We start from the raw sequence: 54,845 nt of genomic DNA on the forward strand, positions 1-54,845 counted from the left end.
GGGGGCCGCGCCGCTCGGGGGGCCGCGCCGCTCGGCCAGCAGCGCCTCGTGGACGTCGACGCGCCACGGCACACCCGCGTGGGTCATCTCGGCGGCCGCCAGGGCGCCCGCCGACTCCGCCGCGACGAGGAGCCTGAGCCGGGCGGCCTCCGGGGAGGCCTCGATCGCCGCCAGCTGGCGCGCGTCCTCGACGTCGGCGCGCAGGTGGTCGAGCGCGTCGTGCCCGCTGAACAGGACGGGCTCGGTGACGGTCGCCGGCCGCAGCCGGTCCCACAGCTCGGCGTCGGCGCCGCCCAGCAGCGACTGGTCGACGGTGGGCGCGCGGGCCAGCAGTCGCCTGGACAGGCGGAGGTCGTGGCACCGGGCCACCCGCACCCCCGCCGCCAGCAGCGGGGGACACCACCGTGCGGTGTCGTCCCAGACCCACCGCGGGTCGTCGGGCTCGCGCTCAGCCACGTAGCCAGGGAGGTCGGCGAGCGCCATCTCTCGGGTCGTGCCGTCCTCCGACACCAGCACGCGCTCGCCCGGCAGCCGGGAGAGGCGGACGCGCGTCATGGGGACAGCCTCCACGACGGCACCGACGCCACCGATGCCGGCCGCCGACACCGCTGGTCGGGTCAGTCCAGCTCGAGCACCTCCGACACCGGCCGTCGCGGCGTGCGGGACAGCGGGGGTCGTCCGGTCGATCGCCAGCCGACGCGGACCAGCAGGAGCGGATGGGCCAGGCTGCCGAGGACCTCGGCCTGGAAGGCGGCCCGGGTCTCGGGCACCTCGATCACCTGGCTCAGTGGCACCAGTGCGAGTCCGGCCGTCGTGGCGGCCAGCCACATCGCACCCAAGCCCTCGCCCGCACGCAGCCAGGCCGCCGGGTCGTCGTCGGTGTCGAAGAAGACGAGGAGCCCGTCGGAGGCCTCCAGGTCGAGGGCCGTCCGCTCCTCCCACGCGCCCGCGAACCGGTGCGGGTGGCCGCCGACGAGGTCCGACCCGCCGGGCAGGGCGTCCGCCGGCAGCCCGTCGTCTCCGCTCCGGTGCTGCCAGGCCGCCTGCTCCGCACGCGCGGCAGGGTCCGTCCGCTGCAGCTGGTGCGCCCGTCGGACGAGCCGCTCGGCGATGAAGCGCTCCGACTCGTCGGTCAGGGCGACCGCCCGCGCGCCCCAGTGGTTGGCGATCCGCGCGAGGTGGGACTGCCTCTCCTCCGGCACCGGCCAGGCGGTGAAGCGACGCCGGTCGGTGCAGCGCCGGTCCAGGGCCGCGAGCGTCTCGTCGGCCGTGGCGGTGAGAGGTCCGGGGGACAGGTCGAGACGGGCCAGCAGGTCGGGGTGGTCCGGGTCGGGGTGGCGCACCACCAAGGTCTGCCACCCGAGCGCCTCCGCCGCGGCCTGGGCGTGGTGCAGGGCCGCACCGCAGCTGAGGGTGAGGTTGCGCGCGTCGGGATCGGTGTGCGGCAGCTGGCGAGCGTTGTCGGCGTACAGCTCGAGGGTGTGTGAGCCGCCCCGCCACCGCCACGGCTGGGTGTTGTGCACGCTGGGTGCGCGCGCCGCGATCTCCACGATCTCGTGCAGCGTGTCCACGGGGACGATGCGGGTGCTGGTCATGGCCGGCTCCTTGGCAGGTGTGGGTCCTGCTCCGAGCGTGCGCGCTCGCGGCGCGGGTCGGCAGAGCCGTTGGTCCCGGGCGGCCGGGTCGTCGGGCTCTGCCGGCCCGGCGCAGCGGCTCCTAACGTCGTCCCATGAGGACACCGCGCGACCCCACCGCCCTCGCGGCGCTCACCTTCCTGGGCGCCGTCGACACGGTCACGGGCAGCCGCTTCCTCGTGGAGGCCGGCGGCGTCCTGGTGCTCGTCGACGCCGGGCTCTACCAGGGTCTGGCGGTCCACCGGAGCCGCAACTGGGACCCCTTCCCGGTCGACCCGGCAGGCATCGACCACGTCGTGCTCACCCATGCCCACCTGGACCACACCGGCTACCTGCCGCGGCTGGTGAAGGACGGTTTCAGCGGACGGGTGACCTGCACCGACGAGACAGCCGACCTGGCGGCCATCGTCCTGCGGGACAGCGCCCACCTGCAGCAGGAGGACGCCCGCTACGCGAACTACGCCGGCTTCTCCCGGCACCGGCCCGCGCTCCCGCTGTACGACGACGCTGACGTCGAGCAGGCACTGAAGCTGATCGAGCCGGTGGACCTCGAGCACCCGCTGAGGCTGGGACCGGACGTCACCCTCACGCTGCGCTCGGCGGGACACATCCTCGGCTCCGCCACCGCCGCGCTGCGCCTGGGAGGGCAGCGGGTGGCCTTCAGCGGCGACCTCGGACGTGCGCACCACCCGCTCCTGCGGCCCCCGGCCGACCCGCCCGAGGCAGACACGATCGTGGTCGAGTCGACGTACGGCGACCGGCGGCACCCACCACCGGACCCGCAGCTGCTGGCCGACGCGGTCAGCCGCACGGTGGCCCGCGGCGGGAGCGTGCTGGTCCCGGCCTTCGCCGTCGACCGCACCGAGCTGGTGCTCCTGGAGCTGCGGCGGCTGATGGAGCGCGGCGACATCCCCGACGTCCCGGTCTTCGTCGACAGCCCGATGGCCCTCGCCGCGCTGGACTGCTACCGACGGGCGGCCTCGCGCGGCGGTCCACAGCTCCGCCCCGAGGCGCGCGAGCTCCTCGCCGACCTCGACGGGCCGGACGTGCACGCCGTCCACGACGTCGAGGGGTCGATGCGGCTCAACAGGCCCCGCACCCCCAGCATCGTCATCTCCGCGTCGGGGATGGCCTCGGGCGGTCGGGTCGTGCACCACCTCGCCCACCAGCTGCCCGACCGGCGCAACTGCGTCGTGCTCACCGGCTACCAGGCCGAGGGCACGCGCGGTCGCCAGCTCGCGGACGGTGCGCGCCAGGTGAAGATCCACGGGCACTACGTCCCGGTGCGGGCGGAGGTCGTCACGCTCACCGACTTCTCGGTCCACGCGGACGCGCACGAGACGATCGACTGGCTCAGCCGGGCGCCCGTCCCCCCGCGCACGGTCTACGTCGTGCACGGCGAGCCCCGCTCCGCCTCGGCCCTCGCCCGGCGGGTCACGGAGGAGCTGGGCTGGACGGCCGTGGTGCCCAGGTACGGGGAACGGGTGCTGGTGGACTGAGAGATGAGGAGGGACACCATGGACAGCAGGACCTCAGGAGCCGTCGTCGTCGGGGTCACGGGTCGGGGACGGGAGACGGCCGCGCTGCGCTTCGCCGCCGAGCACGCGCGGCGGGAAGGAGCACGCGTCGTGCTGGTGCACGTCGGACGGGTGTCGCTGCCGACCGTGCCCGGACTGGTGGTGACGCCCACGGAGGCGATCGACGTCGCCGAGCGCGTCGTCCGCGACGTCGCCGAGGAGCTCGAGGAGCTCGTCGGCGGCCCCGTCGCCCACCACGTCGTGGCGGTGACCGGGGTGCCCTCGCAGGTGCTGGTCGAGCTCAGCCGCGACGCCCGGCTCGTCGTCGTCCAGCACCGCACGTCGACCCCGCTCGAGCGTCTCTTCGTCGGGTCCACGACCAACGGCGCCGCGGCACGGTGCCACTGCCCGCTCGTGTCGGTGCCCGCCGGGTGGGAGCCCCCGCCGGGCGGTACGGCAGAGGTGGTGGTCGGTGTCCACGAGGCAGGTGTTCCGCGCCAGGTGCTCGAGGCGGCGTTCTCCTGGGCCGACCGGACCGGTGTGCCGCTCCGGGTGGTGCACGCGTGGCGCCTCGACGCCGCCTACGACGACATCATCACCCACCGGGTGGACGCCGAGTGGCGGGCGCAGCAGAAGCGGCTGCTCTCCGCCGCCGTCGCGGTCCACCGCGACTCCTGGCCCACCGTCCCCGTCGAGGTCGAGGTACGGCACCAGTGGCCGGCCGACGTCCTGGTCGACGACTCGAGGAACGCCTCCCTCGTGGTGATCGGGCGGCGAGGCGCCCGCGGCTGGATCCCGGAGCACCTCGGCTCCCTGGCGCGGACGGTCCTGCGGGCATCGATGTGCCCGGTGATGGTCGTGCCGGTGGCCAGCGACTCCCAGCCGTCCGATGACTGGGAGCTCAGCGCCGACGCGGTCGCTCCCCAGACGTAACCGCCGGTGTCACCAGCCGGCGGTGGTCCCGACGGCAGTGAGGAGCTGCAGCCGCTCGTGGCTGGGGCTGCCGGGCGTCGCGGTGTGCACCAGCAGCGCGTGCGACTGGAACGGGTCGTGCAGGACCTGGCAGCTCAGCTCGAGGGTCCCGGCTGCGGGGTGGACGTAGCGCTTGACCTCCGCGGGCCGGATCCCGACCTCGTGCGCGGCCCACCAGTGCCGGAACTCCTCGCTCCGGCTCGACAGCAGGTCGGCCAGGTGCGCCGCGCGGGAATCCGGACCCCGGACGGCGAGCACACCGCGCAGCCCGGCGGCGTACATCCGGGAGTAGTGCTCGTGGTCCTCCGGTGGGTGCAGGCGTCGGGAGGCCGGATCGGTGAACCAGCGGTAGCCGATGCTGCGGGACGGGCCGGTCCAGCGGGTGTTGTCGCCGACGAGTGCGGCGCTCAGCGGTGTCTGCCGCAGCGTCTCGCCGAGCTCCGTGACGATCTCGGCGGCCGTGTCGGCCAGCCGGTCGAAGATGCGCAGCATCCCAGGCCCCACGTGGTCGCCCGCAGCCTCGCGGACCGGCGGGTGGTGGCCGGCCAGACGGAAGAGGTGGTCGCGCTCGTCGAGGGACAGGTGCAGGCCCTGCGCGATCGAGGCGACCATCTGCTCCGAGGGCTGTGGGCCGCGCTCGCGCTCCAGCCGGGAGTAGAAGTCGGTGGACATGTGGCTGAGGACCGCGACCTCCTCCCGCCGGAGGCCGGGCGTACGCCGTCGCGCGCCGCGGGGCAGCCCGACGTCCTCCGGCTGCAGTGCCTCCCGACGGCGGCGCAGGAAGTCCGCGAGCCCGGCGCGATCGATCATGCGGCCATCCTGACCGGTCGGCCCAGCCGTATCCACGGATCACCAGGCCGTGGATGGGATCGGCAGGGGCGGGCAGCCTCGGGGGCACACCGACCACGAGCCGAGGAGCACCCGTGCCACGCAGGCAGTACGACCTCACCCTTCCCGACCTCGACGGCAGCCGTGCTGTCGTGACCGGCGCCAGCGACGGGATGGGCCTGGGCATGGCCGCGGCCCTCGCCGGTGCCGGCGCCGAGGTGCTGATGCCGGTCCGCAACCGGACCAAGGGGGAGGCGGCGGTCGAACGGGTCCGCGAGCAGGTCCCGGGTGCCCGGGTCGTCCTCCACGACCTCGACCTGTCGTCGCTCGCGTCGGTCACCGAGCTCGCCGAGCGCCTCGTCGCCGAGGGGGAGCCGATCCACCTGCTGATCAACAACGCCGGGGTGATGACGCCGCCCGACCGCCAGGTCACCGCCGACGGGTTCGAGCTGCAGCTGGGCACCAACCACCTCGGTCACTTCGCCCTCACCGGCCGCCTGCTTCCGCTGCTGCGGGCCGGCCGGGGCCGCGTGACGTCGCAGGTCAGCGTCGCCGCACGCCGCGGGTCGATCCACTGGGACGACCTCGGCTGGGAGCGGTCGTACGACGGCATGGCGGCCTACCGCCAGTCCAAGATCGCCTGCGGGCTCTTCGGGCTCGAGCTCGCGCGCCGCAGTGCCGCGGGCGGCTGGGGGGTGACCAGCAACCTCTCGCACCCGGGCGTCGCGCCGACCAGCCTGCTCGCGGCCCGTCCCGAGGTCGGGCGCAGCGAGGACACCACGGGCGTCAAGGTGATCCGCTGGCTCTCCGCGCGTGGTCTCCTCGTCGGGACCGTCGACAGCGCCCGGCTGCCCGCCCTCATGGCGGCCACGACGGGGGAGGACGGCGGCTTCTACGGCCCCCAGTGGCCCGGCAAGGCCGGAGGCCCTCCCGGTACCGAGCAGCTGTGGCCGCCGCTGCGACGACACGCGGACGCGGCCCGGCTCTGGGCGGTGTCGGAGGGGCTGACCGGTGTGACCTTCAGGTGAGGTCTGGATGATGGCGTCGTGCTGCACCGCCATCCCTTCCTCAGCCTGCTGACCCTGGTCTACCTGGGCTTCGTCGGTCTCGTGACGTTGACGCCGGGCAACGAGCAGCCCGACTACGCCGGGCTGGCCGGCCGCGTGCTGGCTCGCCTGGAGCGCTACCCCGACCTCGACCCGCTGACGAGCCGGCTGAGCGTCGAGCGCATCGAGTTCCTCGCCAACATCGGGCTGTTCGTCCCGCTCGGGATGTTCCTGCTGCTCCTCGTCGGCACGCGCCTGTGGCTGGTCGCGCTCGCCGCCGGCATCGTGCTCACCTCCATGATCGAGGCCGTCCAGCGCGAGATCCCGGGCCGGGTGTCCGACCCCCGCGACGTCGTCGCCAACTCGATCGGCATGTTCCTCGGCATCGCCCTCGCCATCGTCCTGACGCTCCCGGCGACCCTGCGGCGGCGGCGGGAACGGGCGTAGGGGACCTGACGCCTGGGCTGGACCACCGGGTGCGAGCGGTGGCCACCGACGTGCGCCGGTGCCATCCTCGATGGAGGTGGCTGGAGGGGTCGCCTGTGTGCTGACCGCATTTCGGGACCGGTATGGCGACGGTGATCGGGAGATCCGACAGCGCCGAGAGGGCGCTCCTGCGCCGCGCCCTCGACGACCGCGGTTTCGCCGACGGCGCCGACCGCTACGGCGTGCAGCTGGTCGACGACCTCCCCTCGGTCCCGCACGAGTGGGCGGAGCCCGACGAGCGGGTGCTCGTCGTCTCGTGCGGGCGTCGACGCGACGATGGCGTGTGGGGCCTGCTCGCMCGCGGCGTCGAGGACGTCATCAGCTGGACCGGCGAGGAGACCGTCGGGATCGTCCTCGCCCGCCTCGAGCGGTGGCGCGAGGTCGACCGGCTGCTGTCGTCGCGGCTCGTGGCCCCGCTGGTCCAGGGCCGGTCCTCGGCCATGCGACGGCTCCTCGTCGACCTCGTCGAGCAGGCGGCGTACGGTTCCGGGCCGATCCTGCTGGTGGGGGAGACGGGCACCGGCAAGGAGCTGGCCGCGCGCCTGGTCCATTCCGTCGCCGAGGACTCGTCGTCCCTGGTGGTGGTGGACTGCACGACGATCGTCGCGTCGCTGTCGGGCAGCGAGCTGTTCGGTCACGAGAAGGGCGCGTTCACCGGGGCCGATCGCGCCCGCGCGGGGGCATTCGCCGCAGCCGACGGCGGCACGCTCTTCCTCGACGAGATCGGCGAGCTCCCCCTCGCGCTGCAGGGCGAGCTGCTCAGGGTGCTGCAGGAAGGCACGTTCAAGCGCGTGGGTGGCGACACCTGGTCGCGGACGCGGTTCCGGCTGGTCAGCGCGACCAACCGGGACCTCGAGAGCGAGCAGCGCGCCGGCCGGTTCCGCAGCGACCTCTACCACCGCATCGCCTCCGGCGTCGTGCACCTCCCGCCGCTGCGCGAACGCACCGAGGACCTCGAGGCGCTGTTCGAGCACTTCCTCGCCGAGGCGGCCGGCCGCCCGGTGGGGGTGGCGCCGAGCGTCCTCGCGCTCCTGCACGACCGCGACTACCCGGGCAACGTGCGCGAGCTGCGGCAGCTGGCGTACGCCGTCGCCGCCCGGCACGCCGGACCCGGGGTGGTCAGCCCGGGTGACGTGCCGCCGCGCTACCGGCCCGACGACCAGGCGCCCCCGCCCGTGGCGTCCTCGCGTCGGCTCTTGGACCGGGCCGTGCGCGCCGCGCTCGCCGAGGGCCTGACCCTGGCCGAGCTGAAGACGCTCGTCGGTGACGTCGCGGTCGACGCGGCGCTGGAGGAGAGCGACGGCAGCGCTCGGCGGGCCGCCGCGATGCTGGGCGTCACCGACCGGGCGGTCCAGCTGCGGCGCAAGGCGCCGCGGCCGCGCCCGCCATCGTCGTCGGAGTCGTAGCCGGCTTCAGTGGCCCTCGACCTGGACTCCCGTCCGGCCCTCTGCCTCGGCCTCGAGCTCGGCTGCGAGCTCCCGGAGGAACTCCGCCATCTCCAGCAGCTCGTGCTCGATGTCTGCGCCGGTCTGGGACGCGCTCGTCTTGCTCGCCAGGGTCGCGCCGACCCGGGTGGCGTACCGCTGGCGGATCTGCCGTTCGAGGAGGTTGCCCAGGCTCGAGGAGCACTGCCAGAGGGGGATCGGCAGCACCGCTCGGGAGGACTCGACGACCCCGAGCGAGTACCAGGTGTCGATCCCGGCGCGACGCCTCCGGATCACGCCCGCGAGCTGGGTGGGATCCGCAGCCAGCACCTCGTACCTGGTGGGCTGCCCCGGCACCTGCCGGTAGGTGACGAGCTGCGGCGTGCGCCGGGTGATGCCGCGGCGGGTGCGCAGCTGCGCGATCCCGGCAGCGATGCCGCGGGTGTTGTGGGGCTTGATCTCACCGACGACGCCGGTCCGGGGGAACTTCGAGGCGTCGAAGGGCATCGGTCTGGTGTCCGACTTCCAACGATGGCTGGCTGTGGTCGTCATGACGGTTCTCCTTCGGGTTGGCGGGCCGCCCACACGTCGAGGACGGTCAGGGCGAGGAGCGCGGCTCCGTCGAGGACCGCGCGGTCCCCGGCGGCCGAGGCGGCGGCCTCGGTGAAGTCCCGCGAGTGGGGTACGACGTCACCGATCGCGAGCTTGGGGTGGGCCACGGGCACGACGTGGCTGACGTTGCCCAGGTCGGTGCTCCCCGCGCGGACGAGGTCGCGCGGGTCGGCCGGACGGGGCGGCCGCCCCAGGACGCGCAGGTGTCGCTCCAGCGACGCCGCCAGCCGGCGGTCGGTGCGGAGCTCGCGGTAGACCGGCCCGTCCGGCACGACGCGTGCCACGCAGCCGGTCGCCAGGGCACCCGCACGAGCGCTTCGCTCGACCACGCTCGCGAGCCGGTCGAGCCCAGGCGTCGTGGTCGCGCGTGCCATCACCCGCAGCTCGGCAACCTCCGGCACCACGTTGGGCGCCGTGCCGCCGCGGACCAGCACGGCCGTGACCTGGTCGGTGAGGTCCATGCCGGATCGCGCGGCGGCGATGGCCTGGTAGGCGAGCACCGCGGCGTCGAGGGCGTTGCGGCCGCGGGCGGGCGCCATCGCGGCATGGGCCGCGCGACCGTGGAAGCGGACCCTGGACGAGGCGGCGGCGCGGAACGACGCGCGGACCTGGTCGTGGGGCCCGGGGTGCGCGAGGAGCGCCGCTGACGCGCCGTCGAACGCGTGCCGCCGGAGCAGCTCGATCTTGCCGCCGCCACCTTCTTCCGCGGGAGTGCCGAGCGCCACCACCMGACCCCCGGCGCCGCCGGAGAGTGGCGCCAGCACCGCTGCTGCTCCGGCCGCGGCGGCTGCCACCACGTTGTGCCCGCACCCGTGGCCCAGCCCCGGGAGGGCGTCGTACTCGCAGCACAGCACCACCAGCGGACCGCTGGTTCCGCCTCTCGCGCGGAACGCCGTCGGCAGGCCGTGGGCCGGCAGGTCGACGTCGAGCCCGGCCCGCGCGAGGAACTCGGCGAGGCGCCTGCTCGAGCGGTGCTCGGCCCAGGCAGGCTCGGGGTGGGCGTGGAGGTCGTGGGAGAGCGCCACGAGGGCCGGCGCGAGACGAGCGACGGCGTCGCGGACGTGGGCCGCCGAAGGCGCCACCACGCTCATGGCACGGCCCGCCGGGCTGCCACGCGGCTCCGTCGTCGGGCCCGGAACCGCCGCCGCGCGGGTGCGGTGAGACGCAGCACGTTGCCGGCGAGCACGTCGCCCAGGCCGGTGGCGTCGACCGGGAGCGCCCTGGCCTTCGCCAGCTCGACGCCGGGGTGGAGGAACGGGCCGTCGCTGCCGAAGAGCACCTTGCGCGGACCGGCGCGACGCACGGCGTCCTCGAGCAGGTCGTAGTAGCGCACCCCCGAGGTGTCGGTGAACACGTTGGGCAGCCGGACCAGCTGGTCGACGAAGGCGCACTGCGCCTTCCAGTCGTCGGCGAAGGAGGACAGGTGGGGCACCACCCAGGCGACGTCGGGATAGGAGCGGGCGACCATCTCCACCGTGGCGGTGTCACCGGCGGGGTCGTAGAGCACCGGCAGGCCCCAGTGGCGCGCGGCCTCGGCGAGCTCGCGGGTGACGCGGGCGTCGTGGGCGTGCACCTTGATGCCGCAGAAGCCCTGCTGCACCCCCAGGGCGACTCGTTCGGCAATGCGTCCCGACTCCGTGCGGGTGTTGACGAAGAGGTAGCCGAGGAAGCCCGGGCGGGCCGAGATGATGCGGGCGATCTCGGCGTTGGCGCGGGGGTAGTCCGAGGTGAGCGGCGCCATGATCACCGCACCGCGGATGCCGGCGGGCCGGGCCCGGCTCAGGTACACCGGCAGCGAGCCCTCCGTGTCCCACGGACCACGCATCCCGTCGCCCGTCCCGATGTGGACGTGGGCGTCGATGACCAACGGTGCGCTCATGCTGCCCTCCCCGACACGGCCACCCGCAGCGCCTGCTCGAGCCGGGCGATCTCCCGCTCCGCGTGGTCGGCGCGCAGGCAGATGCTGAGGGTGGGGCGATCGGTGCAGCGCCCGGTGGTCGCGAGGGACCGGACCCCCGCTCCCGTGAGGGCGCGCCGGACCTCGAGGGGGTCGCCCCGCCCGCCCTCGGTGGCCAGGAGCGGGAACGGGATGCCGAGCGGGCAGAGCTCCAGGTCCTCCAAGGTCCGACGCACCCGGACGACGTGCCGGGCCAGGCGGGAGCGTCGTACGTCGAGGGAGCCGTCGTCGAGCGCGCTGCGCAGGGCGGCGACGTCGGCCGTCGTCGGCGGGCCGGCGTGCACGCGGGTCGGGCCCTCCCTCCGGACCCGTGCGACGCGCTCGGCCGGTCCGCAGACGATCGCCAGCGGCGCGGACAGGCCCTTGGCGAGCGAGGCCACGGTGACGTGGCCCGGCTCGACTCCGAGCCATGCGGCGGTGCCCCCACCTCCGTGCCCGAGGACCCACGCGGCGTCGTCCCTGGCCCCGAGGACGCCGGCGGCGAGGGTGTCGTCGACGACGAGCTCGCCGCCGCGCCGGCGGGCCAGCTCCGCGAGGGCGCGGAGCGGGGCGGGCCGCAGGCAGGAGCCACAGACCCCGTCCGTGACCAGGACGACGCGGCGCCGTGCTGCATGACGCTGCGCATCACGCGCGTCGTGGTGCCGGTACGTCGCGACCTCCCCGCCTGCCGCAGAGGTCACGGCACCCGCGGCCCAGCGCGCGATCGGGTAGACGGCCTCGTCGAGCAGGACGGTCGTGTCGCGCGGCCGGGTGGCGAGGACGTCGATCAGGCCGTGCAGGCTGGTGCGGGCGAGCACCCCGTCGGCCGCCCCGAGCCGGTGGGCCAGCTTGTGGGCCAGCGGTGCGCCCGCCTCCCGGTCCTCCACCGCCGCCGGCCRCCCGGTCGTCAGCGCCGCCGACGTGCCGGACGGCCGGAGGCCGAGGAAGTGGGCCGAGGTGAAGTCGCCCTCAGGCACGGATCCGGGCGCCGGAGAGCCGGCGGGCCAGGAGCGTGGACGGCTTCTCGGCGTTGGGCTCCTCGGCCAGGTCGACCCCGGTCGCGGTGCGGTAGGCGGCGGCGTACTTCTGGATGCCGTTGCGGAACGCCTGCGCCCAGGTGGCCGCCTCCGTCCCGCCGACGACCGGGTCCGCCCAGTTGCCGAGCCGGATGGTGAGGACCAGCTGTTCGCCGATCTCTGCCAGGTCGTTGAAGTGCATGATGCTCGTGTCGGTCCAGCCCTGGATCGACTTCATGCTGTCGACGCGGTCCATCCACGCCTCGGGGTACGGCGTCATCGGGCGTCCGCCGAGGAACTCCCGCATCTGCGGCTCGGCGAGGATGCTCTGCATCACGATGAACTCGGCGCGCGCGGCGACCGCCATCTCGCCGTACTGGTTCTGCGTGCCCTGCGAGAGCACGATGTGGCAGTCCCGCAGCGCCCGGTAGAGCGGGAACGCATCAGCCTGGACCGTCAGGTCGTCAAGCTCCTTGAAGTAGCGGTGGGCGAGGAACAGCACCTGGTGGAAGGTCGCCACGAAACCGTTGCGGCGCTCGACCACCGTGTGCGGCCGCGGCACGGCTCGCCCGATGAGCGAGAAGCCGTACTCGTACTCGTACTCGACGGCGCGACGTCGCACGGTGAGCCGGTGCAGCTCGTCCTCGGCGTATCCCCAGAGCCGGTTGCGCAGCGGCAGGAGGGGCGTGACGTCGAAGCGGGACAGCGGGTCGCGGCCGGGCAGGCGCCGGTTCTGGAAGCGGGCCAGGATGACGTTGAGGGTCTGCACGAGCATCCCCTCCTCCAGCCAGTAGTTCCAGATCAGCTCCACGGCCGGGAGGTAGGCGGTGCGCGCGTCGCGCGGCAGCTGGATGCCGGGGAACTGCGCCCTGGTCTCCGCGAGCTTGCCCTCGACGTAGCCGGCGGGCAGCAGGTCGTCGAAGGACGTGACCCTCGCCTGGGCGACGAAGTCGCGGGCGGCGTTGCGGAGGGCCTGGTAGGGCCGCCCACCGAACGCCGGCCAGGCGTTCGCGTCGTCGTAGTCCTCACCCGGCCCCCACTCGTCCTCGAGGAACGCGCGGAACGCGGCGTACGTGACCGGCGAACGGCGCTCGGCCGCGCCGGTCGCACCCTCACGCACCAGCGCGACGCGGAGCGGCTTGCCGATGTCCTCCCCGTCGCCGGTCGTCTGCTCCGAGACGCGCTGGTCGCTGACCGAGAAGGCGTCCTGGTCCAGCTCCGTCGCGTGCTCGATGTAGGCGAACCCGGTCTCGCCCGCTGCCGGCTTGCCGTCGTACAGCGCGAGGCGGTAGTCGCCCTCGTCCAGGCTGGCGTCGGTGTCGTCACCCTCCTTCCACCGAKCCAGGTGGTGGTCGTCCCACTCGCTCGCCGAGACGAGCGAGATGCTGTGCTCCGCGGCGGGCTTCCGTCCACCCGAGCGGGGCTTCCAGCCGACCGCGACGGTCTCCGTGCCGGCTTCCACCTCGCGAAGGACCGCCCAGGTGAAGGCGCTCGTGCCGGGCTCTAGGGCGACCTCGAAGAAGATCCCTTCCTCCGGGGTGAAGACCTGGCTCGTGGGCCGGATCGCGTTGTGCCTGTCCTTGGACATGCTGACTCCTTCTCATGAGGCGCGTGCGAGCACGCGTCGGGTGGTGGTGATCTGTTCGGCGGAGGCGAGGGTGCTGCGGAGCGCCCAGGCCCGGAGGAGGGTGCCGATGAGCTGGCTCTCGGCCTCGGGCGTGATGCGGCCTGCGGCACGGGCCTGACCGGCGACGGCGAAGACCAGGCTCGGTCGTTGCCGCGCCATGACGCCGATGTCGCCGCGCCACGACGTGTGCAGCTGCAGCAACCGGGTGGGGATCCGCTCGCCGGTGGGGAACGCCTCGCGGAGCGAGCGGCCGCCGAGGCTGGGGGAGCGGTGGGTGAGGAGCGCGCCGACGAAGGCAGGGATGCCGGCTTCCAGGGCCGCGAACTCCGCCTGGCGTGCCGGCGGCAGGGTGGCGACGGGGTTCAGCGACTTCCACGTGGCGCGCATGCTCGCCCACTGCGGGTGGGGGTACAGCGCCTCGCCCATGGCGCAGCTCAGCAGGACGCGGACGTACGGAATCGGGTGGGGGTCGTCACCCGAGGGTCGGAAGACGAAGAACCGGGGGAGGCTGACGACGGCGAGCAGCCCGAGCGTCGAGGAGATCCCGAGGGTCGCGACGGACCACAGGTCGGCGACGATCTCGGAGATCCATCGCTCCCAGCTGCGCCACACGGCCTGCTCCCTCGCGCCGGCCGGTCGACGCGCGGCGAGGTCCTTGCGGAGGCTCTCGACGAGACCGAGGAGGGCAGCGCCCTGGTGCCCGACCTCGTGGACGAGGGAGGAGGCGATGCCGTGGCCGACCATCCGCTCCCGGGGGATGCGGATGATCGCGGCCGGGCTGAGGTCGCCGCCGGGCATCTTGGTCCGCGCGCGCCGGATCGCGGCGCCCGGACCGCGGGCCAGGTAGCAGACCGCCGGGGGCGGGTCGGGGACGAGCGGGGTGATCCGGAGGGCGTCGTCGGCCAGCACGTCGAGCCCGGACAGCCACGTGCCCGTGCGCGCCTCGCTGCGCTGCGTGACCACCTCGGTGAACATGTCCAGCTGGCTCAGGATGGAGTTGAAGCGCATCCGGATCAGCACGAAGCGGTGCTGCTGCTCGGCGGGGGGCGCCTGCCGACCCGGCCCGCGCAGCCACGCCAGGTAGTCCTCCACCCGCCGCCGCAGCACGGTCCGGCCGGTGTGCAGGAACCGCTCGATGTCGAGGGCCGCCCGCGGCGGCAACGCAGCCGCGGGCACCATCGTCTCGTGCAGCGCCAACGGCCGGATCTGGTTGAGGCGCGCCAGCAGCCCGCGGGCCTCCATCTCCAGGAGGACCGCACCGCCGGGCAGCCTGGGCTCGGTCATGTCGACCTCAGGCCCCGACCAGCACGATCCGGTTGCCGCGCCGGTACCAGCGGCCCCCCGACCCCCCGACCAGCTGGGCCTCGTGCGACTCGTGCGACTCGAACGCCTCGTGGCTCTCCATGGACGCGGAGCCGTCGTCGTCGAAGGGTTCGAAGCCTCCCGAGCCGCCGGACGGGTCGCCCTGGCCGTGCTGGGCACCGCACGAGCAGGTGTGCGCCTGGCGGTAGCCCCCGGGCTCCCAGGCCGGGGCGTTCCACCCTGGAGCACGACGTGAGCGCCACTGGCTCCGACGGCCGGAGGTGGGGCGCAGCAGCGTCGGCGCGTAGCGCCGGGCCGAGGAGACGGCAGCGCTGCGGGCGACGGTGCGCGGCGGCACGCCGTACGGGGCGCGCATCGCCCTGCGGACGGTGCCGTTGGCCCAGCGCACGTAGCGGCGCGCAGCCTCCAGCTCGGCCTCGGCCTCGCCCATCGTCTCGCGCTCCTCGGCCTCCAGGAGCTTGGCCGCCATGCTGCCGAGCTTCCCGCCGAGGGCCGTGCCGATGCCGGGAGCGACGAAGGAGCCGAGGGCCGAGCCGACCATCGGGAGCGCGGTCTTGGCCACGCTGCGCAGGACCCCTCCGACAGCCCTGCCGACGCTGGACTTCATGAACGAGCTGGCCCCGCGCGCGACACCGCGCACGAGCTTGCCGAGGAACTCCTCGAGCTCGGCCTCGTTGGTGATCTCGAGCAGCTCCTGGGCGAGCTCGAGCTCCAGACCCTCGTGCAGCTCGCCGGAGAGCTCGTGGGACTCGAAGGTCTCGGGCTGCTCCCACTCGTAGGACTCGTGCAGCTCGGGCTGCTCCCACTCGTAGGACTCGTGCAGCTCGGGCTGCTCCCACTCGAACGATTCATGGACACTCATCGGTTGACTCCTTCGGTGACGGGACGGTGCGGTGCGGTGCTCGTGGCGTTCATGCGCCGTAGATGACGATGCGTCGGCCCTGGCGCACCCAGCGCCCGGACGTACGGCGGCCCGCCAGGTCGCCGCGAGCGACGACCGGGACAAGGCCGGGGAGGTGGCGACCGGCCGCCGTGACGACGGCCTGGGTGGCGGCCTGCGACGGGGGCAGCGTCCGGTTGCGCGCGGCAATGCGGGCGGCGTCCTGCGCGGTGCGCACGAACGCGCGGGCGACCTCGAACTCACGGTCCTCCTGCGACATGGCCTCGAGCTCGAACCGGCTGCCGAGCCACCGCCCGGCGGCGGTCCCGAGCTGGCTGCCGGTGCCGCCGCCGAGCGCCGAGCCGACGATGCCGCCCACCTGGGGCAGGACCTGGCGGGCAGCGTTCTTCAGGACACCGCCGAGCGCCTGGCCCGCGGCCGAGCCGGCGAAGCTGCGCGCCGCCGACGTGGCCGAGCGCACGAGGCTGCCGAGGAAGTCCTCGAGCTCCTCCTCGCCGCTCACCTCGAGCAGCCGACCGGCCATCTCCATCTCCATGGCCTCGGCCTCGTGGCCCGCCTCGAAGGACTCGTACTCCTGGGCGGCTTCGTGCTCCTGGGCTGCTTCGTAGGTCTCGTAGCCGGTCTCGCCGGTCTCGCCGGTCTCGCCGGTCTCGCCGCTGAGCTCGAACATGGCGCGGTCGATGTCGTGCATGGGGGGTCCCCTCTCGGTCGGTGGCTCTGCCCCTCCCCATGCAAGTTCCGTGCCACCGCCCGCAAGCGCACGCCGGTCGTGGCGGCGCGAACCGGCGTTCGCCCGAGGCAGGGCGGGGTCAGCGCGCAGGCGAAGCCGGGTTCGCCGCGAGCGAGCGGTACTTCGCGACCGTCCGTCGCGCGATCGTCGTGCCCTCGCGGCTCAGCACGGCGGCCACCTCCCGGTCGGTGGCGCCGGGGTGCGCCGCCAGAGCGGCCGCCACCCGGACGCGGTTCGACTCCACGGAGCCGAAGAACCCGGGCAGGGGCACGAGTCGGCCGTCCGGGCAGCGGGCGAGCTTGCCGCTGACCACGCGACCGACCGTCGAGGGGTGGACCGAGAGGGCCACCGCCACCTCGTGGCGTCGCAGGGGGAGGTGGCGGGACGGGCCGTGGAGGATGAAGTCGTGCTGGCGGAGGGCGAGCTGGTCGGCCACCCGCTGGAGCATGTGTCCCCGGGCCGAGACCGCGGCCAGCAGTCGTGAGGCGGCCGCCCGGTGGGGCGCCAGCCAGGCACGGGCGTCCGGTGAGCCCGGGAGCAGGTCGGGAACCATGCCGAGCCCGGCCGAGGCCGCGTCGGCGACGTGGGCGACCACCGGGCCGTCCGCGTCGGGGTGCGTGAAGACGACGTCGGTGGGCGCGCTCCTGGTCGGGCCACCCGGCAGCGCGACGTACGGCGTCGTGTCCGCGCGCAGCACGTCGACGGCGGCGCGGACCTCCGACTCGTGCACCCCGAGGGCGCCGGCGACCTCGAGGTAGCGCTCCTCGGCCACCTCCGGCAGCCAGTGATCGGCGACCTCGCACACGAGCGCCGATGCGCGTCCGTCCTCGACCAGGGCGGCCGCCTGCACGCGCACGCAGTCGACCGGGGACGCGGCCGCGATGCCGGGTGGGCCGGCCGTGCGGACTCCCACCAGCACCGCAGTGAGCGTCTCCGGGTCGAGATCGGGCGCGACGGGGAGGAGGCCGTGGTCGTCGAGGGCGGCGACCACGAGCTCGAGGGCGGGCCGCAGCCCGGTCGGCAGCTCGGCGGCTGCGTCGCCGAGCAGCTCGGTCCGCCAGTCCGGAGCGGCGACGGGCTCGACCTGCCAGCGGGCGGTGGCGCAGGCCGGGCACCGATCGCCCGCCGTCGCGAGCCCGCACGTCGGGCAGGCCCGCCACGGGACGCGCTCCAGCAGCGGGTTGTCGGCGACCGCCCGGTCGATGGTCGCGTCGAGCTCCACGGCGCTCGCCGGCAGGAGCGAGAGGTAGGACAGCAGTCGCAACCCCGGCCGCGCCTCCAGCCGGGGGGTCAACCCCATCGACGGGCTGGACCGCTCCACCCCCGCACGCTAGCGCCCCCGCGCGGCCCCGTCAGTCTCCTCGGCCCAGTCGCGGGCGGCAGCGACCAGTCCCGCCATCAGCCCGATCTCGACGCGGGTCTCCGGGTGCCACTGGACGGCCAGGCGCCAGCGGTCGCCGGCCGATTCCATCGCCTCCAGGGTCCCGTCGGCCGCCCGCGCCACCGCGGTGAAGCCGGGGTGCGTGGCCACCGACTGGTGGTGGTGGCAGCTGACCTCGACGCTGGCGCCGACGAGCGCGGCCAGCCGCGAACCCGCCTCGGTCGCCACGTCGATCGAGCCGTAGGTGTCCCCGCCGGGCGAGTGCGTCTCGTGACCGACCAGGTCCGGCGTGTGCTGGTCGAGCGACCCGCCCGCGTGGACGGCCATGAGCTGCATGCCGCGGCAGATCCCCAGCACCGGCAGCCCCGCCTCCTCGGCGGCGTCCAGCAGCGCCAGCTCCCAGGCGTCGCGGTCCGGTCGCCAGCCCGCCGTGCGGGCGTGCGGCTGCGCGCCGTAGCGGTCCGGGTCGACGTCCGCGCCGCCCGCGACGACGAGCGCGTCGATCCGCGACACCACCCGGGCCGCGGCACCCGGCGTGGCAACGGGAGGGAGCAGCAGGGGCACGCCGCCCGCGGCCTCGACCGAGGCGGCGTACTCCGTGGGCAGCAGGTCGGCGCGGGCATTCCACACGCCCCACGCCGCGACCTCGCGGTAGGTCGTCAGCCCGACGAGCGGAGCCCCACCCACCTCAGGCCTCAGACCGGGGTGACGTAGGCGCCCGAGATGCCGCCGTCGACGAGGAAGGTGTTCGCGGTCATGAAGCTCGACTCGTCGGAGGCGAGGAACAGCACCGCGTTGGCCATCTCCTCCGGCTCGCCGAAGCGCCCCATCGGCACGTGCACCAGCCGCCGGGCGGCCCGCTCGGCGTCGCTGGCGAAGAGCTCCTTGAGCAGCGGGGTGTTGACCGGGCCGGGGCAGAGGGCGTTGACGCGCACGCCCTCGCGCGCGAACTGCACGCCGAGCTCGCGCGACATCGACAGGACGCCGCCCTTGGAGGCGGAGTAGGAGATCTGGGACGTCGCGGCGCCCATGACCGCCACGAAGGACGCGGTGTTGATGATGGAGCCGCGCTTCTGCTCGAGCATGTAGGGCAGCGCGGCCTTGCAGCACAGGTAGACGCTGGTGAGGTTGACCTCCTGCACCTTGCGCCACGCGTCGAGGTCCGTGTCGAGGATCGAGTCGTCCTCCGGCGGCGAGATGCCGGCGTTGTTGAAGGCGATGTCGACCGAGCCGTAGGTGTCCTTGGCCGTCCTGAAGAGCGCGTCGACCTCGTCCTTGGAGGTCACGTCGACGTGGACGTACGTCACCACGTCGGGGCCGCCGAGCTCAGCGGCCAGCGCTGCGCCGGCGGCGTCGTCGATGTCGCCGATGACGACCCGGGCGCCCTCCTCGACGAAGCGTCGTACGGTCGCCAGACCGATGCCGCTGCAGCCACCGGTGACGACGGCCGTGCGGCCCTCGATGCGTCCTGCCATGGGGTGTTCCTTGCCTTTCAGGGGGGATCTCGGTGGATCAGTGGGCGATGAAGACGTTCTTCTCCTCGGTGAACGCGTTCGGCGCGTCGGGGCCGAGCTCGCGGCCGAGGCCGGACTGCTTGTAGCCGCCGAACGGCGTCCAGTAGCGCACGGCGGAGTGGCTGTTGACCGAGAGGTTGCCGGCCTCGACGCGCCGGGCGACCCGCAGGGCCCGGCCGACGTCGGAGGTGAAGATCGAGCCGGACAGGCCGTACTCGGTGTCGTTGGCCAGGGCGATCGCCTCGTCCTCGTCGTCGAAGGCCATCACGGCCACGACCGGGCCGAAGACCTCCTCGCGCCACACCGCCTCGGTGGTGTCGCTCGACTCCACGACGGTCGGCGGCAGCCACCACCCCGGCCCGTCGGGGACGCTGCCGGTGAACGCGACGGTGGCACCGTCGAGGTAGGCCTGCACGGAGTCGCGCTGGCCGGCGGAGACCATCGGGCCCATCTCGCTCTGCTCGTCGGCGGGGTCGATCACCCGCAGCGCCTTGACGGCGGTCTCGAGCCGACCGACGAACTCGTCGTACGCCGATCGCTGCACGAGGATCCGCGAGCGCGCGCAGCAGTCCTGACCGGCGTTGTCGAACACGGCGTACGGCGCGCTGGCCGCGGCCGCCGCGACGTCGGTGTCGGCGAAGACGATGTTCGCGCTCTTGCCGCCGAGCTCGAGGGTCACCCGCTTCACCTGGTCGGCGCAGCCGGCCATGATCCGCTTGCCGACCGTGGTGGACCCGGTGAAGCAGACCTTTCGGACGAGCGGGTGGGTGACGAACCGCTCGCCGACGACCGATCCCTTGCCCGGGACGACGTTGAGGACACCCTCGGGCAGGCCGGCCTCGACGGCCAGCTCCCCGATGCGGATCGCCGTGAGGGGGGTCAGCTCCGCCGGCTTGAGGACGACTGTGTTGCCGGCGGCGAGCGCGGGCGCGAACCCCCACGCCGCGATGGGCATCGGGAAGTTCCAGGGCACGATGATGCCCACCACGCCGAGCGGCTCGTGGAACGTCACGTCCGTGCCGCCGGGCACCGGGATCTGCCGCCCGAAGAGCCGCTCCGGGGCGGCGGAGTAGTAGTTGAGGCAGTCGCGGACGTTGCCTGCCTCCCACCGCGCGTTGCCGATCGTGTGCCCGGCGTTGAGCACCTCGAGCTGCGCCAGCTCCTCGACGTGCTCGTCGACGAGGGCCGCGAACGCCCGCAGGAGCCGCGCGCGCTCGCCGGGGGCCACGTCGCGCCACGCCGGGAACGCGTCGTGCGCCCGGGTGATGACGGCGTCGGCCTCCTCGAGGGTCGCGGAGGCGGGGGAGACGTCGAGCTCCACTCCGGTGCTCGGGTTGATCAGGGTGGACATCAGAGCCTCTCGAATCCGCGCATGAGTTCCCAGTCGGTGACGGCGGCGTTGTAGGCGGCCAGCTCGACGTCGGCCATGTTGGCGTAGTGGTCGACGACCTCGTCGCCCAGGGCGGCCCGGGCGACGTCGGAGGTGTGGAACGCCTCACGCGCCGCCGCCAGCGTGCCGGGCACCCGGGGCTTGTCCGAGGCGTACGCGTTGCCCGTCAGCTCCGGCTCGAGCTCGAGCTCCTGCTCGATGCCGTGCAGCCCGCCGGCGATCATCGCGGCCAGCGCGAGGTAGGGGTTGGCATCGGCGCCGGGGATGCGGTTCTCCATCCGCGCACCGGGACCCGACCCGACCAGGCGGACGGCGCACGTGCGGTTGTCCAGGCCCCAGCCGATCGTGGTCGGCGCGAACGAGCCGTCGGCGAAGCGCTTGTAGGAGTTGATGTTGGGGGCGAACAGGAGCGTGAAGTCGGCGACCGTCGCCAGCACGCCGGCGATGAAGCTGTCGTAGAGCGGCGTACGTCGTCGGCTCGCGTCGTCCCAGAACACCAGCTCGCCGTCCGCGGCGCGCAGCGACAGGTGGATGTGGCAGGAGCTGCCCTCGCGCTCGTTGGGTTTGGCCATGAACGTCACGGACCTGCCGTGCTGGGCGGCGATCTCCTTGGCGGCGTTCTTGTAGACGGCGTGGTTGTCGGCCGTTGTCAGCGCGTCGGCGTACAGGAACCCGACCTCGTGCTGGCCGAAGTTGCACTCGCCCTTCGCGCCCTCGACGTCGAGCCCCGCGGCGTACATGTGGTTGCGGATGTCGCGCAGCAGCGGTTCGACGCGGGTGGTGCCCAGGATCGAGTAGTCGACGTTGTACTGGTTCGCGGGCGTCAGGTCGCGGTAGCGCTTGCGGTGGGCCTCCTCGTAGGAGTCGTCGTAGATCACCAGCTCCAGCTCGGTGCCGGCGAGTGCCACGAACCCCCGCTCGGCGAGGCGTGCGAGCTGCGCCTTGAGGATCGCGCGGGGGCTCGCGAGGACCGGGCGGTGGTCGGTCCACTCGAGGTCGCACTGGACCATGGCCGTGGCGGGCAGCCACGGCAGCAACCGGATGGTCTGCTCGTCCATGACGAACTCCATGTCGCCGTAGCCCTGCTCCCACGACGTCATCGCGTAGCCGGCGACGGTGTTCATGTCGACGTCGACGGCGAGGAGGTAGTTGCAGCCCTCCGTGCCGTGCCCGACCACGTGGTCGAGGAAGTAGCGGCCGTGCAGCCGCTTGCCCTGCAGGCGGCCCTGCATGTCGGTGAACGCGAGGACCACGGTGTCGACGTCGCCTGCGTCGATGCGCTGGCGGAGCCCCTCCATGGTGAGGTGCCGGTCGTTGCGTGTGCTCACGTCGTCTCCTTGCTTGCGGTCCGGTCGGGTCCGGTCGGGTGGTGGTGGGACGAGCTCAGACGAGGAGGCCCCGCAGGAGCGCGGCCGTGTCGTCGCAGTGGTGCTCCATGGTCTTGCGCGCCCGCTCGGCGTTGCCGGACTCGATGGCCCGCACGAGCGCGGCGTGCTGCCGGTCCGAGTGGGCGATGTTGGTGCCGAGCACCGGGATGGCCAGCAGCATCTCGTGCAGCGTCGCCTGCACGGACGTCACCGCCTCGACGGTCCGCGGTGAACCGGAAAGCGACGCGATCGTCAGGTGGAACCGCGAGTCCGCCTGCCGGTGCTGCGCTGCCTTGCCGGCAGCAGCGACCTCGGCGTGCGCCCGCTCGAGCTGACTCCGCTGCTCCTCGTCGAGCGTGGCGCTCGCCGCGAGGTACGCCGCGCCGGACTCGACGATCCGGCGGAACTCCAGCGCATCCAGCCACTCGCTGCGTCGGGCCGCGGAGATGCGGGCGGCGCGCCGGGCCGGCGGCGTCCGGGGCTTCAGCGTGACGACGGTGCCGCCGCCGCGGCCGCGCGTGGTCTGGACCAGCCCGGCCTCGCGCAGGGCGGCCATCGCCTCGCGGAGCGTCGCCCGGGAGACGTGGAGGATGGCGGCGAGCTCGCGCTCGGGCGGCAGGGTGGACCCGAGCGGGTAGACCCCCAGCCGGATCGCGGTCGCGAGCTGCTCCACGCACGCCTCGAACGCGTGGTGGCCGCGCACCGGCCGCAGGACCGCCTCGGGCAGGTGCGGGGCGGGGGAGGCGGTCACGACTTCATCCTTCGGGCGGCGACGGCCGGCGTCAATCGGCGCCGAGATCCAATGGTCTGAGTTCATACCATTTTTTCGGCTACGTATTTACACCCGAATCGGGCCGGGTCTAGCGTCCGGTTCACATTCGCACGATCGCCTGATCGGAGGGGCCTCCATGCCCGAAGCACACGAGCCGGTCCCGGCTCACGACGTCGCAGAGCTCACCGACGACGAGAAGCACCTCGCCAAGCTCGGATACTCGCAAGAGCTCAGCCGAACGTGGTCGGGCTTCTCGAACTTCGCAATCTCGTTCTCGATCATTTCGATCCTCGCCGGCTGTCTGACGACGTACGGCGCCGGCATCGCGAACGGCGGGCCGATCTCGATCTCGTGGTCCTGGCCGATCATCTCGGCGTTCATCCTGATCATCGGCTTCACGATGTCCGAGCTCGTCTCGGCGATGCCGACCTCGGGCGGCATCTACTACTGGGCCTCCAAGCTCGGCGGCCCCGCGGCCGGGTTCTTCACCGGCTGGCTGAACCTGATCGGCCTCGTGGCGGTGACCGCGTCGGTGGCGTACGGGTGCGCGACCTTCTTCCACCTGACGTTCCTGGCGTGGGGTTGGCAGGACGAGTTCTCGCTCAACGTGGTCTTCGTGATCTTCCTCGTGATCCTGGCCTTCATCACGGTGGTCAACATCTTCTCCAGCCACCTGCTGGCGCTGATCAACAACGTCTCGGTGTGGTGGCACGTCGTCGGCGCCGCGGTCCTCGTGCTCGTGCTGATCATCGTGCCCGACCAGCACCTCAGCGTCTCGCAGGTCTTCACCGACACCTACAACGGCTCGGGCTGGTCCGACGGGTCGACGAGCAGCCTCACGTTCTTCCTGGCGATCATCCCGTTCGGCTTCATCCTCACCCAGTACACGATCACGGGGTTCGACGCCTCGGTGCACCTGTCCGAGGAGACCCAGGGTGCGGCCAAGACGGCCGCGAGGGGCATCTGGCAGTCGATCTTCTACTCCGCCGTCGGTGGCTACATCCTGCTGCTCGCGGTCACCTTCGCCATCCCGCAGGTCGACGGGGCCCCCGACTACGCGAGCATTCCCGCCGGTGGTGTCGCCTACATCTTCGACACGGCCCTGGGCTCGACGTGGGGCGGCCTGCTGCTGTTCATCTCGTCCTGCGCCCAGCTCTTCTGCGCGACGGCCTGCCTGACGTCGACGTCGCGGATGATGTTCGCCTTCAGCCGCGACCGCGCCGTCCCCGGCTCGCGGTACTGGTCCAAGGTCAACTCCCAGCGGACCCCGGCCAACGCCGTGATCTTCGCCGCCGTGCTGGGCGCGATCATCACCCTCCCGGCGCTCAAGTCGGTCAACGGCATCCCGACGGCGTTCTACGCGGTCACGTCGGTCTCGGTCATCGGCCTGTACTTCTCCTTCGCGGTCCCGATCTTCCTGCGGTGGCGTGCCGGTGACTCGTTCGAGGTGGGGAGCTGGAACAACGGTCGCAAGTACAAGTGGATGAACCCGGTCGCCGTGATCGAGATCGTCGTCGTCGGTTTCATGCTCATGCTCCCGACCTCGCCGTTCGGGGCGCCCTGGCGCGAGGAGTTCGACTGGGCGGCGGTGAACTACGCGCCGCTCATGGTGCTCGGCGTGCTGCTCCTCCTCGGCCTGTGGTGGACGACGTCGGCGAAGAAGTGGTTCACCGGTCCCGTGCAGACCATCGACCGGGCGGTCGTCGACGCGTTCGACGACTGAGGCGAGGAAGCCCCGGACGCAGAAGAACCCCAGGTCGTCGACCTGGGGTTCTTCGTCTGTGTCCGAGGGGGGACTTGAACCCCCACGCCCTAATACGGGCACTAGCACCTCAAGCTAGCGCGTCTGCCAATTCCGCCACCCGGACGAGTGCTGGAGAACAGTAGCAAAGCAGTTCCGCGGCAACGAATCGGGGCAGGTGCGCGCTCGTGGGGCAGGATGGACGGCATGGAACAGGCGCCCCAGGACCGCTCGAACGACCGCTCCTACGACCCCGCTGCGGAGGTCGTCCAGCTGTGCCAGGACCTCATCGGGATCGACACATCCAACTACGGCACCGACGACGGTCCGGGGGAGCGCAAGGCGGCCGAGCACGTCGCCGCGCTGCTCGACGAGGTCGGCATCGAGGCCGAGATCATCGAGGGTCGGCCGGGGCGGGCGAACGTCGTGGCGCGCTGGGGCGGTGGCGACGGCCGGGCGCCCCTGCTGCTCCACGGCCACCTCGACGTCGTACCCGCCGAGGCGTCGGACTGGCAGGTCGACCCGTTCGCCGGGGAGATCAAGGACGGCCAGGTCTGGGGCCGCGGCGCGGTCGACATGAAGGACTTCGACGCGATGCTGCTCAGCGTCGTGCGCGCCCGGGCGGCTGCGGACGCAGCACCCGGTCGCGAGGTGGTGCTCTGCTTCACCGCCGACGAGGAGGCGGGCGGGGGCCACGGCGCGAAGATCCTCGTCGAGCAGCACGCCGACTGGTTCGCCGACTGCACCGAGGCCGTCGGTGAGGTCGGCGGCTTCTCGGCCACGGTGCGTGGACGTCGGGTCTACCTCATCGAGGCCGCCGAGAAGGGGATGGCGTGGATGCGCCTCACAGCACGCGGCCGGGCAGGCCACGGCTCGATGATCAACGACGACAACGCCGTCACCCGGCTCGCCGGCGCAGTGGCGCGGATCGGCGCCCACCAGTGGCCCGTGCGGCTCACGCCGACCATGGAGGTGCTGCTCGCGACCGTCGGGGAGCTCGCCGGCACCGAGGCCACGCCCGACAACGCCGAGGCACTCGTCGAGGAGTTCGGCGACGCCGCCCGGATGCTCGGCGCGGTCATCCGCAACACCGCCAACCCGACGATGCTGCGGGCCGGCTACAAGACCAACGTCATCCCCACCGACGCGCAGGCGACCGTGGACGGTCGCTTCCTGCCGGGCTACGAGGACGAGTTCTTCGCGACGCTGCGCGAGCTGGCCGGCGACGGCATCGAGTTCGACTTCGAGTCCCACCAGCAGCCGTGGGAGACGCCGTACGACGGTGACCTGGTCGACGCGATGACCCGCAGCCTGCTGGCCGAGGACCCCGACGCGCTCGTGGCGCCCTACACGATGAGCGGCGGCACCGACGCCAAGCACTTCCGCAAGCTCGGCATGCGCTCCTACGGCTTCGCGCCGCTGCGCCTGCCCGCCGACCTCGACTTCACCGCGCTGTTCCACGGCGTCGACGAGCGGGTGCCGGTCGACGCGCTCGAGTTCGGCGCGCGGGTCTTCGACCGGTTCCTCGACCAGGTCTGACCCCGGTCCGCCCCGGCGCCGGTGGCAACGACCGCCGTCCGGCCCCTCGGCGGGTGTTGCGCACGTCACCGGCGGACACCGGTGAGGGAATGGCGCGCGCTGTGGCATGGTTGCGACCACGAAGAGCTTGCGTGCTCTGGGGGCGGTGGAAATCCGCACCGGCGGTCACAGTCCGCGACCCGACCACAGCCAGTGGCCGGTTGACTAGGTGGAAATCCTGGACCGACGGTCATAGTCCGGATGAGAAGTGCACGCTGACGGCTCGCACGCCATCCCTCGCGCTCCGCGGGGGAGTGCCCCGTCGCCCGCCCCCCTGAGTCCCACCCGGACCGGAGGCGGAGATGACGACCAGCGAGGCAGAGCACAGCGCCATGCGGCGCGCGCTGGCGCTCGCCGTCACGCCGGGAGTGCCGCTCGGTCCCAACCCTCGCGTCGGGTGCGTGCTCCTCGCACCGGACGGCACGACGGTCGCCGAGGGCTTCCACCGTGGCGCGGGCGGACCACACGCCGAGGTCGAGGCGCTGCGCGAGGCCGGTCACGCCGCCCGGGGCACGACCGCCGTCGTCACCCTCGAGCCGTGCAACCACACCGGCCGCACCGGTCCCTGCTCGGAGGCGCTGGTCGCCGCGGGCGTACGCCGCGTCGTGTTCGCCCAGGCCGACACCAACCCGGTCGCCGTCGGTGGTGCCGCCCGCCTGCGCGAGGCCGGCATCGAGGTGGAGTCCGGGCTGTTCGCCGAGGACGCCCAGGCCGTCAACCGCTCGTGGACCTTCGCCCTCGAGCACGGCCGCCCGTTCGTCACCTGGAAGTTCGCCACCACCCTCGACGGGCGCAGCGCCGCCGCCGACGGCACCAGCCGCTGGGTCTCCAGCCGCGCCGCCCGCCTCGACACCCACCGACTGCGCGGGCTCTGCGACACGATGCTCGTCGGCACGGGCACCGTCGAGGTCGACGACCCCGAGCTGACCGTCCGCGACGAGGTCGACGAGCCCGTGGCGCACCAGCCGTTGCGCGCCGTGATGGGACTGCGCGACCTCGCACCCGACCGCCGGATCCTCAACGACCGCGCCGAGACGGTGCACCTGCGCACCCGCGACCCGCGCGAGGCGCTCGACACCCTCTTCGCCATGGACCGCCAGCACGTGTTCCTCGAGGGCGGCCCCACCGTCGCCCGCGCGCTCCTCGCGGCCGGGCTGGTCGACGAGGTCGTCGCCTACGTCGCCCCGATGCTGCTGGGCGCGGGCTCCAGCGCCGTCGCCGACCTCGGCATCACCACCATCGCCGCTGCCGTCCACCTCCACGTCGCGGACGTGCACGTGCTGCAGGGCCACGACGGCGAGGACACCAACGTCCGCCTCACCATGACCCCCCAGATGACCCCCCAGACGACCCCCCACAGGAGGCCCTGAATGTTCACCGGGATCGTCGAGGAGCTCGGCACCGTCGCCGAGGTCGTCGACCAGGGTGACGCCATCCGGCTCACCGTCCAGGCCGCGACGGTGCTCGAGGGCACCGGGCTCGGCGACTCCATCTCCGTCAACGGGTGCTGCCTCACCGTGTCCGAGCTCGGCGAGGGGCGCTGGACCGCCGACCTCATGCAGGAGACGCTCGACAAGACGTCGCTGCGTGGCGTCGCCCCCGGCGACCGGGTCAACCTCGAGCGCGCCGTCACCGTCGACAAGCGCCTCGGCGGCCACATCGTCCAGGGCCACGTCGACGGCGTCGGCGAGGTCCTCGCCCGCACCCCGAGCGAGCACTGGGACGTCGTGGAGATCTCCCTGCCCGGCGACCTCGACCGCTACCTCGTCGACAAGGGCTCGATCACCGTCGACGGCGTCAGCCTGACGGTCGTCGAGGCCCGCGAGGACAGCTTCACCGTCAGCCTCATCCCCGAGACCCTCGCCCGCACGACGCTCGGCAGCCGCCGCGTCGGCGACCTGGTCAACCTCGAGGCCGACGTCATCGCCAAGCACGTCGAGAAGCTGCTCGGCGCCTACACCCCGACCCCCGCCAGCACCCACGCCCCCGAGAACGACGAGGAAGAATGATGGACCTGCTCGAATGGCTCATCCACGGCACGATCCCGGTGCCGGGCGGCGGAGAGCTGGGTGCCCGCGAGGTCATCGGCAACGTCTTCGGCCTCGCCAGCGCGATCCTCGGCATGAAGCGACTCGTGTGGGCCTGGCCGATCGGCCTGATCGGCAACGTCCTGCTCTTCACCGTCTTCGCCACCGGTGAGCTCTCCGGCCAGATCGACGAACCCCTGTGGGGCCAGGCCGGCCGCCAGGTCTTCTTCGCCGCGGTGTCCCTCTACGGCTGGTGGCGCTGGTCCCAGCTGCGCCGCCACGGTGGCGCGTCCGACGGCGGCGCCATCGCACCCCGCTGGGCGACCGGCGCCGAGCGGGTCCAGCTGCTCGTGCTCGGCGTCGTGGGCTACGCAGCGGCGTACGTCCTCCTGACCCAGGTGCTGGGCTCCTGGGGCCCGGTCACCGAGGCGTGGATCCTCACCGGCTCGATGCTCGCGACCTACGGCATGGCCCGCGGCTGGGTGGAGTTCTGGCTCATCTGGGTCCTCGTCGACATCGTCGGCGTGACGACGCTGGTGCAGGCCGGCTACTACCCGACCGCCGCCATGTACCTCGTCTACGCCGTGTTCGTGGTCATCGGGTTCTTCGTGTGGGTGCGGGCCAGCCGCACCGTCGTCGACACGACGGACGCCGACCGCAGCACCGAGGCGGTGTCGGCATGAGCGCGCCCGACCGCGTGCGCCTCGACTCCGTCGAGCAGGCCGTCGCCGACATCGCCGCCGGCAAGGCCGTCGTCGTGGTGGACGACGAGGACCGTGAGAACGAGGGCGACATCATCTTCGCCGCCGCGAAGGCGACCCCCGAGCTGATGGCCTTCACCATCCGCCACTCCAGCGGCGTCATCTGCGTGCCGATGCCGGGCGACATGCTCGAGCGGCTCGAGATCCCGTTGATGACGCCCCACAACAAGGACAAGCTGCGCACGGCCTACACGATCTCCGTCGACGCCCGCGACGGCGTCTCCACCGGGATCAGCGCCGCCGACCGCGCCCGCACGGCGCGGACGCTGGCCGACTCCGCGACCGAGCCGTGGGAGCTCACCCGCCCGGGCCACGTGTTCCCGCTGCGCTACCGCGAGGGCGGTGTGCTGGTGCGCCGCGGGCACACCGAGGCAGCGGTCGACCTCGCCCGGCTGGCCGGCCTCACGCCCGCGGGCGTGCTCGTCGAGGTCGTCAACGACGACGGCACGATGAAGCGGTCCCCGGAGCTGCGGGAGTTCGCCGACGAGCACGGCCTCGCGATGATCTCGATCGAGGACCTGGTGCGCTACCGCCGCCGCCACGAGCGCCACGTCGAGCGCGTCGCCGAGACCCGGCTGCCCACCCGGCACGGCGAGTTCACCGCCTACGGCTACCGGATCACCATCGACGACAGCGAGCACGTCGCGCTGGCGTACGGCGACGTGGCGGGCGCGGTCGCGAGCGGCGAGCCGGTGCTGACCCGCGTCCACAGCGAGTGCCTGACCGGCGACGTCTTCGGCAGCGAGCGTTGCGACTGCGGTCCCCAGCTCGACGAGGCGCTGCGGGCGATCGTCGCCGAGGGCAGGGGAGTGGTGGTCTACCTCCGCGGCCACGAGGGACGCGGCATCGGCCTCGTCGCCAAGCTGCAGGCCTACCAGCTGCAGGACGGCGGCCGCGACACCGTCGACGCCAACCTCGACCTCGGCCTGCCCGCCGACGCGCGCCACTACGGCACCGCGACGCAGGTGCTGCGCGACCTCGGCATCGAGTCGGTGCGGCTGATGACCAACAACCCGGACAAGACGGAGAGCCTGGAGGACTTCGGCATCCACGTGGCCGAGCGCGTCCCCCTCGCCATCCACCCGACCGAGCACAACCGGGCCTACCTCCGCACCAAGGCCGAGCGGATGGGTCACCACCTCCCGGCGGTCGACCTGCCGCCGGTCGCCACCGACCACCAGGCCGAGCACCCCGAGCAGCCCGAGCACCCCGAGCAAGGAGAGACCGCATGAGCGGAGCCGGAGCACCCACCTCGCAGCCCTTCGACGCCGGTGACCTCAGGGTCGCGGTGGTCGCGGCGAGCTGGCACACCCAGGTGATGGACGGACTCGTCGGCGGCGCCGAGCGCGCGATGGCGGCGTACGGCGTCAAGGACCCGGAGGTCATCCGGGTGCCGGGCACCTTCGAGCTGCCGGTGGTGGCGGCGGCGCTCGCGCAGGCGGGGTACGACGCCGTGGTGGCCCTCGGCGTCGTCATCCGCGGCGGCACGCCGCACTTCGACTACGTCTGCTCGGCCGCCACCGACGGCCTCACCCAGGTCAGCGTGGACCACGCGGTGCCGGTGGGCTTCGGCGTCCTCACCTGTGACACCGAGGAGCAGGCGCTCGACCGCGCCGGCCTCGAGGGATCCGCCGAGGACAAGGGCTGGGAGGCGACGGCCGCCGCGCTCGACACCGCCCGCGTGGTGCGGGTGGTGCGGGCGGGCTAGCCGGTCCGCGCTCCGGGCCGGTGGGCGGCACCGGGTGCCCCAGCACCTAGGCTTGCTCCTCGTGAAGACGTTCGAGGACCTGTGGGCAGAGCTGTCCACCAAGGCCGCGGAGCGCCCCGAGGGGTCCGGCACCGTGCAGCAGCTCGACGCCGGCATCCATGCGATCGGCAAGAAGCTGCTCGAGGAGGCCGCCGAGTCCTGGATGGCCGCCGAGCACGAGGGCAAGGACGCGACGGCGCTGGAGATCAGCCAGCTGCTCTACCACGCGCAGGTGCTCATGCTCGCCTCCGGACTGACCCTCGACGACGTCTACGCCCACCTGTGACCCCAGTGAGCACGCCATGACCCTCCGCATCGCCGTCCCCAACAAGGGGTCGTTGTCCCTGGCCGCGACCGAGATCCTGCGGGAGTCGGGCTACCGCCAGCGCACCGACTCCAAGGAGCTCGCGCTCGTCGACACCGAGAACGACGTCGAGTTCTTCTACCTCCGCCCGCGCGACATCGCGCTCTACGTCGGCGAGGGCACGCTCGACGCCGGCATCACCGGCCGCGACCTGCTCCTCGACTCCGGCGCCAAGGCCGACGAGGTGATGAACCTCGGGTTCGGGCGCTCGCGCTTCCACTTCGCCGGCCCCATCGGTCGCTACTCCTCGCTGCAGGACCTCGACGGCCTGCGCATCGCGACGTCGTACGTCGGCGTGGTGGAGGACTACCTGTTCCGCCACGGCGTCGACGCCACCGTCACCCGCCTCGACGGCGCGGTGGAGACCAGCATCCAGCTCGGCGTGGCCGACGTGATCGCCGACGTCGTCGAGACCGGGTCGACGCTGCGGGCCGCCGGGCTCGAGACCTTCGGGGACGTCATCCTCGACTCGCAGGCGGTCCTCATCACCCGCGGCGGCGAGGTGCCCGACGACTTCGAGATCTTCCGGCGCCGGATCGAGGGCGTGCTGGTGGCGCGCAGCTTCGTGATGATGGACTACGACATCGAGGAGAGGCACCTCGCCCGGGCGAGCGAGCTCGCCCCGGGCCGCGAGGGTCCGACCATCTCCCCGCTCGGCAAGGCCGGCTGGGTGGCGGTGCGCGTCATGGTGCCGCGCGCCGGTTCGCAGCGGCTGATGGACGACCTCTACTCGACCGGCGCCCGCGCCATCCTGCTGACCGACATCCATGCCTGCCGCCTCTGAACGCCCGGCCGGCGCGCCCCGCGGCCCCGTCGCCCCCGCCCTACCGCACACGTGGCGGCCGATGGGCGTGCGGTTCGCCGTGATCGGCGTCGGCCTGATGCTGCTGGTCGTGTGTGCGGCAGCTTGGTTCGGCTTCGACGACGAGACGCGCGCCAAGTTCAACATCCTGCAGCGGCTCACGCTGCTCGTGATGGGCGCCGGGTTCGCCGTCATCGGGTGGGCCCTGGGTCGCGCCCGGGTCACCGCCGAGCAGGCATCTCTCGTGGTGGTCAACGGCTTCCGCACCCGACGGCTGGAGTGGGAGCAGGTCCTCGGCGTGCACCTCCCGGCCGGCGCCCCGTGGGCCACGCTGGACCTCGCCGACGGCACGACGATCTCGGCGATGGCGTTCCAGGGCTCCGACGGCAAGGTGGCCCGCGACGGCGTACGCCAGCTGCGCGCGCTGATCGACCGCGACGGGTCCGGCCACCCCTAGGCGGGCCTGCCCGACGGCTACGCGTCCTTGGCGTCGGTGGGCTGCAGGGCGTGGATGCCCCACGAGACCGAGAGCTCGTCCCCCGCGGTGCCGGCCGGGGCCAGGGTGACGAGGTCGGTGCCGGAGTTGAAGGCGTCGGCCGGCGCGGTCATCGGCTCGACCGCCAGTGCCGGACGCGGCCCGTCCGCGGGAGGCGTGAAGACCTGCAGCCACCGGTGGTGCTCGTCCACCCACAGCGCGACCCCTCGCTCACCCGACGGCTCGGTGAGCGTCACCCGCGCGCGTCCCTCGACGTGCCGGAGGTCGCCGAACCCCTGGTCGAGCACCCGGTCGCCGATGCGGCGCCCGGTGGTGAAGTCGAGGTCGTCGCCGACGGGCTCGACACCGGTCGGCAGCTGGCGGTCGTCGAGCACCACCCGGGTCCGGGCGGGCAGGGTCAGCTCGAGGTCCTCGATCGCGTCCCCGACGCAGAGGTAGGGATGCGCGCCGCTCGCGTAGGGCGCCGGCTCCGCCGCCAGGTTCGTCGCGGTCTGGGTGACGACGAGCCCGTCCGCGGACAGGTCGTAGAGCACGTGCAGGTCCAGCGCCCACGGGTAGCCGGTCTGCGCCATCAGGCGGTGGACCAGCGACACGGAGGTCGCGGTGTGCTCCTCCACCGTCCACGGGGCCCAGCGGGCTAGGCCGTGCGAGGCATTGCCGGTGCGCGGGTCGGTGAGCCCGAGCTGGAGGTCGTGTCCGCCGAAGGAGTAGCGGCCGTCGCGGATCCGGTTGGGCCACGGCACCAGCAGCTGGCCGCGGCCGCCCGTGGACATCGCCGACTCGTCGAACCCGTGCACCAGGTCGCGGCCGTGGTGCCGCAGCACCCTCAGCGCCGCCCCGCCCTCGGTGACGACCGCGGTGTAGCCCGCCGCCGAGATCTCGTACTGGTCACCGCTGGGAAGCACCATGACGCTCACCCTAGACATCACTACGGTGCCCCCATGGGCATCACCACGCGCATCCTCGGCGTTGAGGACGCCGACGCGCTGGTTGCGTTGATGACCCGCATCGAGGGCGACCACCCGACGGGGTTCTGCCTGGGTGCCGGCGAGATCCGCGAGGTCATGGGCGGACAGGCAGCCAACGTCTTCGAGGGGGCGTACGACGGCGACGAGCTGGTCGCCTACACGACCGTGCTGCCGGGTCGCCCCGACGAGTCCGGCCTGCACGTCACCCTCTTCGGCGACGTCGACCCCGCGCGCCTCGGCGAGGGCATCGGGACCCTCATGCTCACCCGCTCGCTCCACCGCTCGCGTGCCCTCCATGCGGCCCTCGCGCCCGGGGTGCCGGGACGGTTCGCGGCCGCCACGCTCGCCGGTCGCGAGGACCAGGTCGACCTGGTGGCGCGGGCGGGGATGCGACCCGGACGGCACAGCTTCCTCATGGCCGCCCACCTCGAGCGACGGTCCGCGGTCGAGCTGCCGGCCGGGTACTCCGTCACCGCGTTCGACCCGGAGGCCGCCGAGGAGCTCCGGCAGGCCCACAACGTCGCCTTCGCCGACCATCCCGACCGCGCCGATGCCAGCGCCGACTTCTGGGCGATGTTCGTGGTGGGTGCCGCCCACGCCCGGCACGGGCTCTCGGCGATCGCCCGGGACGCCGACGGCGCGGTCGCCGCCTACGTCCTCGCCCACGAGTACGTCGTACCGCCGTCGGGCGGGCCAGGCCCCGAGGTCCACGTCCCCTACGTCGGCACCCTCCCGGCGCACCGCGGCCGCGGGTTGGCGACGGGACTGCTCGCCGAGGTGCTGGCCCGCGCGAGCGGGGCCGGCTACCTGACCGCCAGCCTCAACGTCGACACGGACAATCCCACCGGTGCGCTCGGCATCTACGAGCGGGCCGGCTTCCGCCAGCTCTACCGCCAGGACTCCCATCACCTCGACGTCCCACCGGTCGGTGACCGCCTCAGTCGGTGACGACCACCAGGTCGGCGCGCGCACGGGTGCCGAGCCGGGCGAACAGCACGTCCTCGTCGACCCGCCACTGCTCCCACTGCGGCCGCATGTGCTCGCCGTCGCGCGCCATGCCGCGACGCAGGCGCAGCTGCGACTCCGCCTCGACCCACACCAGCACCCCGACGAGGTCCGCGATCGCGGGGGACCAGCAGCCGGTGCCCTCGAGCACCAGGAGCCCTCCGGCCTCGACGGGATGGCTCTCGGCCCAGTCGTCCGCCGCCCAGTCCCACCGCGTCCACCGGCTCCCCTCGCCGCGGGAGAGCGGCTCGAGGAACGCCTCGACCGTGCGGGCGAGGCCCGGCAGCCCGCGCCACCCCTGCAGCAGCTCGTCGCAGTGCACGACGTGCGCCGCGGGTACGAGGTCCGCGATGGCCGCGGCCAACGTGGTCTTGCCGGACCCGGCGGGACCGTCGACGCACACCAGGCGGCTCGTGCCGAGCGTCGGGGGAGCGGCCAGCACGCGCTCGGCCACCTCGCAGGCGACGGAGCAGGGGTCGGAGGAGGCCTCAGAAGGCACGGTCGCAGCCGCGGTAGGACGGCACCACCTCGGTGACGGCCTCCCCGCGCACGAGGTGCACGTCGCGGACGTGCTCGAAGAGCTCGCCCGACTTGGCGTGCCGGAACCACACCAGGTCCCCGATCCGGAGCTGCGCGGCCGGGTGGCCGGTCAGCGGGGTCTGGACCTCGCCCGCGCCCTCGAGCCCCGTCAGGTGCATCCCCGGCGGGGCCCACGGGACGGGGGAGCGGTCGGCGCCGGTGGCGCCGCTGGCGATCAGCCCACCGCCGTGCACGGTCGCCATCTCGGGTGTGGGCTTGCGTGTCACCCGGAGCCCGAAGAACGCCGCCGGGCGGGGCTCGAACGACGCGTAGTGGTCGAAGATGCCCGGCACCAGCAGGCCCGAGCCCGCCGCGATCTCGGTGACCGCGCCATCGGCGGCCGTGGCCTCGACCGACCCCGACCCACCGCCGTTCCAGAACTCGAGCGTCACCACCTCGGCGAGCGCCTCGGCGATCTCGCGTCGGCGTACCGCGAGCTGGGCCATGGACGCCTGCTTGAGCCGGCGTACGACGCGCGACCGCGCGCGCTGGTCGGGGACGGAGTCCTGCACGCCCGCGACCTGGCCCTCGTAGGTCATCACGCCGACGAGGTCGAACCCGTCACGCTCCACCACGCGGCGTGCGAGAGYGACGACGTCGCCGGTGTCGAAGAGGGGCGAGCGCTTGGGGCCGACGTGCTTGCCGCCGAACCGGAGCCCGGCGTCGACGTCGAGCGCGACCCGCACCGGCACGGCCCGCGAGGAGCGGGTGGAGTCCACGACGTCGAGGTGGGCCGGGTCGTCGACCATCAGGGTGATCGCGGCCGCCGCCGAGGGTGACGAGGTCAGTCGGCGCAGGGACGCCACGTCGACGGTGGGATAGGCCACGACGATGTCGTCGCTGATCCCGGTCTCGTGGAGCCAGAGCGCCTCGGCGAGCGTGTAGCCCAGGACGCCGGAGAACCCGTCGTGCGCCAGGGCCCGCTCGAGGAGCGCCGGCACGCGCAGGGACTTCGAGGCCACCCGGACGGGCTTGCCGCCCGCGCGACGCACCAGGTCGTCGGCGTTGGCGTCGAAGGCGTCGAGGTCGACCACGGCGATGGGGGTGGCCGGGGGCTCGGGGAGGCCGGCGACGGCGGCGTCGAGCCGCGACCACAGGCGGTTGCGGTCGACGAGCCGGTCGATCACTCGATGCCCCGCTTGCGCAGCAACGCCTCGATGTCAGCCATCTCGTCGTCCACGGCCGGGCGCGAGGTCGGGCCGGTCCGGGTGGAGGAGGCCTCCGGCAGCTGGTCCTTGCCGCGCGTCGTCCGGCCACCCGCGCCCGCGGCCTGCCCGCGGGCCAGCTGGCGGTCGCGGATGAAGCCACTCACCAGCCAGAGCACGACCGCGAGGCCGGCCAGGCCGACGCCCAGCCACGTGCGTACGTCGAACACGAGGCTGGTCGCCCAGTCGGTCACCGAGCCCGCGATGTCGACGACCATCTCGAGCGTCCCGGTCAGCCACGCGGCCGCGGGGAGCAGGGTGAAGCCGAGAGCACGCAGCCCGTTGGCCGATCCTCGCCGGCGGAACGCGATCCACGTCCAGATGGCACCCGCGACGGTGAGTGCGGCGGTCAGTGCAGCCCAGGTAGTTCCTTCCACAGGCCCAGACTCCCACAGCGGACCACGCCCTCGTCGGCACCCGCGTGGCCTGCGGGAGGATGGAGCCGTGGTCCACGACGACGCATCCCCCCACCACGCGGCGGACAGCTCCTCCACCGAGCCGCTCGAGCGCACGATCCCCGACCCGGGGTTCGCCGACGACGCCGGCGAGGCGGACCCCCGGCTCGCCCATGCGCTGGCCGGCCGGGCCGCGGGCGCGGCGAGCTCCGGCGCGGTGCTCGCCCTCCTGCAGGACGCCCGGCTGCTGGTGCCGGTGGTCGCGGTCCTCGGCGAGGTCGAGGTCGACGAGCACGGGCTGGCCCACGACAAGTCCTCCGACATGGCGGCCGTCCTGGTGGAGGCCGCGGACGGCAGCAAGGGCCTGCTCGCCTTCACCTCCACCGCATCGATGGCCCGGTGGGACCCGCAGGCCAGGCCGGTGCCGGTGCCGGCCGCGACGGCGGCCACCGCGGCGATCCAGGACGGCGCAGAGGCGCTGCTCGTGGACCTCGCCGGCCCCGCGTCGTACGTCGTCGACGGGGACGACCTGGCCCGGCTCGCGGCCGGTTGGCGCCTGGTCGCCATCGGCGACGGCTCGGGCGGTCACGGCTGGATTGGCCCCTCGCCGGAATGATCCGCTAACCTTCCGTGTTGACCGATCAGTGACACCACGCTTCACGGTGACACCGATCCCGCCAAGCGGAGGCACGCACCATCGTCTCCCACCCGCATCGATCGCCCAGCACCACAGATCGTCGGGTCCCGGTCCAGAGCCACCACCGTCGCGAGACGGAGGTGGACACCTCAGTTTCTCCGAGAGGGGAGACGTGTCGTGACTGGCTCCCGCTTGGCAACAGCGGGAGCCATTGTCCATTTCCCCCACCAGTCGGGGCCGGGCGAGGGACTCCCACCCACCCGAACCACTGGAGGACCCATCAGCACCGAGCTGCGCATCAACGACCGGATCCGCGTACCCGAGGTCCGGCTCGTAGGACCCAACGGCGAGACCGTTGGCATCGTGCCGACCGACCAGGCACTCAAGCTGGCCGTGGAGGCCGACCTCGACCTCGTCGAGATCGCTCCCCAGGGACGCCCCCCGGTCTGCAAGCTCATGGACTACGGCAAGTTCAAGTACGAGAACGCCCAGAAGGCCCGCGAGTCGCGGCGCAACCAGACGAACGTGATCATCAAGGAGATGAAGCTTCGTCCGAAGATCGACAAGCACGACTACGAGACCAAGAAGGGTCACGTCGTGCGATTCCTGGGTGCCGGCGACAAGGTCAAGATCACGATCATGTTCCGCGGCCGCGAGCAGCACCGCCCCGAGCTGGGCTTCCGCCTGCTGCAGAAGCTGGCCGAGGACGTTCAGGAGCTGGGCTTCGTCGAGTCCTCGCCCAAGCAGGACGGCCGCAACATGACCATGGTCATCGGCCCGCACAAGAAGAAGGCCGACGCCAAGATCGACGCCGACGCTGCCCGCGCGAGCCGGGCCCAGGTCCGCGCAGATCGCCAGGCCGAGGAGGACGCCGAGCGGGAGGCCGCCCACCTCGCCGGCCCGGTCGCGCAGAAGAAGGAGCGCGGTCGCTCCGAGAACCTCGATCCTGAGATCGAGGCCTGAGCGAAGCGAAGGGCTCGATCGAGCAGGTAGCGACGAAGTCGCTACAGCCGTCGGGACCGGGACAACGGCGAGTCGCCCACGTCCTAGCTAGATACCCACCCCGAACCACGTACAAGGAAGTTGAGGCAGACACATGCCGAAGAACAAGACCCACTCGGGCGCGAAGAAGCGCTTCAAGGTGACCGGCTCGGGCAAGATCATGCGTCTGCAGGCCGGCCGCAAGTCCGGCGCTGCGTTCGCGTCCGCGCCGACCACGGGCAGCCGCAAGAAGCACCGCCGCAACGCCGGCATGGTCGAGCTCGAGAAGGGCGACGTCGCACGCGCCAAGAAGATGCTCGGCATCTGAGCCTCACCCACCGCACCACCCCGGTGGCTCAGCCGCCGTCCGTCTGACTTTCCCCTGCAACAAGGAGTAGCACCATGGCACGCGTCAAGCGCGCAGTGAACGCCCAGAAGAAGCGTCGTACCACCCTCGAGCGCGCCAGCGGCTACCGCGGCCAGCGCTCGCGCCTCTACCGCAAGGCCAAGGAGCAGGTCACCCACTCCCTGGTCTACAGCTACAACGACCGGCGCAAGAACAAGGGCAACTTCCGCAAGCTCTGGATCCAGCGCATCAACGCTGCGGCCCGCGCCAACGGGATGACCTACAACCGCTTCATCCAGGGCCTCGGCCTGGCCGGCATCGAGGTGGACCGCAAGATCCTCGCCGAGCTCGCCGTCCACGACGCGCCGGCCTTCGCCGCGCTCGTCGAGGCCGCCAAGGCCGCGCTGCCCGAGGACGTCAACGCGCCCAAGGTCTCCGTCTGAACCACATGAGCACTCCACTGACGGTCGGGAACACCCGCGTCAAGGAGGCTCGCAAGTTGAGCCGCCGCTCGGTACGCACCGAGCGGCGGCTCTTCCTTGCTGACGGCCCGAAGGCCGTCGAGGGAGCGCTGTCCGTCTCCGGGTGCGTCGTCGAGGTCTTCGCGACCCCGCACGCGCTCGAGCAGCACGCCGATCTGCTCGCCGCAGCGCCGGTCACGCTGGTCGAGGACCGTGCCCTCGCGTCGCTCTCCGACTCGGTGTCCCCGGCCGGTGTGGTGGCCGTGTGCCGCCACCTCGACGCGCCGCTCGAGCACGTCGTGCGGGCCTCGCCCCGGCTGCTGGCCGTGTGCGCCGACGTCCGCGACCCCGGCAACGCCGGCACCGTCATCCGTACGGCGGACGCGGCGGGCGCCGACGCGGTCGTGCTGGCCGGGCAGTCCGTCGACGCCTACAACCCCAAGACCGTGCGCGCCACCGTCGGGAGCCTGTTCCACCTGCCCCTGGCGATCGAGCCCGATCCCGCTGCCGCCGTGCGCGCGGCGCAGGCCCGCGGCCTCACGGTCCTGGCCGCTGACGGTGCAGGTGAGGTCGACCTCTTCGACGCCGACCTGTCCGGACCAACCGCGTGGCTGTTCGGCAACGAGGCGTGGGGCCTGCCCGCGGACCTGGCCGCCCTGGCCGACCACCGCGTCGCCATCCCGATCCACGGCCGGGCCGAGAGCCTGAACCTGTCCACCGCCGCGGCGGTGTGCCTCTACGCCAGCGCGCGCGCCCAGCGCCGCTGACTCACCGCGGCCCGATCGCCGCGGCGTACCTCGTCGCGAGTGTCGCGAGGTGCGCGACCAGCTCCGGTGGCCCGGTGACGTGGAAGTCCAGGCCGAGCATCCCGATCCACACCGCCACCGTCTCGACGCTGTCGGCGCCGGTGACCAGGACGCTGTGGCCCTCGTCCACGGTCTCGACGACGCCCACTGTCGGGTTGATCCGGCGAAGCACCTCCTCCGCCGGGGCGTCCACCGCGATGCGGCAGTGCACCGACCATCCCGAGAACGCCACGTCGCGCAGGACGAACGCTGCGTAGTCGCCGCCCACCAGCGGGTCGGGGGCGAAGCGCCCGGCGCCCGGGGTGCGCAGCTCGATCCAGTCGGCCCGCAGCGCCCGCCAGCGTCCGTCGGGGCGGTGCCGCACCACGACGTACCAGCGTTGCTGCCAGCTCACGAGGCGGTACGGGTCGGCCTCGACACGCTCCTCGACGTCGGCGGCCGGCCGGTAGAACAGCCTCAGGCCCTCCCGGTCGCGGATCGCTGTCGCCAGATCGGCCAGGAGCGCCACGTCGACCGGCGGTGCGGCGACGTTGGTCCCGGTGTCGGCCGGACCGACGTCCGTGCTCTCGGTCAGCGCGCGCACGCGCCGCCACAGGCGGTCGGGCAGCACGTGCTCCAGCTTCGCGAGGGCGAGCGCTCCGGCCTCCTCGATGCCCCGGACGGCGGAGACGCTCCCCAGCCCGACCGCGACGGCCACCGCCTCGTCGGCCTCGAGCAGCAGGGGCGGGAGTCGGCCGTGGTCGCCGAACCGGTAGCCGCCGGCCGCCCCACGGACGGCCTCGACGGGGTAGCCGAGCTCCCGCAGCCGTTCGACGTCCTTGCGGACGGTGCGCTCGCCGACGCCCAGCAGCGCAGCGAGCTCGGGTCCCGTGGCGGTCGCCCGGGCCTGGAGGTGACCGAGCAGGGCGAACAGCCTCGACGACGTCTGGAGCGACATGGGCGGGCCTTTCGAGGGGGTCGGAAGCGCTGGTCGAATCAGGGCCGAACCGTGCCTGATTCGTTCCTACCGTACCGTCATGACCACTCACCAGAACCCCAGCCAGCTCACCTTCCGCCCCTTCACGGTCTCGGTCCCGCAGGACGCGATCGACGACCTTCGTGCCCGGCTCGCCCACACCCGCTACGCCGCCGAGCCCACCTCGAGCGCCGACGGCGACGACTGGTCCGCCGGCGTCCCGGTCTCCTACCTCCGGCAGATGGTCGAGCACTGGGCGGGCGACTTCGACTGGCGCGCGCAGGAGGAGCGGATGAACGCCTACCCGCAGCTCCTCACCGAGATCGACGGCCAGACCATCCACGTCGTCCACGTCCCCTCCGCCAACGAGGACGCGACCCCGCTGCTGCTGCTCCACACGTATCCGGGGTCGTTCGTCGACTTCCTCGACCTCGTCCCGCACCTGACCGACCACTTCCACCTCGTCATCCCCACGATCCCGGGCGTCGGCTTCAGCCAGCCGCTCACCGACGGCAGCTGGGACTCGCGGCGCAACGCGCGGGCGTGGGACCGCCTGATGCGTGGCCTCGGCTACGAGTCCTACGGCGCGCACGGCTCCGACAACGGCGCGATCGTGGCCCGCGAGCTGGCGATGCTGGCCCCCGAGGGCTTCCTCGGCGCCCACGTGCTGCAGCTGTTCTCCTTCCCCTCCGGCGACCCGGCGGAGTTCGAGAAGATGACCCCCGCCGACTACTCGGCGCTGGAGTTCGCCGGCTGGTTCCAGACGGTCAACGGCTACGCCACGATGAACGCCTCGCGACCGCGCACCGTCGCGGCCGCCCTCAGCGACTCCCCGGTCGGGCAGCTCGCCTACAACGAGCTGTTCGAGAGCTTCGGCAACGGCACGTCACGGGTGACGCGCGACCAGGTGCTCACGCAGGTCAGCCTCTACTGGTTCACCAACAGCAGCGGCGGCGCCGTGCAGGCCTACCGCGCCGAGCAGGCGGTCGAGCCGCGCGTGAACGAGGGGCGGATCGGGGTCGCGGTCTTCGCCGACGACTTCCGCACGATGCGACCCTTCGCCGAGCGCGACAACACCGACATCGTGTCGTGGACCGAGCACCCCGAGGGCGGCCACTTCGCCTCGATGGAGGTCCCCGAGGCGCTTGCCGGCGCGATCCGTGGCTTCTTCTCCTGAGCGCCTGCACCTGCATCATGCGCCGCCGCGGTGGCCTAGGCTCGCCGGCGATGATCCTCATCGACCCGCCCGCCGTGCCGCGCTGGGACCGGCTCTGGTCCCACCTGGCCAGCGACACCTCCTACGACGAGGTGCACGCGTTCGCCGCCGCCCACGGCGTGCCGGCGCGCGGATGGGACCGGGACCACTACGACGTCCCCGCCGACGCGTACGACGCCCTGGTGTCCGCGGGGGCTGTCCCGGTCACGTCGCGTGAGCTCGTCGTCGCGCTGCGCGCAGCCGGGCTTCGTCGGCCCAAGGCCGGGTTCCGCGACTAGGGCTGGCCTAGGGTGGCGCTCGTGTCGGACGAGAGCGCACCCCAGCACCGGGTGGAGAGGACGCGGCCCACGCGCCTGCGCGCACTGGCGGACTTCTACCCCGACGGCATCCTCGGCGCGAGCCGCGAGGGCGTGGTCACCATCCTCAACGCCCAGGGCGCTGCACTGCTCGGCGTCGACGTCGAGGACGCCAAGGGGCTGCCGCTGTCCGACGTGCTGCGGTTGCTCGACCAGGACGGCCGCACCTGGCTCGACGTCAACCAGCCCTTCGACGCCATCTCGATCACCCGCGGTGTGCCCGAGCAGTCGTGGCTCAACGCGTTCGGCGACGAAGTCCTCACCACGGCGCGCCTGGTCCGCGAGGAGCCCCTGGGGCGGGTCGTCGGAATCGCGGTCGGGCTGCGCAGCGGTCGCGGTCGGGCGCGGCTCGACCGCGAGCGCTCCGACCTCGTCGCCACCGTCGCCCACGAGCTGCGCTCCCCCCTGACGGGCGTCAAGGGCTTCGTGCAGGCGCTGCTCAACCGGTGGGACAAGCTCAGCGACGACCAGCGCAAGCTGATGCTCCAGACGGTGAACGCCGATGCCGACCGACTGGCCCGCCTCATCGCCGAGCTGCTCGACGTCGCCCGGATCGACACCGACCGCCTCCAGCTGTACCCCCGCGAGTGCTCCGCCGAGGTGCTCGTGCGCCGGGTCGTGGACTCCATCGAGGCCGGGACCGCGCGCGACATCAGCCTCCAGGTCGATGACGAGCTGCCGGCGCTGTTCGCCGACCCGGACAAGTTCACCCAGGTCGTGACGAACCTCGTCGAGAACGCCGTACGTCATGGCCAGGGCCAGGTCAGCGTGCAGCTGTCGGCGTCGCCGGCCCTCACGGGTGTGCGGCTCACGGTCGACGACGAGGGCGACGGCATCCCCGCAGAGCTGCGCAAGCGGGTCTTCACCAAGTTCTGGACCACCGGCACCTCCGGTGGCACCGGGCTCGGCATGTACATCGTGGGCGGGCTGTCGCGCGCCCACGGGGGATGGGTCACGATCGACGATGCGCCCGGAGGCGGCGGCCGGGTGATGGTCGACTGGCCGAGCGAGGACCAGCGCCCGGAGTGACCGGACGCGACCTCCACACAACCTTCACGAGTCGTCCCCGCTGTCCACCCGTCCGCACTCCTAGGGTCGTGGCATGACCTCCACGACGCCCCCTGCGCCCAGGCCGAGGACCGCCCTGGTGGTGGAGGACGAGCGCACCATCAACGACGCCCTCGCCCAGCGGCTGCGCGCGGAGGGCTACGTCGTCGAGCAGGCCTTCGACGGCCCCTCCGCGGTCGAGCGGGCCGCTGCCGTGCGGCCCGACGTCGTCCTGCTCGACGTGATGCTCCCCGGGTTCGACGGGCTCGAGGTGTGCCGCCGTGTCCAGGCCGCACGCCCCGTGCCGGTGCTGATGCTGACCGCTCGCGACGACGAGGCCGACGTGCTGGTGGGGCTGGGGGTCGGCGCCGACGACTACCTGACCAAGCCCTTCTCCATGCGCGAGGTCGTCGCCCGTGTCGCGGCCCTGCTGCGTCGCGTCGAGCGGGCGGCCGCGATGGCGGACGAGCGGCCCGCCACCATCGAGGTCGGCGGCGTGCGGATCGACCCCGGCTCCCGGCGTACGACCGTCGCCGGCGAGGCCGTGCACCTCACCCCGACCGAGTTCGACCTGCTGCTGTGCCTGGCGCGGGCGCCCGGTCAGGTCCTCAGCCGCGAGCGGCTGCTGCGCGACGTCTGGGACTGGGGCGACGCCTGGGCCAGCGCCAGCGCGAGCCGCACCGTCGACAGCCACGTCAAGGCGCTGCGCAGCAAGGTGGGTGCGTCGCGGATCCGCACCGTGCACGGCGTCGGCTACGCCCTCGAGGACCTCGCATGAGCGCGTGGTTCGACGCCGTCTCCAGCCTCAAGGCCAAGCTCGGCCTGTTGGTGGTCGCGTCGGTCGTCACCGCGGTCCTGCTGACCCTGCTGGGCTCGGCCGCCGACGTCTCGCCGCTGCTCGTGCTGCCGGTCAGCGTCGCGCTCGCGCTGGGCGTGACGCAGCTGCTGGCCGCCGGGATGGTCGCCCCGCTGCGGCGGATGACCGAGGTGTCGCGAGCGATGGCGCGCGGCGACTACACCGGACGTGTGCGCACGTCGGCGACCGACGAGGTCGGCCAGCTCGCCACCGCCTTCAACCGGATGGCGGAGGACCTCGCGAGGGTGGACCGCGAGCGGCGCGACCTGATCGCCACGGTCTCCCACGAGCTGCGTACGCCGCTCACGGCGATGACCGCCCTGCTCGAGAACCTCGCCGACGGTGTGGTGCCCGCCGACTCCCAGCACCTCGGCGGCGCCCTCGGGGAGGCGCAGCGCCTGGGTCGGCTGGTCGAGGACCTGCTCCAGCTCTCCCGCCTCGAGGCGGGCGTGGTCGACCTGGACCGCCAGGACGTGGCGCTGCGCGCGCTCGTGGAGGACGTCGTCGCCCAGGTGCGCGCCACCGGCCGGACCCCCGACGTCACGATGGACGTCGCCGACGACCTCGTGGTCGCCGGCGACCCGGCCCGGCTGCGCCAGCTGCTGGTCAACGTGGTGGACAACGCGGCGCGCCACGCGCCCGCCGAGACGTCCGTCCGCATCACGGCCGGCGCCGACAGCGGGGCCGACATCGGCTCGTGGTGGCTCGAGGTCGTCGACGCCGGCGGGGGAGTGGCGCCGGAGGACCGCGACCGCGTCTTCGAGCGGTTCGGCACCGACGGCGCCGGGGGGACCGGCCTCGGACTCGCCGTGGCCCGGTGGGTGGCCCAGCTGCACGGAGGGACCCTCCGCTTCCTCGACCCCGAGGCCGGGCAGGGGGCACGGATCCGGCTCGAGGTCCCGGGTGAGCGTGCCACCGCCGTCCTCACCTCGCCGACACCCGTCCCGTCCGCCACCCCGTCCGCCACCCCGTCCGCAGCCCCGCCCGCCACCCCGTCAGTCGCACCGACCGTGGTGGTGCCGGAGACTCCGCGCCCGCAGTCCGGGCTGGACGCCGTGTTCGGTCGCTTCTGGCCCGACCGCGCCGCCCCGCACGGGCTCCGGACCGTGGTCGCCGCGGCGGGGGCCGGGATCGTCGCCGGCATCGCCCTGTCGTTCACCGCGGTCGGCATCACCTGGACGCTGGTCGCGCTGACGTGCGGTGCGGCCGCGCTGGCCACCGCGCGTCGGCGACGCGAGCCGTGGACCCTCGCGTGCGCGGGACTGGCCGTGCTGCTCGTGCTGCCGATGACCCTGCGGGCCGCCTGGTGGGTGCAGATGCTGGGGCTGGTCGTCGCAGCGGCCGTGTTCCTGTGCGGTGTCACCGGAGCCCGCACGCTGCCCGGCATCCTGCTGTCCGGGATGGCGTGGCCGCTCGCGTCGCTGCGCGGCCTGCCGTGGTTCGGCCGGTCGCTCCGGATCGCCGGCACCGGGTCGCGCACGCCGGCCGTGGTGCGTACGACGGTGTGGTCGCTGCTGGGCCTCGGCGTCTTCGGCACGATCTTCGCCAGCGCCAACCCCGTCTTCGGGTCGTGGGTCGACCAGCTCGTGCCCAACCTGACCTTCAACGACCTCGTCGGTCGCGCGTTCCTGGCCTGCTTCGTCTTCGCGGTCACCCTCGGCGCCGCCTACCTCGCGCTCAACCCCGCCGACGTCGAGGTGCTCGGCGGGCGACGACCCACGGCGCTCGCCAACCGCTTCGAGTGGCTCGTCCCCGTGCTCGTCGTCGACGCCGTGTTCCTCGCCTTCATCGCCGCGCAGGCGCGGGCGCTGGTCGGCGGGCGCGACTACATCGAGGCCACGACCGGGCTGACCTACGCCGACTACGTCCACCAGGGCTTCGGCCAGCTCACCCTGGCCACGGCGCTGACGGTGCTGGTCGTATGGATCGCCTCGCGGCGCGCCGGCGACGGTGTCGAGGACCGCCGCTGGCTGCGCGGCTCCCTCGGCCTGCTCTGCGTGCTCACGCTGCTGGTCGTCGCGTCCGCCCTCCGCGGCATGGCCGTCTACCAGGATGCCTACGGCTTCACCACGCTGCGGCTCTTCGTCGACGTCTTCGAGGGATGGCTCGGCTTCGTCGTGCTCGCGATCATGGTCGCCGGCGCCGTCGGTCGCGGTGCCTGGCTCCCGCGCATCGCTCTCGTGTCCGGGGCCGTCGCGCTCGTCGGGCTCGCCGCGATCAACCCCGACGCCTGGGTCGCCGGGCGCAACATCGACCGCTACGAGGCGACCGGCAAGCTCGACCTGCGCTACCTCCAGGACCTCTCCGCCGACGCGACGCCGGTGATCGCGGACCGGCTGCCGCCGGAGGTCTCCCGCTGCGTGCTCCAGCACCTGCCGGACAACGAGATGCGCGCCGAGGCGCTCGACGACCCGCGGGCGTGGAACCTGGGCCGCAGCCGAGCCGAGGAGCCGCTCACCGACCTCGGCGTGCTGCCGGCCGGCGAGCAGGCGGCGTACGACGTCGGGACGGGCGTCCCGGCCGACGAGTGCAGTGACGTCTGGGCGGCCTTCGGGGAGTAGCATCCCCACCGTGGACACGAGCCTACGATTTCTGCGCCCCGGACCTGGTCCGTCGGGCAGCTGACGTCACCGGGTCCGGGGAGTCCCCGTCCGACCCGACGCTCATCCACTTCTAGACTCTGCGGCGAACTTTGTTGTCGCCGCGCGAAAGGGAGCCATGTCCGGCCCCAACACCGACTACGACCCCGTCGAAGTGACCCCGCTCAAGGCCGACCAGGTCGAGGCGATGCGTGAGGCGGCTCTCGCCGCGATCGCGGACGCCGCCGACCTCGACGCCCTCAAGCAGGTCCGCCTCGACCACGCCGGCGACCGCTCGCCGCTCGCCCTCGCCAACCGCGAGATCGGCGCCCTGCCGCCCCAGGCGCGCAAGGAGGCCGGCCAGCGCGTCGGCCAGGCCCGCGGCGCCGTCAACCAGGCCATCGCCGCCCGGCAGACCGTCCTCGAGGCCGAGCACGAGGAGCGGATGCTGGCCGAGGAGACCGTCGACGTCTCCCTGCCGACGACCCGCCGCCGCCGTGGCGGTCGGCACCCGCTGACCCTGCAGTCCGAGCTCATCGCCGACCTCTTCGTGGCCATGGGCTACGAGGTGGCCGAGGGCCCGGTCGTCGAGGCCGAGTGGCTCAACTTCGATGCCCTCAACCTCGGGCCCGACCACCCGGCGCGCACCATGCAGGACACCTTCTGGACCGAGCCGGCCGAGGACCACGTCGTGCTGCGCACCCAGACCTCGCCGGTCCAGGCGCGCACCATGCTGACCCGCAAGCCGCCCATCTACGTGGTCTGCCCGGGCCGGGTGTTCCGCACCGACGAGTACGACGCCACGCACTCGCCGATGTTCCACCAGGTCGAGGGCCTCGTGGTCGACGAGGGCATCACGATGGCGCACCTCAAGGGAACGCTCGACCACTTCGCGTCGCAGCTGTTCGGCGACGGCATCACCACGCGGTTCCGGCCGTCGTACTTCCCGTTCACCGAGCCGTCGGCCGAGGTCGACGTCAAGTGCTTCGTGTGCCGCGGCACTGGTGTCGACGAGGGCGGCTCGGCCTCGTGCCGCACCTGCCGTGGTGAGGGCTGGATCGAGTGGGGCGGCTGCGGCGTGGTCAACCCCCGCGTCCTCGTGGCCTGCGGCGTCGACCCGGAGGTCTACAGCGGCTTCGCCTTCGGCATGGGCATCGACCGGTCGTTCATGTTCCGCCACGACCTGGAGGACCTGCGTCCGCTCTTCGAGGGCGACGTCCGGTTCAGCAGCGCCTTCGGCACCGAGATCTGAGAGGGGAGAACGAGCGATGAAGGCACCCCTGTCCTGGATCCTGGACCTCGTCGACGTACCCGCCGGCACCACCACCGAGGAGATCACCGACCGGCTCACGCTGACCGGCCTCAAGCTCGAGGCGGTCGTCAGCCCCGGCCGCGAGATCACCGGTCCGCTGGTGATCGGCCGCGTCCTCACGATGGAGCCGGAGCCGCAGAAGAACGGCAAGACCATCAACTGGTGCACCGTCGACGTCGGTGACGCCAACGGCACCGGCGAGCCGCAGGGCATCGTCTGCGGGGCCCACAACTTCGCGCCGGGCGACCTCGTCGTCACGGTGCTGCCCGGCGGCGTGCTCCCCGGCGGTTTCGAGATCGGCGCCCGCAAGACCTACGGCCACCTCTCCGCCGGCATGATCTGCTCGGCCCGCGAGCTCGGCCTCGGCGAGGACCACGACGGCATCATCGTGCTGCCGCCCGACGCCGGCGAGCCCGGTCAGGACGTCCGTGCGGTGCTCGGGCTCGACGAGGAGGTCATCGAGTTCGAGGTCAACCCCGACCGGGCCTACGCGCTGTCCCTGCGTGGCATCGCCCGCGAGGTCCTCGTCTCCGTCGACGGTGCGAGCGGCTTCCGTGACCCGGCGCTGCGCGACACGCCGGCGGCCAACGACCAGGGCCACCCCGTGGTCGTCGAGGACGCCGAGGGGTGCCCGGTGTTCGTGGCCCGGCGCGTCGACGGGTTCGACCCCGCGGCCGCGACGCCGGACTTCATGGTCCAGCGCATCACCGCGGCCGGGATGCGGAGCATCTCGCTCGCCGTCGACGTCACCAACTACGTGATGCTCGAGACCGGACGCCCGATCCACGGCTACGACGCCGACCGGCTGCAGGGCGCGATCGTCGTACGCCGGGCGCGCGAGGGCGAGAAGCTCACGACCCTCGACGGGACCGCCCGCACGCTCGACCCCGGCGACCTCGTCGTCACCGACGACTCCGGGATCATCGGCCTGGGCGGCGTGATGGGCGGGGAGACGACCGAGATCTCCGGCACGACGACGTCGGTGCTCGTCGAGGCGGCGCACTGGGACGCGGTGTCGATGTTCCGCACGGGTCGCCGTCACAAGATCACCTCCGAGGCCGGCAAGCGCAACGAGCGCGGCGTCGACCCCACCATCTGCGAGGCGGCGGCCGATCGTGTCGTCGAGCTGCTCGTCGAGCACGGCGGCGCCACGGCCCACCCGGGCGTCACCGTCGTCGGCACCCCGCCGGTCATGCCGGTCGTCGAGGTCGCCGGCGACCTGGCCGCCCGCGTGTCGGGGATGCCGATCACCGAGGAGCAGGCGGTCGCGTGCCTCCGTGCGGTCGGCTGCGAGGTCGACGGGTCCGGCACCCTGTCGGTCACCCCGCCCCCGTGGCGCCCCGACCTCACCGACGCCCAGGACTTCTCCGAGGAGGTCGTCCGGCTCGTCGGCTACGACAAGGTGCCGTCGGTCCTCCCGACCCCTCCGTCCGGTCGCGGCCTCACCCGCCCGCAGCAGCTGCGGCGCCGGATCGGGCGCACGCTGGCCGGCGAGGGCTTCGTGGAGGTGGTGACCTTCCCGTTCGTCGGCGAGGCAGACCTCGACGCGCTGGGCCTGACGGCCGAGGACCCGCGCCGCGACCTGCTGCGCCTGTCCAACCCGCTCAACGCCGAGGCCGGCTTCATGACCTCGACCCTCCTCCCGGGCCTGCTGCGCACGGCCGGCAAGAACGTCGGGCACGGCACCACCGACGTCGCGATCTTCGAGACCGGCACCGTCACGCTCCCGCGTCACGCGGGGCCGGCAGCGATCCTGCCGGTCGACCGGCGCCCCACAGAGGCCGAGCTCGAGGCCCTCGACGCCGCCCTGCCCGCCCAGCCGCTCCACCTCGCGCTGGTCGGCGCCGGTGACGCGGTGTCCGGCGGCTGGTGGGGCGAGGCCCGGCCCGTCTCGTGGGCCGACGCCGTCGAGGCCGTCCGAGCCGTCGCGGCATCGCTCGGCCTCGAGGTCAGCGCCTCGGCCGCCGAGCTCGCGCCGTGGCACCCCGGGCGCTGCGCCGAGCTGACGGTCGACGGCGAGGTCATCGGCCACGCCGGCGAGGTGCACCCCACGGTGTGCCAGGCGTTCGGCCTGCCGAAGCGCACCGTCGCCGCGGAGGTCGACCTCGACCTGCTGATCGCGCGCGCGGTGCACCTCCGCACGGCGCCGACCTTCTCGTCGTACCCGGTGGCGAAGGAGGACGTCGCGCTCGTCGTCGACGCCTCGGTCCCGGCCGCCGACGTCGAGGCAGCACTGCGCGAGGGCGCCGGCGAGCTGCTCGAGTCGATCCGGCTCTTCGACGTCTACACCGGCGACCAGGTCGGCGAGGGGAAGAAGTCCCTCGCCTACGCCCTGCGATTCCGCGCGCCCGACCGGACCCTCAAGGAGGGTGAGGCGGCGGCAGCCCGCGACGCCGCCGTCGCGCTCGCAGCCGAGCGCACGGGAGCCGTCCAGCGCGCCTGATCGCTCAGCCGCCGCGGGCCACCCGCACCAGTCCGGCCTCGTAGGCCGCCACGACTGCCTGCACCCGGGTGACTACCCCGAGCTTGGCGAGGATCCGGTTGACGTGGGTCTTCACGGTCGCGGGCGCGACCACAAGGTCCGCGGCGATCTCGAGGTTCGAGCGGCCGCGAGCCATCAGCGCCAGCACCTCGCGCTCACGCTCGGTCAGGTGTGCCAGCGCGTCGGGGGCCTCGTCGGGGGGCGGATGACGCAGGAACTCCTCGATCAGGCGCCGGGTCAGTCCCGGTGCCAGGAGAGCCTCGCCGGCCGCGACCGTGCGGATCCCCTCGACCAGCCGGTCCGGTGGCGTCGCCTTGAGGAGGAAGCCCGCCGCGCCGGCTGCCAGGGCGTCGTACACGTAGCGGTCGAGGTCGTAGGTCGTGAGGACGACGACCCGCGCGGGGCACCCGGTCGCCGTGAGCTCACGGGTCGCGGCGATCCCGTCGAGCAGGGGCATGCGGATGTCCATCAGCACGACGTCGGGGCCCGACCGGAGCACGGCATCGACGGCCTCCCGTCCGTCAGCCGCGGTGCCGACGACCTCGACTCCCCGGGCCGCGAGGACCATCTCCAGACCCGACCGGACCAGGTCCTGGTCGTCGGCGAGCACCACGCGCAGCCCGGTCATCGCGGGACCGGCAGGACGGCGTCGACCCGGAACCGGCCATCGGGACCGGTCCCGTGGTCGAGCGTCCCGCCCAGGAGTGCGACCCGCTCGGCGAGACCGAGCAGACCCAGTCCGCTCCCGTCCCCGGTTCGGCCGTTCATGGGGTTGACCGTATGGATGGTCACCGCCTCCTTCGTCGCCTCGACCGAGACGGCGGCCGTTCGGTCCGCGGAGTAGCGCATCGCATTGGTCAGGGTCTCCTGGACGATCCGGTACGCCGACACGTCGACTCCCGATGGCACCGCCGGAACGGGCTCGGACAGGTCGAGGGTCACCACGAGGCCGTCCGTGCGGAACCGCTCGACCAGGGCAGGCACGTCTGCGAGGCCAGGTGCCGGGGCCAGGCCGAGCTCGTCGTCCACGTCGCGGATCACGTGCAAGAGGCGTCCGGTCTCGGCGAGCGCCTGACGGCCGGTGTCCGCGACGTCCGCGAGCACACGCTCCACCCGGGCGGGGTCGGTGCGCAGCAGGTCCTGCGCCGCGGCCGTCTGCACCACCATGGCGCTGACGGAGTGGGCGATCACGTCGTGCAGCTCGCGCGCGATGCGGTCCCTCTCTGCACGGACGGCCTGCTCCCGGATCTGTTCCTGGGCGGCCGTCAGGGCGGCCGTCTGGTCGGCGAGACGGCGGGTGATGCGGCCGAGGACGAAAGGAGGGACCGCCAGCGACAGCACGAACATCACGTCCGACCAGTTGCCGTCGTCGCGGACGGTCAGGTCCACGACTGCGAGGGTCACCGTGATCACGGCACACAGCACCCCGCCCAGACGCGGCGCATAACGGCCGAGACTGTAGAGCCCCAGCACGATGACCGCGATAGGCGTCGCCGGCTCGTCCATGTCGACGCCGAACAGGGGCATGAGCAGTAGCACCACCATCGAGGTCGGGACTGCGACCAGCGCCCACGAGCGCCGGAACACCAGGACGGCAACCGCGACGGCCTCGAGCGCCACCCCGGCCGACCAGCCGTCGACCCGCAGGACGAGCAGCTCGATGGCGCCGACGGCCCAGAGGAACGCCGGGAGCCATGCGTCGCGCCACCCGAATCTGCCCAGAGGCTCCACCTGCCGATCGTACGGCTGGGGCGACTCGGTGACGTCCACCCTCGGGTGGACGAAGGAACCCACCCCGGAGTGGACGACCGACGGGCAGTCGACCGCGCATCCTCGGAGTCCCAGAAGGAGGGGACGGACATGGTGACCGCACACGAACGTGGGATCGGACGATTCGCCTGGGTGATGGCCTGGGTGGGGCTGGTTGCGGGACAGATGCACGCGCTGGCCCGCTTCTCGGTGCCAGCACATGCCGGAGACCTCGAGTATCCAGGGACACGGATCTGGGCGGTGCCGACGATGCGCGCCCTGCGACCGCTGCTCGACTGGGGCACCCCCGAGCAGGTCTACGTCCATTACGGCAAGGTCTGGCTGCCGGTGTTCGTGGCGTCCACCCTGTGCGGAGTGGCTGTGTACCGCCGACGACGACCGAAGGGGTTCGAGAGGTGGGCGTGGCGGGCGGCCATCGCGTCCCTCGGCGTCATGCTCGTCGGGGTGTTCCTCGACTACTGGACCCAGTGGACCGGACAGGCAGAAGGCGGCCATGGGCTCGAGGCGCGACTCTTCTGGCTGGGGACCTGGGTGACCTTTCCGGGCCTGGCGCTGATGCTGCTCACAGTGACGACGCTCGGCATCACGTTGCTGGTGAACGGGTTCCGTCCGGTCCTGCCGGCCGTCATGTTCGCCGCGATCATCCCGTTCGCCTTCGCGATCACGGAGGTGACCTCGCTAGGCAGCGTCGCGCTGCCGGTCATGTTCGGCTTCGGTGTCCTCGGTCAGCGACTGGCCCAAGCGCCATCGGACGGCGGTCTCCGGCCGGCCCTGCGGAGCGCCGCCGGACAGAGCCTGTCATGAGCCCCGCCGGAGAGGTTCGCGCACGGCTGGTCCGTGCCGCCTGGACCACCGCGTGGCTCGGGCTCGTGGTCGGTCAGCTGCACGCGATGGCGCGGCACCAGACTGTCGGCGGGCGCGACGACCTCGACTCGCCCCTCGTCGCGGCATGGTCCGACCCGGCGCGACATGCCTTCGCACCCCTGCTGGGCTGGGCGTCGCCCGACACCGTCTACCTGACCTACGGCAAGGTCTGGCTGCTGGTGGAGGCCGGCCGGTTCGTGGCGGCGTACGTCGTGTGGCGGGCGCGCACGGAGGCCGGCGCGGTCCACGGCGCCGAGCGGTGGGCCTGGCGCCTGGCGCTACCGGGGTACGCCCTGATGACTCTGATGTCCGGCGCCGAGTACTGGACCCAGTGGGGTGCGATGGACGCCACCATGCTCGACACCGTCTTCCTGGTCAGCATCCCCGTCGCGCTCGGCGAGATGCTCGCCTCGACGTTCCTCGGCGTGGTGCTGCTGCGGCGCGGGCTCACGCTCACCGGATGGGTGCTGGCCCTCGGCTTGCCGCTCACGATCGCGATCGCGTCAGTCACCTCGATCGGCAACAGTGCGCTCCCCGCCGCCTTCGTGATGGCAGCCCTGGCCGGCCGCGGCGGCGCTCGACGAGGTCGCCACGGCGAGGTGGCCACGGAAGCGCTCCGCGTGTGATCAGTTGATCGGCGACGCCACGATCGCGGTGAACCGCTCGAGCACGTCCCGGTCCCCGGCGGTCGAGATGTCGGCGTCGCCGCCGCGGTTCCACAGCCACAGGTCCAGCGCCGCCGCCGGCCCGTCGACGACGACGTCCGGCTCGACGTCGGCGTCGTCGGGCGCAGGCACGACGTGGAAGTCCTCCTCGTCGGCGTAGGCCGTGCCGCTGTCGGGGTCGGTGCCGGAGAACGTCCCGAACCGCAGCCAGAACGACTCCCCGGTGTCGGTCGCGTCGACCCGCACCGTCCCCTCGCCGGCCTCCCACGACCCCCATGGCGGCATCCCGCCGTACATCACGTCGAGGCACTCGTGCACGCCGTCGGCCGCCAGCTGGGCGTCGAGCTCGCTGCCCACCCCGGCGGCCTGCTCGGCGTCGATGCGGTGCACCAGCGCCTCGTGCGCCTGCCGGCGGAGGATGAACCCGACCGTGTGGTCGTCCGACCAGTTCCAGGCCTCCTCCTGCGGGTCCGCGCCGTCGAGCACCGCGGCCAGACCGGCCGACCACTCGTCGTAGGTGCGCAGCAGGTCGTCGTACGTCTCCGGACGGGGCGGGTCGATCTCCTCCGGCCGCACGGGCCTGGCCGTGAGCACCTCGGTCCACCACCGCTGCACCGTGGCGAGGTGCCAGAGCAGGTCGGCGGCGTCCCAGTCGGGACAGGCCGGGACCCGGGCCGCCGGGTCGCAGTCGGCGAGTGCGTCGCGGAAGCGAGCCGACTCGGCGCGCAGGTGGTCGAGGTAGACGTCGGGGGACAGGCGGGTGTGGAGTGAGGTCACCCGTGCACGGTAGGGGAGGAGACCGACGCTCCGCCTCGCGTTATCGGACCCCCATCGGACCCGAGTCGCCGCATACATGCAGTGCAATGTATAGTCATGCATATGACCGCAACAGTCGCCGTGGCCGGAGCCAGTGGGTACGCCGGGGGAGAGGTCCTGCGCCTCCTCCTGGGCCACCCGGGCGTCGAGGTCGGCGCCGTGACCGCGGGTTCMAATGCCGGTGAGCGGCTCGGCTCGCTGCAGCCGCACCTGCTCCCGCTGGGCGACCGGGTGCTGGCCGAGACGACGCTCGACACCCTGGCGGGGCACGACGTCGTGGTCCTGGGGATGCCGCACGGCCAGTCCGCCGAGATCGCCCGGGCGCTCGGCGACGACACCGTCGTCATCGACTGCGGCGCCGACTTCCGCCTCACCGACGCAGGGGAGTGGCAGACGTTCTACGGCGGCGAGCACGCCGGCTCGTGGCCCTACGGCCTCCCGGAGCTGCCCGGCCAGCGGGAGCTGCTCCGCGGCGCCCGGCGGATCGCCGTGCCCGGCTGCTACCCGACCGTCTCGACGCTGGCGGCGGTGCCTGCTCTCTCTGCGGGTCTC

Annotated in this window: 55 protein-coding genes, 1 tRNA gene, 1 pseudogene and 1 riboswitch (1 of these 58 running past the window's edge); of the genes and pseudogenes, 31 read left to right on the forward strand and 26 right to left on the reverse strand. The window is 73.0% G+C overall.

Features of this window, described 5'->3' with window-relative positions; genetic code table 11:
• A pseudogene (locus ACXJKB_RS16880) lies at positions 1-555 on the reverse strand (hypothetical protein); the annotation flags it as partial.
• A gap of 62 nt (positions 556-617) precedes the next feature.
• Entirely contained in the window at positions 618-1,595 is a 978-nt protein-coding gene (locus ACXJKB_RS16885) for an Acg family FMN-binding oxidoreductase (protein WP_457190375.1), read from the reverse strand.
• A 134-nt stretch (positions 1,596-1,729) separates the two neighbouring features.
• Between ACXJKB_RS16885 and ACXJKB_RS16890 the strand changes: the two genes are divergently transcribed.
• Together ACXJKB_RS16890 and ACXJKB_RS16895 are read left to right on the forward strand one after the other, a co-directional pair.
• Complete coding sequence (locus ACXJKB_RS16890) at positions 1,730-3,133, forward strand: MBL fold metallo-hydrolase RNA specificity domain-containing protein (RefSeq protein WP_457190377.1); 1,404 nt, start codon at positions 1,730-1,732, stop codon at positions 3,131-3,133.
• Between the two features lie 18 nt (positions 3,134-3,151).
• Positions 3,152-4,084 (forward strand): universal stress protein, encoded by a 933-nt coding sequence (locus tag ACXJKB_RS16895; protein ID WP_457190379.1) that lies wholly within the window; start codon positions 3,152-3,154, stop codon positions 4,082-4,084.
• A 9-nt stretch (positions 4,085-4,093) separates the two neighbouring features.
• On the opposite strand, the gene ACXJKB_RS16900 is transcribed toward ACXJKB_RS16895, so the two are convergent.
• Positions 4,094-4,933, reverse strand: coding sequence for a helix-turn-helix transcriptional regulator (locus ACXJKB_RS16900; RefSeq protein WP_457190381.1), 840 nt, complete (start codon positions 4,931-4,933; stop codon positions 4,094-4,096).
• A 113-nt stretch (positions 4,934-5,046) separates the two neighbouring features.
• Between ACXJKB_RS16900 and ACXJKB_RS16905 the strand changes: the two genes are divergently transcribed.
• The 3 genes from ACXJKB_RS16905 (at position 5,047) to ACXJKB_RS16915 (ending at position 7,889) form a co-directional block, all read left to right on the forward strand.
• Positions 5,047-5,979: an SDR family oxidoreductase gene (locus ACXJKB_RS16905; RefSeq protein WP_457190383.1), complete on the forward strand. Its 933-nt coding sequence runs from the start codon at positions 5,047-5,049 to the stop codon at positions 5,977-5,979.
• Positions 5,980-5,997: 18 nt separating this feature from the next.
• The gene (locus ACXJKB_RS16910; RefSeq protein ID WP_457190385.1) at positions 5,998-6,444 is read left to right on the forward strand and encodes a VanZ family protein; all 447 of its coding nucleotides are present in this window, start codon (positions 5,998-6,000) and stop codon (positions 6,442-6,444) included.
• A 131-nt stretch (positions 6,445-6,575) separates the two neighbouring features.
• Positions 6,576-7,889 carry a sigma 54-interacting transcriptional regulator gene (locus ACXJKB_RS16915; protein ID WP_457190387.1) on the forward strand — a complete coding sequence of 438 codons (1,314 nt, stop codon included), beginning with the start codon at positions 6,576-6,578 and terminating at the stop codon, positions 7,887-7,889.
• Between the two features lie 6 nt (positions 7,890-7,895).
• On the opposite strand, the gene ACXJKB_RS16920 is transcribed toward ACXJKB_RS16915, so the two are convergent.
• From ACXJKB_RS16920 to ACXJKB_RS16985, 14 genes are all read right to left on the reverse strand, one after another.
• Entirely contained in the window at positions 7,896-8,459 is a 564-nt protein-coding gene (locus tag ACXJKB_RS16920) for a hypothetical protein (protein WP_457190389.1), read from the reverse strand.
• Complete coding sequence (locus tag ACXJKB_RS16925; RefSeq protein WP_457190391.1) at positions 8,456-9,610, reverse strand: amidohydrolase; 1,155 nt, start codon at positions 9,608-9,610, stop codon at positions 8,456-8,458. The genes ACXJKB_RS16920 and ACXJKB_RS16925 overlap by 4 nt, the downstream gene beginning before the upstream one ends.
• Positions 9,607-10,398 (reverse strand): amidohydrolase family protein, encoded by a 792-nt coding sequence (locus ACXJKB_RS16930; RefSeq protein WP_457190393.1) that lies wholly within the window; start codon positions 10,396-10,398, stop codon positions 9,607-9,609. Before ACXJKB_RS16930 ends, ACXJKB_RS16925 begins: the two co-directional genes overlap by 4 nt.
• Complete coding sequence (locus ACXJKB_RS16935) at positions 10,395-11,432, reverse strand: aminotransferase class I/II-fold pyridoxal phosphate-dependent enzyme (protein ID WP_457190395.1); 1,038 nt, start codon at positions 11,430-11,432, stop codon at positions 10,395-10,397. Before ACXJKB_RS16935 ends, ACXJKB_RS16930 begins: the two co-directional genes overlap by 4 nt.
• Complete coding sequence (locus ACXJKB_RS16940; RefSeq protein ID WP_457190397.1) at positions 11,425-13,059, reverse strand: hypothetical protein; 1,635 nt, start codon at positions 13,057-13,059, stop codon at positions 11,425-11,427. Before ACXJKB_RS16940 ends, ACXJKB_RS16935 begins: the two co-directional genes overlap by 8 nt.
• 12 nt (positions 13,060-13,071) lie before the next feature.
• Positions 13,072-14,382 carry a hypothetical protein gene (locus ACXJKB_RS16945; protein ID WP_457190399.1) on the reverse strand — a complete coding sequence of 437 codons (1,311 nt, stop codon included), beginning with the start codon at positions 14,380-14,382 and terminating at the stop codon, positions 13,072-13,074.
• A gap of 7 nt (positions 14,383-14,389) precedes the next feature.
• Positions 14,390-15,283 carry a hypothetical protein gene (locus ACXJKB_RS16950; RefSeq protein ID WP_457190401.1) on the reverse strand — a complete coding sequence of 298 codons (894 nt, stop codon included), beginning with the start codon at positions 15,281-15,283 and terminating at the stop codon, positions 14,390-14,392.
• Positions 15,284-15,332: 49 nt separating this feature from the next.
• Positions 15,333-16,013: a hypothetical protein gene (locus ACXJKB_RS16955; protein WP_457190402.1), complete on the reverse strand. Its 681-nt coding sequence runs from the start codon at positions 16,011-16,013 to the stop codon at positions 15,333-15,335.
• A 118-nt stretch (positions 16,014-16,131) separates the two neighbouring features.
• The gene (locus ACXJKB_RS16960; protein ID WP_457190404.1) at positions 16,132-17,373 is read right to left on the reverse strand and encodes an RNA polymerase factor sigma-54; all 1,242 of its coding nucleotides are present in this window, start codon (positions 17,371-17,373) and stop codon (positions 16,132-16,134) included.
• 9 nt (positions 17,374-17,382) lie between these two features.
• Positions 17,383-18,120, reverse strand: a complete 738-nt coding sequence (locus ACXJKB_RS16965) for a gamma-glutamyl-gamma-aminobutyrate hydrolase family protein (protein WP_457190406.1) — start codon at positions 18,118-18,120, stop codon at positions 17,383-17,385.
• 8 nt (positions 18,121-18,128) lie between these two features.
• Positions 18,129-18,908, reverse strand: coding sequence for a 3-oxoacyl-ACP reductase (locus ACXJKB_RS16970; protein ID WP_300044573.1), 780 nt, complete (start codon positions 18,906-18,908; stop codon positions 18,129-18,131).
• Between the two features lie 37 nt (positions 18,909-18,945).
• Positions 18,946-20,298, reverse strand: coding sequence for an aldehyde dehydrogenase family protein (locus ACXJKB_RS16975; RefSeq protein ID WP_457190409.1), 1,353 nt, complete (start codon positions 20,296-20,298; stop codon positions 18,946-18,948).
• The gene (locus ACXJKB_RS16980) at positions 20,298-21,665 is read right to left on the reverse strand and encodes a glutamine synthetase family protein (protein ID WP_457190411.1); all 1,368 of its coding nucleotides are present in this window, start codon (positions 21,663-21,665) and stop codon (positions 20,298-20,300) included. The genes ACXJKB_RS16975 and ACXJKB_RS16980 overlap by 1 nt, the downstream gene beginning before the upstream one ends.
• A gap of 55 nt (positions 21,666-21,720) precedes the next feature.
• Positions 21,721-22,455 carry a FadR/GntR family transcriptional regulator gene (locus ACXJKB_RS16985; protein ID WP_457190413.1) on the reverse strand — a complete coding sequence of 245 codons (735 nt, stop codon included), beginning with the start codon at positions 22,453-22,455 and terminating at the stop codon, positions 21,721-21,723.
• A 157-nt stretch (positions 22,456-22,612) separates the two neighbouring features.
• On the opposite strand from ACXJKB_RS16985, the gene ACXJKB_RS16990 reads away from it, so the two are divergent.
• Positions 22,613-24,199, forward strand: a complete 1,587-nt coding sequence (locus ACXJKB_RS16990; RefSeq protein ID WP_457190415.1) for an amino acid permease — start codon at positions 22,613-22,615, stop codon at positions 24,197-24,199.
• A 59-nt stretch (positions 24,200-24,258) separates the two neighbouring features.
• On the opposite strand, the gene ACXJKB_RS16995 is transcribed toward ACXJKB_RS16990, so the two are convergent.
• Positions 24,259-24,344: transfer RNA gene (locus ACXJKB_RS16995), tRNA-Leu, on the reverse strand.
• A gap of 80 nt (positions 24,345-24,424) precedes the next feature.
• On the opposite strand from ACXJKB_RS16995, the gene ACXJKB_RS17000 reads away from it, so the two are divergent.
• The 9 genes from ACXJKB_RS17000 to ACXJKB_RS17040 all read left to right on the forward strand — a co-directional run bounded on the left by ACXJKB_RS17000 (position 24,425) and on the right by ACXJKB_RS17040 (position 31,953).
• Positions 24,425-25,756 carry a M20/M25/M40 family metallo-hydrolase gene (locus ACXJKB_RS17000; protein ID WP_457190417.1) on the forward strand — a complete coding sequence of 444 codons (1,332 nt, stop codon included), beginning with the start codon at positions 24,425-24,427 and terminating at the stop codon, positions 25,754-25,756.
• Positions 25,757-25,883: 127 nt separating this feature from the next.
• A riboswitch (FMN riboswitch) is annotated at positions 25,884-26,013 on the forward strand.
• Positions 26,014-26,097: 84 nt separating this feature from the next.
• Positions 26,098-27,165: a bifunctional diaminohydroxyphosphoribosylaminopyrimidine deaminase/5-amino-6-(5-phosphoribosylamino)uracil reductase RibD gene (gene ribD / locus ACXJKB_RS17005; protein ID WP_457190419.1), complete on the forward strand. Its 1,068-nt coding sequence runs from the start codon at positions 26,098-26,100 to the stop codon at positions 27,163-27,165.
• Positions 27,166-27,804 carry a riboflavin synthase gene (locus ACXJKB_RS17010; RefSeq protein ID WP_457190421.1) on the forward strand — a complete coding sequence of 213 codons (639 nt, stop codon included), beginning with the start codon at positions 27,166-27,168 and terminating at the stop codon, positions 27,802-27,804.
• Complete coding sequence (pnuC, locus tag ACXJKB_RS17015; RefSeq protein ID WP_457190423.1) at positions 27,801-28,505, forward strand: nicotinamide riboside transporter PnuC; 705 nt, start codon at positions 27,801-27,803, stop codon at positions 28,503-28,505. Before ACXJKB_RS17010 ends, pnuC begins: the two co-directional genes overlap by 4 nt.
• Positions 28,502-29,815: a bifunctional 3,4-dihydroxy-2-butanone-4-phosphate synthase/GTP cyclohydrolase II gene (locus ACXJKB_RS17020; protein WP_457190425.1), complete on the forward strand. Its 1,314-nt coding sequence runs from the start codon at positions 28,502-28,504 to the stop codon at positions 29,813-29,815. The genes pnuC and ACXJKB_RS17020 overlap by 4 nt, the downstream gene beginning before the upstream one ends.
• Complete coding sequence (ribH, locus tag ACXJKB_RS17025; protein WP_457190427.1) at positions 29,812-30,291, forward strand: 6,7-dimethyl-8-ribityllumazine synthase; 480 nt, start codon at positions 29,812-29,814, stop codon at positions 30,289-30,291. The genes ACXJKB_RS17020 and ribH overlap by 4 nt, the downstream gene beginning before the upstream one ends.
• A 61-nt stretch (positions 30,292-30,352) precedes the next feature.
• A complete protein-coding gene (locus ACXJKB_RS17030; protein WP_191197113.1) occupies positions 30,353-30,616 on the forward strand; it encodes a phosphoribosyl-ATP diphosphatase in 264 nt (87 codons plus the stop codon).
• 16 nt (positions 30,617-30,632) lie between these two features.
• Entirely contained in the window at positions 30,633-31,478 is an 846-nt protein-coding gene (gene hisG / locus ACXJKB_RS17035) for an ATP phosphoribosyltransferase (RefSeq protein ID WP_457190429.1), read from the forward strand.
• On the forward strand, positions 31,462-31,953 hold the full coding sequence (locus ACXJKB_RS17040; RefSeq protein WP_457190431.1) for a PH domain-containing protein: 492 nt from the start codon (positions 31,462-31,464) through the stop codon (positions 31,951-31,953). The genes hisG and ACXJKB_RS17040 overlap by 17 nt, the downstream gene beginning before the upstream one ends.
• A gap of 17 nt (positions 31,954-31,970) precedes the next feature.
• Here ACXJKB_RS17040 and ACXJKB_RS17045 read toward each other — a convergent pair whose 3' ends face one another.
• Positions 31,971-32,900, reverse strand: a complete 930-nt coding sequence (locus ACXJKB_RS17045; protein WP_457190433.1) for an aldose 1-epimerase family protein — start codon at positions 32,898-32,900, stop codon at positions 31,971-31,973.
• Positions 32,901-32,933: 33 nt separating this feature from the next.
• Between ACXJKB_RS17045 and ACXJKB_RS17050 the strand changes: the two genes are divergently transcribed.
• Positions 32,934-33,908 carry a GNAT family N-acetyltransferase gene (locus ACXJKB_RS17050; RefSeq protein WP_457190435.1) on the forward strand — a complete coding sequence of 325 codons (975 nt, stop codon included), beginning with the start codon at positions 32,934-32,936 and terminating at the stop codon, positions 33,906-33,908.
• On the opposite strand, the gene ACXJKB_RS17055 is transcribed toward ACXJKB_RS17050, so the two are convergent.
• Genes ACXJKB_RS17055 through ACXJKB_RS17065 form a run of 3 tightly spaced genes read right to left on the reverse strand, consistent with a single transcriptional unit; the run spans position 33,898 to position 36,126 of the window.
• Positions 33,898-34,464, reverse strand: a complete 567-nt coding sequence (locus tag ACXJKB_RS17055; protein WP_457190437.1) for a uridine kinase family protein — start codon at positions 34,462-34,464, stop codon at positions 33,898-33,900. The genes ACXJKB_RS17050 and ACXJKB_RS17055 overlap by 11 nt on opposite strands.
• Positions 34,454-35,671 (reverse strand): amino acid deaminase/aldolase, encoded by a 1,218-nt coding sequence (locus tag ACXJKB_RS17060; protein WP_457190439.1) that lies wholly within the window; start codon positions 35,669-35,671, stop codon positions 34,454-34,456. The genes ACXJKB_RS17055 and ACXJKB_RS17060 overlap by 11 nt, the downstream gene beginning before the upstream one ends.
• The gene (locus ACXJKB_RS17065) at positions 35,668-36,126 is read right to left on the reverse strand and encodes a hypothetical protein (protein WP_457190441.1); all 459 of its coding nucleotides are present in this window, start codon (positions 36,124-36,126) and stop codon (positions 35,668-35,670) included. Before ACXJKB_RS17065 ends, ACXJKB_RS17060 begins: the two co-directional genes overlap by 4 nt.
• Before the next feature lie 67 nt (positions 36,127-36,193).
• Here ACXJKB_RS17065 and ACXJKB_RS17070 point away from each other — a divergent pair, with 67 nt between their 5' ends.
• From ACXJKB_RS17070 to ACXJKB_RS17090, 5 genes are all read left to right on the forward strand, one after another.
• Positions 36,194-36,760 carry an SseB family protein gene (locus ACXJKB_RS17070; protein ID WP_457190443.1) on the forward strand — a complete coding sequence of 189 codons (567 nt, stop codon included), beginning with the start codon at positions 36,194-36,196 and terminating at the stop codon, positions 36,758-36,760.
• A gap of 213 nt (positions 36,761-36,973) precedes the next feature.
• Entirely contained in the window at positions 36,974-37,744 is a 771-nt protein-coding gene (gene infC, locus ACXJKB_RS17075; protein WP_457190491.1) for a translation initiation factor IF-3, read from the forward strand.
• 133 nt (positions 37,745-37,877) lie between these two features.
• On the forward strand, positions 37,878-38,090 hold the full coding sequence (locus ACXJKB_RS17080; RefSeq protein WP_090971167.1) for a large ribosomal subunit protein bL35: 213 nt from the start codon (positions 37,878-37,880) through the stop codon (positions 38,088-38,090).
• 74 nt (positions 38,091-38,164) lie between these two features.
• Entirely contained in the window at positions 38,165-38,551 is a 387-nt protein-coding gene (gene rplT, locus ACXJKB_RS17085; RefSeq protein ID WP_457190445.1) for a 50S ribosomal protein L20, read from the forward strand.
• 5 nt (positions 38,552-38,556) lie between these two features.
• The gene (locus ACXJKB_RS17090; protein ID WP_457190447.1) at positions 38,557-39,336 is read left to right on the forward strand and encodes a TrmH family RNA methyltransferase; all 780 of its coding nucleotides are present in this window, start codon (positions 38,557-38,559) and stop codon (positions 39,334-39,336) included.
• Between the two features lies 1 nt (position 39,337).
• Here the strand turns inward: ACXJKB_RS17090 and ACXJKB_RS17095 are convergent, their stop codons facing one another.
• Positions 39,338-40,312: a helix-turn-helix transcriptional regulator gene (locus ACXJKB_RS17095; protein WP_457190449.1), complete on the reverse strand. Its 975-nt coding sequence runs from the start codon at positions 40,310-40,312 to the stop codon at positions 39,338-39,340.
• A 79-nt stretch (positions 40,313-40,391) separates the two neighbouring features.
• Between ACXJKB_RS17095 and ACXJKB_RS17100 the strand changes: the two genes are divergently transcribed.
• The 7 genes from ACXJKB_RS17100 to pheT all read left to right on the forward strand — a co-directional run bounded on the left by ACXJKB_RS17100 (position 40,392) and on the right by pheT (position 50,139).
• Positions 40,392-41,507 carry an epoxide hydrolase family protein gene (locus ACXJKB_RS17100; protein WP_457190451.1) on the forward strand — a complete coding sequence of 372 codons (1,116 nt, stop codon included), beginning with the start codon at positions 40,392-40,394 and terminating at the stop codon, positions 41,505-41,507.
• Between the two features lie 50 nt (positions 41,508-41,557).
• Positions 41,558-41,824, forward strand: a complete 267-nt coding sequence (locus ACXJKB_RS17105) for a DUF4031 domain-containing protein (RefSeq protein WP_300044517.1) — start codon at positions 41,558-41,560, stop codon at positions 41,822-41,824.
• A gap of 21 nt (positions 41,825-41,845) precedes the next feature.
• On the forward strand, positions 41,846-42,931 hold the full coding sequence (locus tag ACXJKB_RS17110) for an ATP-binding protein (RefSeq protein ID WP_457190453.1): 1,086 nt from the start codon (positions 41,846-41,848) through the stop codon (positions 42,929-42,931).
• Between the two features lie 73 nt (positions 42,932-43,004).
• Positions 43,005-43,727: a response regulator transcription factor gene (locus tag ACXJKB_RS17115; RefSeq protein ID WP_457190455.1), complete on the forward strand. Its 723-nt coding sequence runs from the start codon at positions 43,005-43,007 to the stop codon at positions 43,725-43,727.
• Entirely contained in the window at positions 43,724-46,366 is a 2,643-nt protein-coding gene (locus tag ACXJKB_RS17120) for a DUF4153 domain-containing protein (RefSeq protein WP_457190457.1), read from the forward strand. Before ACXJKB_RS17115 ends, ACXJKB_RS17120 begins: the two co-directional genes overlap by 4 nt.
• A gap of 157 nt (positions 46,367-46,523) precedes the next feature.
• On the forward strand, positions 46,524-47,636 hold the full coding sequence (gene pheS, locus ACXJKB_RS17125) for a phenylalanine--tRNA ligase subunit alpha (protein WP_457190459.1): 1,113 nt from the start codon (positions 46,524-46,526) through the stop codon (positions 47,634-47,636).
• A gap of 16 nt (positions 47,637-47,652) precedes the next feature.
• Positions 47,653-50,139: a phenylalanine--tRNA ligase subunit beta gene (gene pheT / locus ACXJKB_RS17130; protein WP_457190461.1), complete on the forward strand. Its 2,487-nt coding sequence runs from the start codon at positions 47,653-47,655 to the stop codon at positions 50,137-50,139.
• Between the two features lie 4 nt (positions 50,140-50,143).
• On the opposite strand, the gene ACXJKB_RS17135 is transcribed toward pheT, so the two are convergent.
• The gene (locus tag ACXJKB_RS17135) at positions 50,144-50,806 is read right to left on the reverse strand and encodes a response regulator transcription factor (protein WP_457190463.1); all 663 of its coding nucleotides are present in this window, start codon (positions 50,804-50,806) and stop codon (positions 50,144-50,146) included.
• Positions 50,803-51,909 (reverse strand): sensor histidine kinase, encoded by a 1,107-nt coding sequence (locus tag ACXJKB_RS17140; RefSeq protein ID WP_457190465.1) that lies wholly within the window; start codon positions 51,907-51,909, stop codon positions 50,803-50,805. The genes ACXJKB_RS17135 and ACXJKB_RS17140 overlap by 4 nt, the downstream gene beginning before the upstream one ends.
• A 129-nt stretch (positions 51,910-52,038) precedes the next feature.
• Here ACXJKB_RS17140 and ACXJKB_RS17145 point away from each other — a divergent pair, with 129 nt between their 5' ends.
• Together ACXJKB_RS17145 and ACXJKB_RS17150 are read left to right on the forward strand one after the other, a co-directional pair.
• Complete coding sequence (locus ACXJKB_RS17145) at positions 52,039-52,752, forward strand: hypothetical protein (RefSeq protein WP_457190467.1); 714 nt, start codon at positions 52,039-52,041, stop codon at positions 52,750-52,752.
• A complete protein-coding gene (locus tag ACXJKB_RS17150; protein WP_457190469.1) occupies positions 52,749-53,438 on the forward strand; it encodes a hypothetical protein in 690 nt (229 codons plus the stop codon). The genes ACXJKB_RS17145 and ACXJKB_RS17150 overlap by 4 nt, the downstream gene beginning before the upstream one ends.
• On the opposite strand, the gene ACXJKB_RS17155 is transcribed toward ACXJKB_RS17150, so the two are convergent.
• Positions 53,439-54,254, reverse strand: a complete 816-nt coding sequence (locus ACXJKB_RS17155) for a maleylpyruvate isomerase N-terminal domain-containing protein (RefSeq protein ID WP_457190471.1) — start codon at positions 54,252-54,254, stop codon at positions 53,439-53,441.
• A gap of 102 nt (positions 54,255-54,356) precedes the next feature.
• On the opposite strand from ACXJKB_RS17155, the gene argC reads away from it, so the two are divergent.
• Positions 54,357-54,845: the beginning of an N-acetyl-gamma-glutamyl-phosphate reductase gene (argC, locus tag ACXJKB_RS17160; protein ID WP_457190473.1), read on the forward strand. It continues 540 nt past the right edge of the window; 489 of the gene's 1,029 nt are visible here — the first part of the coding sequence; it begins with the start codon at positions 54,357-54,359; the stop codon falls past the right edge of the window.

The organism is Nocardioides sp. P5_E3 (assembly GCF_054049275.1).

Bases quoted from the DNA above. Each gene is read 5' to 3' on its own strand.
- ACXJKB_RS16975 (WP_457190409.1), bottom strand. From the start codon at position 20,298: ATGTCCACCCTGATCAACCCGAGCACCGGAGTGGAGCTCGACGTCTCC.
- ACXJKB_RS17045 (WP_457190433.1), bottom strand. From the start codon at position 32,900: ATGGTGCTTCCCAGCGGTGACCAGTACGAGATCTCGGCGGCGGGCTAC.
- ACXJKB_RS17105 (WP_300044517.1), top strand. From the start codon at position 41,558: ATGATCCTCATCGACCCGCCCGCCGTGCCGCGCTGGGACCGGCTCTGG.
- ACXJKB_RS16885 (WP_457190375.1), bottom strand. From the start codon at position 1,595: ATGACCAGCACCCGCATCGTCCCCGTGGACACGCTGCACGAGATCGTG.
- ACXJKB_RS16990 (WP_457190415.1), top strand. From the start codon at position 22,613: ATGCCCGAAGCACACGAGCCGGTCCCGGCTCACGACGTCGCAGAGCTC.
- ACXJKB_RS16930 (WP_457190393.1), bottom strand. From the start codon at position 10,398: ATGAGCGCACCGTTGGTCATCGACGCCCACGTCCACATCGGGACGGGC.
- ACXJKB_RS17010 (WP_457190421.1), top strand. From the start codon at position 27,166: ATGTTCACCGGGATCGTCGAGGAGCTCGGCACCGTCGCCGAGGTCGTC.
- ACXJKB_RS17120 (WP_457190457.1), top strand. From the start codon at position 43,724: ATGAGCGCGTGGTTCGACGCCGTCTCCAGCCTCAAGGCCAAGCTCGGC.
- ACXJKB_RS17150 (WP_457190469.1), top strand. From the start codon at position 52,749: ATGAGCCCCGCCGGAGAGGTTCGCGCACGGCTGGTCCGTGCCGCCTGG.
- ACXJKB_RS17095 (WP_457190449.1), bottom strand. From the start codon at position 40,312: ATGTCGCTCCAGACGTCGTCGAGGCTGTTCGCCCTGCTCGGTCACCTC.
- pheS (WP_457190459.1), top strand. From the start codon at position 46,524: ATGTCCGGCCCCAACACCGACTACGACCCCGTCGAAGTGACCCCGCTC.
- ACXJKB_RS17050 (WP_457190435.1), top strand. From the start codon at position 32,934: ATGGGCATCACCACGCGCATCCTCGGCGTTGAGGACGCCGACGCGCTG.
- pnuC (WP_457190423.1), top strand. From the start codon at position 27,801: ATGATGGACCTGCTCGAATGGCTCATCCACGGCACGATCCCGGTGCCG.
- ribD (WP_457190419.1), top strand. From the start codon at position 26,098: ATGACGACCAGCGAGGCAGAGCACAGCGCCATGCGGCGCGCGCTGGCG.
- ACXJKB_RS16890 (WP_457190377.1), top strand. From the start codon at position 1,730: ATGAGGACACCGCGCGACCCCACCGCCCTCGCGGCGCTCACCTTCCTG.
- ACXJKB_RS17090 (WP_457190447.1), top strand. From the start codon at position 38,557: ATGAGCACTCCACTGACGGTCGGGAACACCCGCGTCAAGGAGGCTCGC.
- ACXJKB_RS17080 (WP_090971167.1), top strand. From the start codon at position 37,878: ATGCCGAAGAACAAGACCCACTCGGGCGCGAAGAAGCGCTTCAAGGTG.
- ACXJKB_RS16895 (WP_457190379.1), top strand. From the start codon at position 3,152: ATGGACAGCAGGACCTCAGGAGCCGTCGTCGTCGGGGTCACGGGTCGG.
- ACXJKB_RS16955 (WP_457190402.1), bottom strand. From the start codon at position 16,013: ATGCACGACATCGACCGCGCCATGTTCGAGCTCAGCGGCGAGACCGGC.
- pheT (WP_457190461.1), top strand. From the start codon at position 47,653: ATGAAGGCACCCCTGTCCTGGATCCTGGACCTCGTCGACGTACCCGCC.
- ribH (WP_457190427.1), top strand. From the start codon at position 29,812: ATGAGCGGAGCCGGAGCACCCACCTCGCAGCCCTTCGACGCCGGTGAC.
- ACXJKB_RS17040 (WP_457190431.1), top strand. From the start codon at position 31,462: ATGCCTGCCGCCTCTGAACGCCCGGCCGGCGCGCCCCGCGGCCCCGTC.
- ACXJKB_RS17100 (WP_457190451.1), top strand. From the start codon at position 40,392: ATGACCACTCACCAGAACCCCAGCCAGCTCACCTTCCGCCCCTTCACG.
- ACXJKB_RS17145 (WP_457190467.1), top strand. From the start codon at position 52,039: ATGGTGACCGCACACGAACGTGGGATCGGACGATTCGCCTGGGTGATG.
- rplT (WP_457190445.1), top strand. From the start codon at position 38,165: ATGGCACGCGTCAAGCGCGCAGTGAACGCCCAGAAGAAGCGTCGTACC.
- ACXJKB_RS16920 (WP_457190389.1), bottom strand. From the start codon at position 8,459: ATGACGACCACAGCCAGCCATCGTTGGAAGTCGGACACCAGACCGATG.
- ACXJKB_RS16970 (WP_300044573.1), bottom strand. From the start codon at position 18,908: ATGGCAGGACGCATCGAGGGCCGCACGGCCGTCGTCACCGGTGGCTGC.
- ACXJKB_RS17020 (WP_457190425.1), top strand. From the start codon at position 28,502: ATGAGCGCGCCCGACCGCGTGCGCCTCGACTCCGTCGAGCAGGCCGTC.
- ACXJKB_RS17115 (WP_457190455.1), top strand. From the start codon at position 43,005: ATGACCTCCACGACGCCCCCTGCGCCCAGGCCGAGGACCGCCCTGGTG.
- ACXJKB_RS16945 (WP_457190399.1), bottom strand. From the start codon at position 14,382: ATGACCGAGCCCAGGCTGCCCGGCGGTGCGGTCCTCCTGGAGATGGAG.
- ACXJKB_RS16950 (WP_457190401.1), bottom strand. From the start codon at position 15,283: ATGAGTGTCCATGAATCGTTCGAGTGGGAGCAGCCCGAGCTGCACGAG.
- hisG (WP_457190429.1), top strand. From the start codon at position 30,633: ATGACCCTCCGCATCGCCGTCCCCAACAAGGGGTCGTTGTCCCTGGCC.
- ACXJKB_RS17000 (WP_457190417.1), top strand. From the start codon at position 24,425: ATGGAACAGGCGCCCCAGGACCGCTCGAACGACCGCTCCTACGACCCC.
- ACXJKB_RS16900 (WP_457190381.1), bottom strand. From the start codon at position 4,933: ATGATCGATCGCGCCGGGCTCGCGGACTTCCTGCGCCGCCGTCGGGAG.
- ACXJKB_RS17135 (WP_457190463.1), bottom strand. From the start codon at position 50,806: ATGACCGGGCTGCGCGTGGTGCTCGCCGACGACCAGGACCTGGTCCGG.